Raw genomic sequence first — 55,067 nt, forward strand, 5'->3', positions numbered from 1 at the left:
CCGCGCCGTTGTGACCGCCGCCCTGCGCCCACGACAGGTAGCCCGAGACCTGGTTCGACGCGATGTTCGCCTGCCACAGCTCGTCGACGTGCGACGCGCCGATGATCACGTTTTCCCAGTTGCGCTTGAGCAGCTTCAGCGTGCCGAAGTGCAGCGCGAAGCGCTTCGGCGTGAAGCTCGCGACGTCGATGCGCGGCGCGGCCTGCTCCGGTGCGCGCGGGGTGTCGTGCTGCAGCGTGCGGGCCAGCGCGAGCCATGCGTCGGCGTCCAGTTCGTCGACGTCGACGGCCGCGCTCACGCCGTCCTGCGGCAGGTCGGGCATCCGGTGGATGCCCATCGCGCCGCGCACCGCGCGCAGCGGCTGGCCGCGCGTCGCGTCCAGCAGGTAGGTCGCGGACACGGGCCCAAGCGTCAGGTCGGCATGTTCGAGGCGCTTGCCGTCCGCCTCGGCGGCCGGCTGCAGCGTGAAGCGGAACGGCATCGGCGTGCCGGCCGGTTTCGCGAACGGCGCGGGGAAGTTCAGCGCGACGCCCGTCAGGTCGGAATGCGCGGCGACCTCCGGCAGGCGGCCCGGCGCGCCGCGCACGGCGACGTGGTACGGCGCGTCGCCGACCACGTGCTCGAGCAGCGCCGCGGCCGTGCCGTGCAGGTTCAGGCCGCGCGTGGCGTCGAGCGCGAGCTTGCCGTCGACGTTCACCGCGTACGGGCCATGCGACTGGAAGTTGCCGTTCGCGCGCACCGGGCCGCCGAGGAAGCGCCCCGACAGGTCGTGCAGCGACGCGCCGGCCTCGCTGAATCGCACGCTGCCGCGCAGCGCGGACAGCGGCGGCACGCCGTCGGTCGACAGCGTGTTGCCGCCGAACGCGAGGGCGCCTTCGACGTGCGTATGCGGATGCGGCACGTGCTGCGGAATCGTGATCTTGAGCGCGAGCGCCGCGGGCCCCTGCGCGTCGATCCGCTGGCCGATGTGCCCGCTCATCGTGCCGAGCGAGCTGTTGTCCGCGTAGTCGATCAGGTCCGCGAGCGGGCCTTGCGCATGGCCGTCGATGATGAGCGGCGACTTCGACGGGTTGCCGAGATCGTCGATCCGGCCGGCAACGTGGGTCAGCGCGACGCGCTTGTAGCGCGCGCGGGCGATGTCGAAGTGCAGCTTGTTCTGCGCGAGCTCGAACACGCCGTCGATCGCGTCGAGTGCCGGCCAGACGCTCGGCGTGCCGTTCGCGAGCTTGCGCGGCGGGTACGGCGTCGGCTCGAAGCGCCCGCCGGTAAACGGCGCGACGATATGGAACACGCCGGCATCCGGCTCGTGTGAGAACGGGAATTTCTCCAGCGGGCCGCGCGCGACGATCGACGCGCCCTTGGTCACCTGGCCGTCCTGCAGCGCATGGCCGAGATACTGGCGCAGGCGTTCGGACATCCCGGTCGGCAGGTAGCGCGGAATGCGCGCCACCGACGCGCGCGCGAAATCCGCGCGCAGGTCGAGCGAGCCGCGGCCGTGGCCGGGGTTCGTGTACGAGCCCGACACCGCGATCTCGGCATCGGGGTTCGAGACGAGCAGGTCGGGCAACGTCACGTCGACGCGCGCGTGCTTGTCGCCCGGCGCCGGCGTGATCACCCATTTCGCGTTGCCGCGCAGCCGGTCGAAGGTCAGGCGCGGCTGGTCGAATTCGCCGGGCACCGTGACCGCGGCGTTGACCGTGTCGAAGTGCGCGCTGCCGCCGGTCTCGTTCGCATCGATGCGGCCCCACAAATTCTCGACGCCCGGCCAGCCGGCGCGCGGGTGACCGCGCGGGGAAAGGCCCGGCGGCGGCTCCTGCGCGGCGACGCTGATGCCCTGCAGATCGCCGAGGAAGCGGTAGCGCACGATCGGCGCGGCGCCCATGCGCCGCTCTTCGTCGGCGAGCTCGGGCCGCGCCGGCTTCGCGCGTTCGACCTCGATGTGATAGTTCGACACCATCCCGCGCGGGTCGAGCTTGATCAGCTCGTTGCGCAGGCGTGCCGGCAGCGGCAGCCCGCGGATGAACTCGCTGAGGATGCCGAGATCGACGCGGTCGCCGACGACGCTCAGCAGTTGCCCCTGGTCGGCGGCCGGTACGCGGTAGCGGGCGGTCAGCGTCGACAGCGCGAGCGAGCGAGCGAGCGGCGTGCCGTCCGGCAGCGGCGGCTGGCCGAGCTCCGCGTTGAAGCGCGTCAGGTGCAGCGTGTAGTCGCGGCCGGCGTTCAGCGCCATGTCCCAGCCGAACCCGACTGTCGGCACGTCGAGGCGCGGCTGGGTCGGCCGCACGCGCAGCACGACGTCGGCGCCCTGCAGGTCGCCGCCCGCGGAGCGCAGGTGGCCGTCCTCGAAGGTCGCCCAGATCGCGTTGTCGATCCGGCCCGCATGGATCGTGAGCGGAATGTCGAGATAGCGGCCGAGGGTCTGCAGGTCGACCGGGCCGGTCGACAGGTACGCGTCGCCGGTCCAGTTCGTCGGCTTGCCGATCGGCTGGAGCGGCTTGTGCCGGAAGCGCGCGCGGAAATCGAGCGGGCCGAGCAGCAGCGTGCCGTTCGCCGGCGCCTGCAGCGCGGCCTTGTGCACGCGGCCGTGGTTGAGCACCGCCAGGCGGATGCCCGACAGCGCGAGCTCCGGTGCGTCGTGCTGCGCGTCGCGCCAGCGCAGCGTGCCGTTGCGCAGCACGATCGCTTCCTGCTTCAGCAGCCACGTGCTGAACGTGTCGTTGCCGCCATGGGTGGTCGCGACGCCGACTCCCGCGACGCTCAGCGAGCCGTCGGCCGCACGCGCGACGACGAGGTCGGGGTGGTCGACGATCAGGCTCGACAGCGCGGGCGACAGCCGCAGCAGCGACATCCAAGACAGCGCGGCTGTCGCGTGCGGGACCGACAGCGCGATCCGGCCGTCACGGCCGCGAATCGTCAGGTTGGTGACTTCGACGCCCGGCTGCATGCCGGACCAGTGGGGAGACAGTCTGCCGATCGAAAGCTGCGCGTGGAGCTTGTCGGACACCGCGCGCTCGATGCGCGGGCGGAATTCGTCGATGCGCGGCAGCAGCACGTAGCGCAGCCCGAGGAACGAGGCGGACGCGACGAAGTAGGTGCCGATACCGACTGCCAGCGTCACCCTGAACACGCGACGCAGGACAGGATGATCGTGCTTCGGAGGTCCCGCTTCGGGCGCAGGTACGGCGGATTCCTGACGGTCGGACATGCGGCGGAAGGGCGGCGATATGGTAGTTTTGCAGACTGACGTTGAAATGTATCACAGGGGTTCGTGCCGGCGGCCGTTGGGGCAGCATGGCACGGGCTTTCCGGCGCGCGGTTTTCGCGGCGGCGCACCCGCGCCGCGATGCCGCGCCGAATCCAAGGAGCCTGTCGGCAGCGGGGCGCGCATGCGTCGCCCGCGGCGGCGGGCCTTACCGCCAGGCCCGCTTTTCGATGACCGACGCTTCCGCCCTGATCAGCCCGTCCTACTCCCGCTATATCGCCCGCGCGGCCGCCGCGCGTCCCGCGCTGTCCGAGCGGATCGCCGCGTGGGCCGCCGCGCCGCTGTCCCGCGCGCAGCTCGACGCGCGCCTGAGCGAGCTGCTCGCGCCGCCGGCCGGCACGGCCGCGCCGAGCGACGAGCAGTTGAAGCGCGCGCTGCGGCAGTTGCGTGTCGAAGTGTTCGGCGCGGTCGCGGAGCGCGACCTGCGCGGCCTCGCGAGCGTCGCCGAGGTGACGGGCGCGATGACCCATCTGGCCGAAGCGGCCGTGCAGCGCTCGCTCGTGCTGCTGTCCGCCGAGCTCGAGGCGATGTACGGCGAGCCGCGCGGCGCCGACGGCCAGCGCGTCGTGCTCGGCGTCGTCGGGATGGGCAAGCTGGGCGGCCGCGAGCTGAACGTGTCGTCGGACATCGACCTGATCTTCGTCTACGAGGACGACGGCGAGACGGCCGGCGGCACGCGCTCGCCGCTGTCCACCCAGGAATACTTCACGCGGCTCGGCCGGCGCCTGATCGGCGTGCTGTCCGAGGTCACGGCCGACGGCTACGTGTTTCGCGTCGACATGCGGCTGCGCCCGAACGGCGATTCGGGGCCGCTCGTCTGCAGCCTCGGGATGCTCGAGGAATACTTCTACGTGCAGGGCCGCGAATGGGAGCGCTACGCGTGGATCAAGGGGCGGCTCGTGTCGGAAGGCGACAGCGACGCGGCGCGGCGGCTCGAGTCGCAGCTCGAATCGATCGTCAAGCCGTTCGTCTACCGCCGCTATCTCGACTTCGGCGTGATCGGCGCGATCCGTTCGCTGCACCAGCAGATTCGCCACGAAGCCGCGCGCCGCGCGTCGATGCGGCCCGACAAGGCCGACGACATCAAGCTCGGGCGCGGCGGGATCCGCGAGATCGAGTTCAGCGCGCAGGTGTTCCAGCTGATCCGCGGCGGCCAGGATGCGGGGTTCCGCGTGCGGCCGACGCTCGCGGTGCTGCGCCATGCGCAGGCGCGCGGGCTGATCGGCGAGGACGTGCGCGAGCGGTTGACCGACGCATACAACTTCCTGCGCACGCTCGAGCACCGGTTGCAGTACCGCGACGACGCGCAGACGCATGCGATGCCGGTCGATCCGGACGAGCGCGCGGCGCTGGCCGCGTCGCTCGGCTTTGCGGACTACGCGGCGCTGATGACGGTGCTCGATGGCCATCGCACGTTCGTCGAGGCGCAGTTCGACCAGATTTTCGCGGACAAGGTGAGCGGCGGCCCCTGCGCGGCCGGCGAGGACACGGCGGCCGCGTGGATCTGGAGCGGCGCGCTCGCCGACGACGGCGAAGACCACGCGCTGCTCGCGCGCCTCGATGGCCTCGGCTTCGCCGATCCGGCGGCCGTGCTCGCGCGGCTGCGCGCGATCTGGCAGTCGTCGCGCTACGCGGGCCTGCCGGAAAAGAGCCGGCAGCGCTTCGACAGCGTCGCGCAGCGCGCGCTCGAGGCCGCGCCGCGGATCGACGCCGCGCGCCGCGACGAAACCGTCGTGCGGCTGTTCGACCTGCTCGAGACTGTCAGCCGGCGCGGCGTCTATCTCGCGCTGCTGACCGAGTACCCGGCCGCGCTCGACCGCGTGCTGTCCGTGCTCGGCGCGACGCGCTGGGGCGGCGGCTACCTGATCCGTCATCCGCAGCTGCTCGACGAACTGCTCGACGACGAAGCGATCGCGAGCCCGTTCGACTGGCCGGCGTTCAAGGATGCGCTGCGCGCGCGTCTCGCGGCGGCCGACGGCCCCGAGCAGCAGATGGACCTGTTGCGGCATGCGCAGCACGCGGAGGTGTTCCGCATCCTGTTGATCGACCTGGCGGGCCAGCTGTCGGTCGAACACGTGAGCGATCGCCTGTCCGAGCTTGCCGATGCGGTGCTCGACGTGACGATCGAAGTGGTCTGGTCGCAGCTCGCGAAGCGCCATCGCGACGTGCCCAAGTTCGCGGTGATCGCGTACGGCAAGCTCGGCGGCAAGGAACTCGGCTACGCATCGGATCTCGACCTGATCTTCCTGTACGACGATCCCGACGAGCGCTCGGCAGATGTCTACACGACATTTACGCGACGGCTGATCACCTGGCTCACGACCGCGACCGGCGCGGGCGCGCTGTTCGACATCGACCTGCGGCTGCGGCCGAACGGCGAGGCCGGGCTGCTCGTGACCGATCTCGACGCGTTCCGCCGCTACCAGCTGCGCGAGGGCGATGCGGCGAACACCGCGTGGGTGTGGGAGCACCAGGCGCTCACGCGCGCGCGCTACAGCGCGGGCGACACGCAGATCGGCACGGACTTCGAGGCGATCCGCCAGCAGGTGCTCACGACGCCGCGCGACGGCGACGTGCTCGCGAAGGAAATCGTCGACATGCGCGGCAAGGTGTTCGCGGGCCATCCGAACCAGACCGCGCTGTTCGACCTGAAGCACGATCGCGGCGGGATGGTCGACATCGAGTTCATCGTCCAGTACTGGGTGCTGCTGCATGCGTCGAGCGATGCCGAGCTGATCCGCAACACCGGCAACATCGCGCTGCTGCGCGAGGTCGCGCGCTTCGGGCTGATGGGCGAGGACGAAGCCGAGCGTGTCGGCGCGGCGTACCGCAAGTACCGGAAGCTGCAGCACAAGCTGCGGCTCGACGGGATGGAGAAGGCGCGGGTCGATCCGGGCCTGGTGGCCGACGAGCGGGCGGCCGTGACGGCGCTTTGGACGCGGGTGTTCGGGGCGATCGAAACGGGCGTTTGAGCCGGACGTTCGAATTCGCGGCCCGCAGCACTGAGCCAGTGTGATCGAGCGCTCGCTCGCCAAAAAAAGACCGGCGCATGCGCTGGTCTTTTTGCATTCGGCCAAGGTGCCCGCGTCAGGCCGCCAGCATTTCCTTCGCGTGCTTGCGCGTCGTCGCGGTGATCTCGAGCCCGCCGAGCATCCGTGCGACTTCCTCGACCCGGCTCGCCTTGTCGAGCGGGATGACCGACGACACGGTGCCGCCGCGGTCGTCGGCGCCTTTCGCGACCTGATAGTGATGGTCGCCGCGCGCGGCCACCTGCGGCAGGTGCGTCACGCACAGCACCTGGCGGTCGCGCCCGAGCTGGTGCAGCAGGCGGCCGACCACTTCGGCGACGCCGCCGCCGATCCCCGTGTCGACTTCGTCGAAAATCAGCGTCGGCGTCGGGCTTGCCGCGCTCGCGATTACCGCGAGCGCGAGGCTGATCCGCGCGAGTTCGCCGCCCGACGCGACTTTCGCGAGCGGGCGCAGCGGCACGCCGGGGTGCCCGGCGACCCGGAATTCGACCTGCTCGAGCCCGTGCGGGCCGCCGTCGGCGAGCGGCACGAGCGCGACTTCGAAGCTGCCGCCCGCCATCGATAGTTCCTGCATGCCGGCCGTGACGGCCGTGCCGAGCGCCTTCGCCGCCTGCGTGCGGGCCTTCGACAGGTGTTTCGCGTCGGCGAGATAGGTTTCCCATGCCTTCGCCTGCGCGGCTTCGAGCGCGCCGAGATCGGCGGCCGCGTCGAGCGCGGCGAGCTGCGCGCGACGTGCCGCATGTTCCTCGTGCAGCGTGCCGGGCGGCAGCCGGAACTTGCGGGCGGTCGTGTGCAGCGCGTCGAGGCGCGCTTCGACCTGCGCGAGCCGGGCCGGGTCGAGATCGAGGCGCTGCGCGTAGTGCGACAGCGAATAGACGGCTTCCTGCAACTGGATCTCGGCCGGTTCGAGCGACGCGAGCGCATCGCCGAGCGCGGTGTCGTAGTCGGCCAGATTGCGCAGCTTCGACACGATCGCGCCGAGCTGCGGGAGCATCGCGTCGTCGGCCTCGGACAGCGCGTTGAGCGCGCCCTGCACGCCGGCGATCAGGTTCGCCGAGTGCGACAGCCGCTTGTGCTCGCTGCCGACTTCGTCCCATTCGCCCGGCTGCGGCGCGAGCTTGTCGAGCTCGGCGAGCTGCCACGCGAGCTTTTCGCGCTCAAGCTGGAGTTCGCGCTCGTGCGCCTTCGCGGCGTCGATCGCCTGCGTCGCGTCGCGCCAGACGCGCCACGCGCGGGCGACGTTCGCGGCATCGGCGACGAGCCCCGCGTGCGTGTCGAACAGCTCGCGCTGCGCGTCGGGCCGCATCAGCAACTGGTGCGCGTGCTGGCCGTGGATGTCGACCAGCATCTCGCCGAGCTCGCGCAGTTGCGCGAGCGTCGCGCTGGTGCCGTTGATGAACGCGCGCGAGCGGCCGTTCGCGTCGATCACGCGGCGCAGCATCACGGTGTCCTCGGCGTCGAACGCGTGCTCGTCGAGCCAGCGCGCGACGCGGTCGTGCGGCGTGAATTCGGCGGTGATGTCGGCACGGCCGCAGCCGGCGCGCACGACGCTCGCGTCGGCGCGTTCGCCGAGCGCGAGCGCAAGGGCGTCGATCAGGATCGATTTGCCGGCGCCGGTTTCGCCGGAAAAGACGGTAAAGCCGCTGTCGAATTCGAGATCGAGCGCGGCGACGATGACGAAGTCGCGAATCGAGAGGTGGCGGAGCATGGTGTCGGGCTGTGGTGCGTCAGGACGCCGTGTCGTCTTCGTTCGATGCGTGTTCGTTCCAGTGCAGCTTCTTGCGCAGCGTCGCGTAGTAGCTGTAGCCGACCGGATGCAGGAACGGCACCGTGTGCTTCGAGCGGCGCACCTCGATCGTGTCGTTCAGTTCGAGTGCGGTGAACGACTGCATGTCGAAGTTCACGTTGACGTCGCGGCCGCCGACGATCTGGATCGCGATCTTCGAATCGTCGGGCAGCACGATCGGCCGGTTCGACAGCGCATGCGGCGCGATCGGCACGAGCACGATGCCCTGGAGTTGCGGGTGCAGGATCGGGCCGGCCGACGACAGCGCGTATGCGGTCGAGCCGGTCGGCGTGGCGACGATCAGGCCGTCCGAACGCTGGTTGTACATGAACCGGCCGTCGACCGACGCGCGCAGCTCGACCATCCCGGAAAAGCCGCTGCGGTTCACGACGACGTCGTTGAACGCGAGGGCGTGGTAGATCGGTTCGCCGTCGCGCACGATCCGCGCCTCGAGCAGCGAGCGCTCCTCGCGCTCGAACTTGCCCGACAGGATCACCGGCACGCGCGCCTGCATGTCGGCGGCCGCGATGTCGGTGATGAAGCCGAGCCGCCCGTGGTTGATCCCGATCAGCGGGGTCTTGTACGGCGCGAGCTGGCGGCCGATGCCGAGCATCGTGCCGTCGCCGCCGAGCACGACCGCCACGTCCGCGCGCGCCCCGATCTCGGCCGGCGTGAGCGCCGGATAGCCGGAGATGCCGATCTCGCGAGCGGTGTCGACTTCGAACACGACCTCGAAGCCCAGCTTCGCGATGCAGCCGGCCAGCGTGGTGAGCGGCTCGGCGATGCCGGGCGTGTTGCTCCGGCCGACGAGCGCGACAGTGTTGAACTGATTACCGGTTTTCATGCCGGCATTACACCATAGCTCGTTGACGAAAAGAACCGGTTGTGCGCAGACGGGGCCGGATCGGCCGGCCCGCGCGACTGGGGCCGCTGCCACTCGCCGTGCTGGCGCGGTTGCGCTAAAATTTTCCACCATGCTAGATCCTCGCGCACGAACCCTCCTGAAAACCCTGATCGAACGGTATATCGCCGACGGTCAGCCGGTCGGATCGCGCACGTTGTCCCGTTACTCCGGGCTCGAGCTGAGCCCGGCAACGATCCGCAACGTGATGTCCGACCTGGAGGAGCTCGGCCTTGTGTCGAGCCCCCACACATCGGCCGGCCGCGTGCCGACGCCGCGCGGCTATCGCCTGTTCGTCGACACGATGCTGACGGTCGAGACGCCGATCGACGCCGAGGCCGTCGCGCGGCAGGTGCAGCACACGCTGCAGGCCGGCGAGCCGCAGCAGCGGGTCGTGGCGGCCGCCGCCAGCGTGCTGTCGAACCTGTCGCAGTTCGCGGGCGTCGTGCTGACGCCGCGCCGCAGCCACGTGTTCAAGCAGATCGAGTTCATGCGCCTGTCGGACAAGCGGATCCTGCTGATCATCGTCACGCCCGAGGGCGACGTGCAGAACCGGATGCTCGCGACGCCGCGCGACTATTCGCCGTCGCAGCTGACCGAGGCATCCAACTACATCAACGCGCATTTCGCCGGGCTGTCGTTCGACGAGGTGCGCCGCCGCCTGCGCGACGAGATCGACCAGCTGCGCGGCGACATGACCACGCTCATGCATGCGGCCGTGACGGCCAGCACCGAGGTGCCCGATACCGAAGACACCGTGCTCATTTCCGGCGAGCGCAACCTGCTCGAAGTGGCGGATCTGTCGTCCGACATGGCACGGCTGCGCAAGCTGTTCGACGTGTTCGACCAAAAGACGGGCCTCCTGCAACTGCTCGACGTGTCGAGCCACGCCCAGGGCGTGCAGATCTTCATCGGCGGGGAATCGACGCTCGTGCCGATCGAGGAGATGAGCGTCGTCACCGCACCCTACGAGGTGAACGGCCAGATCGTCGGCACGCTCGGCGTGATCGGCCCGACCCGCATGGCCTACAACCGCGTGATCCCGATCGTCGACATCACCGCGCGCCTGCTGTCGCTCACACTGAGCCAGCAATAACCTGACCGGCACCGTCCCGCCATCGTGCCGTGGCGGCGCGCGCACCGCTATTCGGCCGAACGGCCAGCCGACCCGAGCGGGGCAGCCCGCTATAATTGAGAGCCGTCCGACTGCGTGCCCCGAGCACGTTCCTGCCCATGCGTTTCGATCTTGAGCCGCCTTCGAGCGTCGCGGCCGCCCATCGTACCGGCGTGCTGCTGATCAATCTCGGCACGCCCGACGCCCCGACGCCGCGCGCGGTGCGGCGCTATCTGGCCGAATTCCTGTCGGATCCTCGCGTCGTCGAAATCCCGCAGGTCGTCTGGCAGGTACTGCTGCGCACGCTGATCCTGCCGCTGCGCGGCCGCGCGTCCGCGAAGAAATACGCGGCCGTCTGGATGCCCGAGGGTTCGCCGCTGCGCGTCTACACCGAGCGGCAGACCGAGGGCGTGCGGCACCTGCTCGCATCGAACGCCTATCAGGTGACGGTCGATTACGCGATGCGCTACGGCAGCCCGAACATCGCGCAGGCGCTCGCGCAGTTCAAGCGGGCGGGCGTCGAGCGCGTGCTGCTGATGCCGATGTATCCGCAATACTCGGCGTCCACCACCGCGACGGCATTCGATGCCGCGTTCGCCGCGCTCGCGCGGATGCGCAACCAGCCGGAAGTGCGCACGGTGCGGCAGTACGCCGACCATCCGGCCTACATCCGCGCGCTTGCCGAGCAGGTGCGCCAGTACTGGGCGCAGCACGGCCGGCCCGATTTCGCGGCCGGCGACAAGCTCGTGCTGAGCTTTCACGGCGTGCCGAAACGCACGCTCGACCTGGGCGACCCCTATCACGACCAGTGCCAGCAGACGGGCGCGCTGCTGATGGCCGCGCTTGGGCTGTCGACGCTCGAATGCCGCGTGACGTTCCAGTCACGCTTCGGCAAGGCCGAATGGCTGCAGCCGTACACGGCGCCGACGCTGCGCGAGCTCGGCGCGGCCGGCGTGCGGCGGGCCGACGTGTTCTGTCCTGGTTTTACGGCCGATTGCCTGGAGACGATCGAGGAAATCGGGATGGAGGTGCGCGACGAATTCATTGCGGGCGGCGGCCAGGCGTTCCACCGGATTCCATGCCTGAACGGCGCGCACGCATGGATCGGCGCGCTCGGCGAGATCGTCGCCGAGAATCTGCAGGGCTGGCCGGTGAAGGCCGCGCAGCCCGAAATGGTGAACTGAAGGTGAACTGAAATGACGGCCCGCCCCCTGTGCGCACTACGTCCGCCGGTCGAGCGGGCGGGCAGCCGTGATGGGGCGGCACGGCGGAGGCTGGCATGAACTACAAGATTTCGACGGAACCCGGCGCGCGGCTGCGCATCGACAAATGGCTGTGGGCAGCCCGCTTCTTCAAGACGCGCTCGCTCGCGTCCGACGCGGTCGACAAGGGTCACGTGAAGATCGGCGGGGCGGCGGTCAAGCCGGCGAAGGACGTGCGCGTGGGCGACGAGGTCGAGATTGCGATCGACGGTGTCGTCTGGCACATTGCCGTGCTGGGAATTTGCGACGTGCGCGGGCCGGCGAGCATCGCGCAGACGCTCTACGCGGAAACGGAGGCCGGACGAGCCGCGCGGCTCGCCGAACTCGAACGGCGCCGCACGTATCGGGAGCCGGCGGCGGAACTGCACGGCCGGCCGACCAAGCGCGATCGGCGCATCATCGACAGATTTTCGGGTGGAAGCTGAACATCTGGTCGAACGTCGCCCGCGCGCTTCCGTATTCGGTCGTGCGGTCGGTGACGGCTCCGGACAGGCAGATGGTGGTGGTGCCGGCAATCAGTACCAGCGCGACCACCGATATGGCAAAGGTCAGTTTCACGGTACTCGCCTCGTGGGACGGTTGAATGCGGCGCCAGGTGGATGTCAGGCGGCGGTCAGCTAGGGGTAAACACGCTTTCCGACGCTTGAGTTGGAGTGTAGTGCAGCCTCTCGAGCCGAGCTAGTACCACTCAGGTAAGCGTTGTTACCGGTCGTTTCGTCCGGTTTGGCGGCAAATGCGCGCAATGGGGCGGCGCGCAGCGCGGTTGTTTCGCGGCATTGGCGAATGCCGGCGAATAACCCTCTTGAAGTCGCAGTTTTCGCCCTTATTTGCACCATGTATGTGCGGTGCCGCCGGGTATACGGTCCGGCGGTTGCCGATTTGGCTTCAACCTCTAATCGACTTTCAGCGACATGGAAAACACGCAAGAGAACCCGGCTACCCCATCGGCCGATGACATCGGCAGCGAGAAGCAGGCGGCGCAAGGCGCTGCTCCCGCCGCCGAAGCAGCCGACGCGGCGCTCGCGGAGGCTCAAGCCAAGGTCGCCGAGCTGCAGGAGAGCTATCTCCGGGCGAAGGCCGAGACGGAGAACGTCCGCCGCCGCGCGCAGGACGACGTCTCGAAGGCGCACAAGTTTGCGATCGAGAGCTTCGCCGAGCACCTGCTGCCGGTGCTGGACAGCCTCGAGGCCGCCGTCGGCGACACGTCCGGCGACATCACGAAGGTACGCGAAGGCGTCGAGCTGACGCTGCGCCAGTTGACGAGCGCGCTCGAGAAGGGCCGTGTCGTCGCGATCAACCCGGTCGGCGAGAAGTTCGATCCGCACCAGCACCAGGCGATTTCGATGGTGCCGGCCGAGCAGGAGCCGAACACCGTCGTGACCGTCCTGCAAAAGGGCTACATGATCGCCGACCGCGTGCTGCGTCCGGCGCTCGTCACGGTCGCCCAGCCGAAGTAAGGCTGCCGCGATGATTCCCGCCGGCGTCGATCCGGCCGCGTTCAACGCGTTCGACATGCAGGCGCTGGCGCCCGACACGTTCGACGCCGGTGTCGCCGGCGCTGGCGATGCGCTCGCCGTGGTGTTCTTCTGGGGCGTCGACTGCTTCAATTGCGAGATCGCGAAGAAGGCGATGCTCGCCCAGCCGGACGCGATCCGCGCGCTGGGCCTGAAGTGGTTCCACTGCAACGTGTACGAATACCCTGAGCTGGGGCGCCGCTTCGGCCTGCACGGCGTGCCGACGTGGTTCTTCTTCCACCGCGGCAAGCGGCTCGGCCGCGCGACCGGCTGGCATGGTCTCGCGCAGTTCCAGGCAGCGGTGTCGGCGGCGCGCGCGAAGATCGCCGCGGCCGGCGCGCAGCCGGCCGGGCGCGACGGCGGCCCGCACGATCCAGCTACCGGCGGCGATTGAAAAAATTTAATATCCGCATCGCTGGGCGGGTCTTGAAAACGGGCCGGCCGGACGCATTTCGGAAACAGAGTTGAATTCAGGCGCGCGAAACCGCCCAAAAACGCGGGGTTTCGCGCAGCAAACAAGCATTTCTGGAGATTAGGAAAATGGGAAAGATCATCGGTATTGACCTCGGCACCACGAACTCGTGCGTTGCCATCATGGAAGGCAACCAGGTCAAGGTCATCGAGAACTCGGAAGGCACGCGCACGACGCCGTCGATCATCGCCTACATGGACGATAACGAGGTGCTCGTCGGCGCGCCGGCCAAGCGTCAGTCCGTGACCAACCCGCGGAACACGCTGTTCGCCGTGAAGCGCCTGATCGGCCGCCGCTTCGAAGAGAAGGAAGTCCAGAAGGACATCGGCCTGATGCCGTACGCGATCATCAAGGCCGACAATGGCGACGCATGGGTCGAAGCGCACGGCGAGAAGCTCGCGCCGCCGCAGGTTTCGGCGGAAGTGCTGCGCAAGATGAAGAAGACGGCCGAAGACTACCTCGGCGAGCCGGTCACGGAAGCCGTGATCACGGTGCCGGCGTACTTCAACGACAGCCAGCGTCAGGCGACCAAGGACGCCGGCCGCATCGCGGGCCTCGAAGTCAAGCGGATCATCAACGAGCCGACCGCGGCCGCGCTCGCATTCGGCCTCGACAAGGCCGAGAAGGGCGACCGCAAGATCGCCGTGTATGACCTCGGCGGCGGCACGTTCGACGTGTCGATCATCGAGATCGCGGACGTCGACGGCGAAATGCAGTTCGAAGTGCTGTCGACCAACGGCGACACGTTCCTCGGCGGCGAGGACTTCGACCAGCGCATCATCGATTACATCATCGGCGAATTCAAGAAGGAGCAGGGCGTCGACCTGTCGAAGGACGTGCTCGCGCTGCAGCGCCTGAAGGAAGCGGCCGAAAAGGCGAAGATCGAGCTGTCGTCGAGCCAGCAGACCGAAATCAACCTGCCGTACATCACGGCCGACGCATCGGGTCCGAAGCACTTGAACCTGAAGATCACCCGCGCGAAGCTGGAAGCGCTGGTCGAGGACCTCGTCGAGCGCACGATCGAACCGTGCCGCATCGCGATCAAGGATGCCGGCGTCAAGGTGTCGGACATCGACGACGTGATCCTGGTCGGCGGCCAGACCCGCATGCCGAAGGTGCAGGAGAAGGTGAAGGAGTTCTTCGGCAAGGATCCGCGCCGTGACGTGAACCCGGACGAAGCCGTCGCGGTTGGCGCGGCGATCCAGGGCCAGGTGCTGTCGGGCGACCGCAAGGACGTGCTGCTGCTCGACGTGACCCCGCTGTCGCTCGGTATCGAGACGCTCGGCGGCGTGATGACGAAGATGATCAGCAAGAACACGACGATCCCGACGAAGCACGCACAGGTGTATTCGACGGCGGACGACAACCAGTCGGCCGTGACGATCAAGGTGTTCCAGGGCGAACGCGAGATGGCGGCAGGCAACAAGCTGCTCGGCGAGTTCAACCTCGAAGGCATCCCGCCGTCGCCGCGCGGCGTGCCGCAGATCGAAGTGACCTTCGACATCGACGCGAACGGCATCCTGCACGTCGGCGCGAAGGACAAGGCGACCGGCAAGGAAAACAAGATCACGATCAAGGCGAACTCGGGCCTGACCGACGCCGAAATCGACCAGATGATCAAGGACGCGGAAGCGAACGCAGCGGAAGACCACAAGCTGCGCGAGCTGGCTGATTCGCGCAACCAGGGCGACGCGCTGGTCCACAGCACGAAGAAGGCGCTCACCGAGTACGGCGACAAGCTGGACGCCGGCGAGAAGGAGAAAATCGAGGCGGCGCTGAAGTCGCTCGAGGACGCGCTGAAGGATACGTCGGCCGACAAGGCGACGATCGACGCGAAGGTCGAGGAACTCGGTCAGGTTTCGCAGAAGCTCGGCGAAAAGATGTACGCCGACATGCAGGCGCAACAGGCCGGTGCGGCCGGTGCGGCCGGCGCGGCGGGTGCGGCGGAAGGCGCGGCCCACGCGGGTGGTGCGCAGCAGGCCGCCGACGACGTCGTCGACGCCGAGTTCAAGGAAGTGAAGAAGGACTAAGCCAGGTTGCCATGGCACCGCACGCCGCGCGCGATATGCGCGCGGCGCGGTTGAACAGCGGTCTGTCTTTCCCTTCCGGATGGCCGGATCGACTCCACGCCTGGCGGGCTTCGCGGCCCTCCGGGCACATTTGTTTTTTGGCGGGTGCTGCGCGAGCCGTCCGCGGACGGCGCAGCGCCAGACGAGTCGAGAGACTTTACTGCGGGCGAAAGGAGCCGCCGCGCGTGCGACGCGCGAAGGCACATGAATCGATATGGCGAAACGGGATTACTACGAGGTTCTGGGCGTCGCGAAGAACGCGAGCGACGACGAAATCAAGAAGGCATATCGCAAGCTTGCGATGAAGTATCACCCTGACCGCAATCCGGACAGCAAGGATGCGGAAGAGCATTTCAAGGAGGCGAAGGAAGCCTATGAAATGCTGTCGGACGGCCAGAAGCGTGCGGCGTACGACCAGTACGGCCACGCGGGCGTCGATCCGAACATGGGCGGTGCGGGCGGCCAGGGTTTCGGCGGTTTCGCGGATGCGTTCGGCGATATCTTCGGCGACATCTTCGGCCAGGCCGCGGGCGGCGCCGCGCGCGGCGGCCGCGGCGGCCCGCAGGTGTATCGCGGCGCCGACCTGCGCTACAGCATGGAAATCACGCTCGAGCAGGCCGCGCACGGCTACGACACGCAGATCCGCGTGCCGAGCTGGGTGTCGTGCGAAGTCTGTCACGGCTCGGGCGCGAAGCCCGGCACGAAGCCGGAAACCTGCCCGACCTGTCACGGCCAGGGCACGGTGCGCATGTCACAGGGCTTCTTCAGCATCCAGCAGACCTGTCCGAAATGCCACGGCACCGGCACCTACATCCCGGAACCGTGCGTGCACTGCCACGGGTCGGGCAAGGTGAAGGAAACCAAGACGCTCGAAGTGAAGATCCCGGCCGGCATCGACGACGGAATGCGGATCCGCTCGGCCGGCAACGGCGAGCCCGGCATCAATGGCGGGCCGCCGGGCGATCTGTACGTCGAGATCCACATCAAGCCGCATTCGGTGTTCGAGCGCGACGGCGACGATCTGCACTGCCAGATGCCGATCCCGTTCACGACCGCCGCACTCGGCGGCGAGATCGAGGTGCCGACGCTGGCCGGCCGCGCGTCGTTCCCGGTGCCGGAAGGCACGCAGTCGGGCAAGACGTTCCGCCTGCGCGGCAAGGGCATCAAGGGTTTGCGTTCGAGCATCGCGGGCGATCTGTACGTACACGTGCAGGTCGAGACGCCCGTGAAGCTGACCGACCAGCAGCGCGACCTGCTCAAGCAGTTCGAGAAGTCGCTGGCCGAGGGCGGTGCGCGTCACAGCCCGCAGAGCAAGAGCTGGTTCGACCGGGTGAAGAGCTTCTTCGAGTAACGGCATGACTGAAGGCAACGAGAGCGCGTCATTCGCGCTCTTGGACGATTGCGACTCGACCGCGGTTGCGCGGTCGAGTCGTTTGTATTCCGGTTTCGTGCGCGAACGCGTATGCACGGATCCGGCGCGGCTCGACGAAGTCGATGCGGCGGTGGCGCAGGACCTGCGCGACGGGCTGCATGCGGTCGTCGTCGGCGATTACGAATTCGGACGCAATCTGGAAAGAGCGCAGCCGGGCCATGCCCCGCTGCGCTTTTTGCTGTATGCGCGCTGCGAGCGCCTATCGCGCGACGAAGTCGACGCGTGGCTCGCGCAGCAGGATGGCGGCGGCGCGCCGTCGATCGCCGGCGTCGCGCACGTCGCGAAGAGCGTGTCGCGCGACGCGTTCGACGCGGCGATCGCCGCCGTGCACGAGGCGCTGCGCGCGGGCGACTCGTACCAGATCAACTACACGTACCGGCTGAATTTCGACATGTTCGGCACGCCCACCGCGCTGTACCGGCGGCTGCGCGCGCGTCAGCCCGTGCGTTACGGCGCGCTGATCGCGCTGCCTTGCGGCGCGTGGGTCGTGTCGTGCTCGCCGGAGCTGTTCGTCGAGAAGCACGGCGACGTGCTGCGCGCGCGGCCGATGAAGGGCACCGCGCCGCGCTCGGCCGATCCGCGTGACGATGCGGCGGCAGCCGCGTTCCTCGCGAACGATCCGAAGAACCGCGCGGAAAACGTGATGATCGTCGACCTGCTGCGCAACGACGTGTCGCGGATCGCGCGTACGGGCACGGTCAAGGTGCCGGCGCTGTTCTCGGTCGAGCCGTATGCGTCGGTGTGGCAGATGACGTCGACGGTCGAGGCCGGCTGGCGCGACGGGACGACGTTCGCGCAGATGCTGCGCGCGCTGTTTCCATGCGGATCGATCACCGGTGCACCGAAGCACAAGACGATGGAACTGATCGACGCGATCGAGTCGACGCCGCGCGGGCTCTATACGGGCGCGATCGGCTGGCTCGACGCGCCGAAGGACGAGGCCGCGCAGGCAGGCGCTGTAGCACGCGACGGCGCGGCCGGCTGCGGCGATTTCTGCCTGTCGGTCGCGATCCGGACGCTCACGCTCGAAGCGGTCGCCATCGATGCTGTCGCAACGGTCGGCGCGGGTGAGGCGGCGGCTCGCCGGGCCGGCCGGCGGCGCGGCACGATGGGGGTCGGCGCGGGCATCGTGCTCGACAGCGTTGCCGCCGACGAATATGCGGAGTGTGAATTGAAAGCACGATTCCTGACCGACGCCGATCCGGGCTTCCAGTTGTTCGAAACCACCGCGGCCACCCGTGCGGACGGCGTCCGGTATCTCGAGCGCCATCTCGCGCGGCTGAAGCGCAGTGCGGATGCGTTCGGATTCCGCTTCGATACTGATGCGTTGCGTCGCGAGGTCGATGCGCGCTGCGCGGCGCTCGACGGCGATGGCCCGTACCGGATGAAGCTCGCACTTGCGAAGGACGGCGCGGTCGAGATTACGGCCGCGCCGCTGAAGCCGCTGCCCGCGGGGCCGGTCGGCGTGATGCTCGCGTCCGAGCACGGCTTCGCGCCGACCCGCACGGACGACGCGCTGCTGCTGCACAAGACCACGCGCCGCGCGGAATACGACCGTGCATGGCAGGCGGCGGAAGCGCTCGGCGGCTTCGACATGCTGTTCATCAACGAGCGCGGCGAGGTGACGGAAGGCGGGCGCTCGAACCTGTTCGTGAAGCTCGACGGGCAGTGGGTGACGCCGCCGTTGTCGTGCGGCGTGCTGCCCGGCGTGATGCGCGGTTTGCTGCTCGAGGATCCCGCCCTGGGCGCACAAGAGCGTGCGTTGACGCTCGATGAAGTACTGAATGCGGAGGATCTGATGATCTGCAATGCGTTGCGCGGGCCGATGGCAGCGCGGCTGGTCCGCGAATCCGGCAGGTCGGAATCGTAGTTGCCGCTACGCCGCGCTTACGGACTGCGTTTGACCAGCGATCTCCAGCGTTTCATGACCGGGAAGGCATCGGCGCTATGGTGCCAACCGACGGGTTGCCTCCACGTGCGTCGAATCAGCGCGCGGGTGGTTTGCACTCCCAGTCGATCATCTTCGGCGGCGTCCGCTTCGCGTCGTAGCGGACCGTGCAGGTTCGCGCGGCGGTGCCCAGCGGACGGGCAACGATAGCGGCCGTGTCGAAATACTCGCAACTCACCCAGTAATCGGTTTCGGCTGCGGCGAGTGGCCACGTGTCGATGAGCGTATCGCGCCGTTTGACGCCGCTCGATGGCGCGAGCATGCCGAGTTGGTCGGGCGGCCCGGACCAAAACGACACACCGATCAGCGGATGTGCCTTCTGCGAATCGTAGGGTCGCCAGCCGTCGGGCGCGGGACGGTCGACCGTCTGTGAAACCGGCAGGCGGGGCGGACACTGGATGGGCGCCGAAGTGGCGTACACCGACGAGATGCAAATAGTTGTCAGCAACGCGGCGAGCGCCGCATTGGTTGGAAAATAGGCGAGCGCCATCGTCACCTCACCACCGAGAACGCATCGGCGTTGTTGCTCGGATCGATATAGCGACCGTTTCTGTCCTTGCCCCGGAACGGGATGTGCCGTTTCTTGACCTTGCGCAGACTGCGCCATTGTTCGACGACGTAGATGCCTTTCGAATCCTGACCCAGATAGAACGCTGCATGGTTGCCGTACGATCTGTTCGGATAACGCTCGTTCTCGAAAGTTGCGATGACCGTGCCCGGACGAATGGTCGAATCGCCCTTTATGGTCTTTTCCGGTCGCCAGCCCGAGGTCGCGCCCACTTTGGTATGGGTCTTCACGAGCGCAACGCACTCACCATCGCCTTGTAGTGGTTCGCCGTCCAATTCAGCTGCGCGTGCGTATATGTGGGACATTTCGCCTCCATGGAATGATGGAAGGCAATGGTCTTCGCAACGAAGGCATACGGATATAGGACGTGTTTGAAAATGCAGTGCTGCCAAATCGAACGACGGGTGTCGTCGAGCAGGTGGCGGCCTTTGCCTTCGCATCGAGCCGCCACCTCGTCCGAAATCAGAACGAATGCTCCGGGCCCGGAAACGACCGATCCTTCACCGCGCGCACATAGGCTTCGACGGCCGCCTGGATGGTCGGCTGGCCCTGCATGAAGTCCTTCACGAAGCGCGGACGCTTGCCGGGGAAAATGCCGAGCATGTCGTGCAGCACGAGCACCTGGCCCGAGCAGTCGGTGCCTGCGCCGATGCCGATCGTCGGAATCTTGAGCATGTGCGTGACTTCGGATGCGACGAGCGTCGGCACCGCTTCGAGCACGACGAGTTGCGCACCGGCATCCTCGACCGCGCGCGCGTCGCGCAGCAGTTGCGCGGCGCCGGCCTCGGTCTTGCCCTGTACCTTGAAGCCGCCGAACGCATGCACCGACTGCGGCGTGAGGCCGACGTGCGCACACACGGGCACCGCACGCTCGACGAGGAAGCGGATCGTTTCGGCGAGCCACTCGCCGCCTTCGAGCTTGATCATCTGCGCGCCGGCGCGCATCAGCTTCACGGCGCTCGCGAATGCCTCGGCCGGCGTGCCGTAGGTGCCGAACGGCAGGTCGGCCATGATCAGCGCGCGCGGCTGCACGCGCGCGACACAGGCGGTGTGGTACGCGATGTCGTCGAGCGACACGGGCAGCGTGGTCGTGTGGCCCTGCAGTACGTTGCCGAGCGAATCGCCGATCAGCAGCACGTCGACGCCCGAGCGGTCGAGCAGCGCGGCAAAGCTCGCGTCGTAGCAGGTGAGCATCGCGATCTTCTCGCCGGCATCGCGCATTGCCTGCAGCTTCGGCACCGTGACGGCAGGCCGGCTCGATTCCTGGAGATAGGTCATGGGAAATCCGGTTCGATGGTGAAAACGACGGGCGAGGACGCGTCAGCGCGTCGTCTCGCCCTTGACGAAGAATTCCTTGCGGCCGCGCATCGTCTCGATGCGCTCGATCAGCAGCGCGAGGTCTTCGGGGGAATCCTGCGGGTTCAGATGTTCGGCTGCGACCGTCAGTACCGGCGTGCGGTCGTAGTGATAGAAGAATTCGTTGTACGCGTCGACGAGCGAGCGCAGGTACGCGTCGCTGATCTGCAGTTCCATCGGCAGCCCGCGCTTCTGGATGCGCGAGAACAGCACCTCGGGGCTCGCCTGCAGGTAGACGACGAGATCGGGCGCGGGCGCCTGCGGCACATCGAGGTGCGTCGCGATCGACCGATACAGCTGCCATTCGTCTTCCGGCAGGTTCAGCCGCGCGAAGATGTCGTTCTTCTGTGGCATGTAGTCGGCGACGACGGGCCGGCCCGTATCGAGCGCGCCGATCAGTTCGCGCGCCTGCTGCGCGCGCTCCAGCGCGAACGACAGCTGCGCGGGCAGCGCGTAGCGCGCGGTGTCGCGATAGAAGCGTTCGAGGAACGGATTGTCCTGCGGGCGTTCGAGCAGCGCCTGCATCGACCAGCGCTCGCCGAGCAGACGCGCGAGCGTCGTCTTGCCGACGCCGATCGGGCCTTCGATCACGAGATAGCGATGGGGGGCGCGCAGGTCGGGTGCGGTGACGGTCAGCGGAGTGGTGTTCATGGGCAGCGGTTCTTGTCGGCGTCTGCGCCGGCGGCCAGGGCCTTCTGCATCAGGCATTGACAGGTCTGCACCTTCTCGACGCGCTGGTCGGCGACGGCGGCGAGGAACGTATCGGCGCGGCCGCGCGCCGGGATGTCGAGCGCCGGCTCGATCTCGACGAGCGGCACAAGCGCGAAGGCGCGGTCGGTGAGGCGCGGATGCGGGACGATCAGGTCGGGTTCGTCGATCGAGTCGGTGCCGAACAGCAGGATGTCGAGGTCGAGCGTGCGCGGCGCGTTGCGATACGGGCGCTCGCGCCCGAAGTGATGTTCGATCTTCTGGCAGAGCGCGAGCAGCTCCCGGGCCGACAGCGTCGTGTCGAGCTTGACGACGCAGTTGTAGTAATCGTCGCCGCCCGCCTCGAATGGCGCCGTGCGATACAGGCTCGACTTGCCCAGGATCGAGATGGTGCGCTGCTGCGCAAGGCACACCACCGCGTCCTTCAGGGTCTGGCGTGCATCGCCGAGATTCGCCCCCAGTCCGATATATGCAACCGTCATGGCATCACTTCCTACGTCGTTCGCCGGCGAGCGCGTCAGTCGTCGGAACCGCCCGCGGTGTCCGGCGCCTGCTCGGCTGCGCCTTCGTCCGGCTTGCGGTTTCGCACACCACCGCGGCGGCGCCGCTTGCGGGGCGATTTTTCCTTCGAGCCACCCTGCGTGAGAAGCGCCTCACGAGCGGCTGCGTCGCCTTCGATGAAATCCGTCCACCACTGGCCGACAGCTGCTTCCAGCTCGCCGGATTCGCAGCGTAACAGGAGGAAATCATACCCCGCTCTAAACCTTTGGTGTTCCAGCAGCCGCATCGCGCTGCGGCCCGAGCGTTTTTCGAGGCGCAACTGCAGCCCCCAGATTTCGCGCATGTCGGCCGAGTAGCGCTTGTGGATCGCGAGCTTCTCGGTCTGCATGTCGATCACGTCGTCCATCGCGCGATGGAGCGCCGGCACCGGGATTTCGCCTTCGGCCGTGTACTGTTCGAAGCGCTGGCGCATGTCGTGCCACAGCAGTGTCGCGAACAGGAAGCCCGGCGACACCGGCTTGCCGGCGCGCACGCGCGCGTCGGTGTTGTTCAGCGCGAGCGTGATGAACTTCTCGCCCTGCGGCTGTTCGAGCACGACGTCGAGGAGCGGCAGCAGCCCGTGGTGCAGGCCTTCCTTGCGCAGCCGTTGCAGGCACGCGAGCGCCTGGCCCGACAGCAGCAGCTTCAGCATTTCGTCGAACAGGCGAGCGGCCGGCACGTTGTTGATCAGGTCGGCCAACGCGTTGATCGGTTCGCGCGTGTGCGTCTCGATCTCGAAGCCGAGCTTTGCCGCGAAGCGCACGACGCGCAGCATCCGCACCGGATCCTCGCGATAGCGCGTGGCCGGATCGCCGATCATCCGCAGCAGGCGGGCGCGGATGTCGGCCATCCCGTCGTGGTAGTCGAGCACCGTCTGCGTCGACGGGTCGTAGTACATCGCGTTGATCGTGAAGTCGCGGCGCGCGGCGTCTTCGTGCTGCTCGCCCCAGACGTTGTCGCGCAGTACGCGGCCGCTTGCATCCACCGCATGCGTGCGGCGATCGAGTTCGTCGCGCTTCAGCCGCTTCGGCGGCTCGGCCGCGGCGGCTTCGGGCGGCGCGTCGACCATGGCGCGGAACGTCGACACCTCGATCAGCTCCTGGCCGAACTGCACGTGGACGATCTGGAAGCGGCGGCCGATCAGGCGGGCACGGCGGAACAGGCGCTGCACCTCGGTCGGCGTCGCGTCGGTCGCGACGTCGAAGTCCTTCGGCGCGATGCCGAGCAGCAGGTCGCGCACCGCGCCGCCGACGATGAACGCGCGAAAGCCCGCCTGCTGCAGCGTGTCGGTCACGCGCACCGCGTTCCGCGAGATCAGCGATGGATCGATCTGGTGCACGCTGGCCGGCACGACGGTCGGTTCGTGATTGCTGCGCGGTTTTTTGGCAGCACCGCCGCCGCGGCTAGCCTTCGGGGGGCGCGGAGCGGGGGCCGTTTCGACGGCGGGCGCCTCGACGGGCGACGTTTGTTCGGCGTCGTCCTGGCCGAGCAGCTTGCGAATGAATTTTTTGATCACGACGTTCAGAAGAGATCCAGGATGCGCCAGCCGCGGTTGCTTGCATGCGCACGCAGCGTGTCGTCGGGGTTGGTCGCGATCGGGTCGGTGACTTTCTCGAGCAACGGGATGTCGTTGTGCGAGTCGCTGTAGAAGTAGCTGTGTTCGAAGTCGTCCCAGTGCTTGCCGAGCGACGCGAGCCATGCTTCGGTGCGCACGATCTTGCCTTCGCGGTAGCTCGGCGTGCCGGTCGGCCGGCCCGTGTACGGCGAGTCGGGGTGCCCGTCGGTCGTTTCGACCTCGCACGCGATCAGCGTGTCGACGCCGAACGCGGTCGCGATCGGACGCGTGATGAATTCGTTGGTCGCCGTCACGACGCAGCACAGATCGCCGGCATCGAGGTGCTTGCGCACGAGTTCGAGCGCGGCGGGCGTCATAGCGGGGCGGATCACCTCGTGCATGTACTGCTCGTGCCATTCGGCGAGCTGCGCGCGCGAGTACTTCGCGAGCGGCGTGAGCATCGCGCACAGATACGCATGGATGTCGAGCTTGCCGGCCTTGTAGTCGGCGAAGAACTGATCGTTCTGACGCGAGAAGCTTTCCGCGTCGACGATGCCGAGCTTCACCATGAAGCGACCCCATTCGTGGTCGCTGTCGGTCGGGATCAGCGTGTGATCGAGGTCAAAGAGTGCCAGATTAGTCATGGATGCGCATTTTACTCGAAGCGGTTGGGGCCTGTGCCGGGCGGCGCGATGTCGTCGCCGGGGCGCGCCAGCATCCGGCGCAGCAAAGGCAGCGTGACGGCGCGTTTCTGCTCGAGCGAGAAGCGGTCGAGCGCGTCGAGCAGCGCCATCAGGCTCGGCATGTCGCGGCGGAAATGGGTGAGCAGGTACGCGGCGATGTCGTCGGTGAGCGCGATCCCGCGCTCCTTGGCCGCGAGCTTCAGCACGGCGATCTTGCCGGCATCGGACGGCGGCGACAGGTGGAACACGAGCCCCCAGCCGAGGCGCGTGCGCAGATCCTCGCGCACGTCGAGCGCGAGCGGCGCCGCGGGGCCCGCCGCGACGAACGCGCTCGACGGGTGCGCGCGGACCTCGTTGAACAGGTTGAACAGCGCGACCTGCTGCGTGTCGCTCATCCGGTCGCAGTCGTCGATCGCGTAGATGCCGATGCGCGGGTCGAACGTGAACGCGCCGAGCGGGCTCTGAGGTGTGAGGTAGCGCGCGTAGCCGTACGACGCGTCACTCACGAGCGCCTGCAGCAAGTGGGTGCGGCCGCTGCCGGGCTCGCCCCAGATGTAGAACGACCGGTCCGGCACGGGCCCCGCCGCGAGCGCGAGGTCGAGCTTCTGAAGCCGCGAGATGAGCTCGTCGTTCTCCTCATTCATGATGAAGTTGTCGAACGTGGCGGGCGGCGGCGTGCCGAGATCGAGCGTCAGTTGACGGGACACAACAGTCACAATGCGGGTCGGTTGATGAAACGCGCGCCGTACGCCGGGCACGCGCGAGGGGCTGCTCCGGTGCCTGCACACGCGGCCGCACGCACGGCGGCGCGCGGGTTTCGGCGCGGCTCGCGGAGCGATGAAAACGGGGACGTGTCGACCAAGATGCAATCCCTGACGATTCGGTGCTGGGAATTCCGGCCAACGGGCCGGCTTCGGGTAAAATCGCATTTTACCGACCTTCTCGCATTCCCCCATGAATCCTCCGAAATCCGCTCCCGACGCTCAGGGTCTGTCCTACCGCGACGCAGGCGTCGACATCGACGCGGGCGACGCGCTCATCGACAAGATCAAGCCTTTTGCGAAGAAAACCCTGCGCGACGGCGTGCTCGGCGGCATCGGCGGGTTCGGCGCGCTGTTCGAAGTGCCGAAGAAGTACAAGGAGCCCGTGCTCGTGTCGGGCACCGACGGCGTGGGCACCAAGCTCAAGCTGGCGTTTCATCTGAACAAACACGACACCGTCGGCCAGGATCTCGTCGCGATGAGCGTGAACGACATCCTCGTGCAGGGCGCCGAGCCGCTGTTCTTCCTCGACTACTTCGCGTGCGGCAAGCTCGACGTCGACACGGCCGCCACGGTCGTCAAGGGCATCGCGCACGGCTGCGAACTGTCGGGCTGCGCGCTGATCGGCGGCGAGACAGCCGAAATGCCGGGCATGTACCCGGACGGCGAATACGACCTGGCCGGTTTCGCGGTCGGCGCGGTCGAGAAGAGCAAGATCATCGACGGCAGCACGATCGCCGAAGGCGACGTGGTGCTCGGCCTCGCATCGAGCGGCATCCACTCGAACGGCTTCTCGCTCGTGCGCAAGATCATCGAGCGCGCGAACCCCGACCTGTCGGCCGATTTCCACGGCCGCTCGCTGGCCGACACGCTGATGGCGCCGACGCGCATCTACGTGAAGCCGCTGCTCGCGCTGATGCAGAAGCTGCCGGTGAAGGGCATGGCCCACATCACCGGTGGCGGCCTCGTCGAGAACATTCCGCGCGTGCTGCGCGAAGGCCTTACCGCCGAGCTCGACCAGAACGCATGGCCGCTGCCGCCGCTGTTCAAGTGGCTGCAGGAGCACGGCGGCGTCGCCGACGCGGAAATGCACCGCGTGTTCAACTGCGGGATCGGCATGGCGGTGATCGTGTCGGCGGCGGACGCCGACGCGGCGATTGCCGACCTGACGGCCGCCGGCGAACAGGTGTGGAAGATCGGCACCGTGCGTGCGAGCCGCGAAGGCGAGGCGCAGACGGTCGTGGTCTGACGCACCGCACGCAGGATGCAGCAACGAAAGCCGCCCGGAGTCGATCCGGGCGGCTTTTTTTCTGGCGCGGGCAGGCATGTCGACGCGCCCCCGAAGGAGGAACGACGATGACCGAAGACGAACGCGCGATTCGCGAGCTGGTGGAAACCTGGTTCGTGTCGAGCCGGCGCGGCGATCTGGCGACCGTGCTCGACCTGATCGCCGACGATGCGATTTTCATGGTGGCCGGCAAGCCGCCGTTCGACAAGGCGGCGTTCGCGGCCGCCTCGCGCGACGCGAATGCGGCGGCCGGCAACGGGCCGAAGGTCGATGGCCGCTACCGGATCGACGAACTGCGCGTGATGGGCGACTGGGCGTACCTGCGCAATTTCATCGAAATCGACGTGACGCCGCCGGGCGGCGACACCGTGCGCCGCTCCGGCCATACGCTGACGATCTTTCGCAAGTCGGGCGGCCGCTGGCAGCTCACGCGCGACGCGAATCTCGTAACGCCCGCGCAGTGAGCGAGGCGGCGGGAGCGCTTCCGGGCGGCCGGCCGCCGTTCATGCGGCCGGCCGCGCTGCGCTCGTCGGGCGCGCGCCCGCCAGCAACGGCGGCACCAGCAGATAGAGCAGCGCGGCCGCGGCCCATACGAGCCCCGGCCACGTGCCGCGGGTGGCCGCGTAGGTCGTCGTGACGACGAGCGGCCCTGCGACGCCGATCAGGCTCGCCACGCTCGCGAGCGTGCCCTGCAGTTCGCCCTGGCGGGCATCGTCGACCTGACGCGCGAGCATCGCCTGCAACGCCGGCAGCGTCATGCCACCCGCCGCGAACAGCGGCAGCAACGCGAACGGCACCCATGCGGCCGTCGCGAACGCGATCACCACCAGCCCGAGCGCGTCGCCCGCGAGGCCCAGCGCGAGTGCGCGGCGCTCGCCGAGCCGTGCGATCAGCGGCCCGATCGCGAAGGCCTGCGCGAGCGCGTGGCACGCGCCGTAGCCGGCGAGCGACAGCCCGGCGACCGGCGTGGACCAGCCGAAATGTTCCTGGCCGTACAGAATCCACAGCGTCGCGGGCGCCTGCGACACCAGCGCGACGATCACGTAGATGCCGATCAGCGGCACGAGCGCGGGCGCGCCGCTCAGCCGGCGCAGGCCGGCGAACGGGTTGAGCGTGGCGAGCCCGCGACTTTCCCGGGCTGCGCGCGGACGCGATTCCGGCAGCGCGCGCCACACGAGCGCGAGGTTCAGCGCATTGAGCAGCGCGGCTGCGACGAACGGCGCGCGCAGGTGCAGCGCGCCGAACAGCCCGCCGATCAGCGGGCCAGCTATGAAGCCGACGCCCATCATCGCGCCGAGCTGGCCGAAGCGCCGTGCGCGGTCGGGTTCGGTCGTGACGTCGGTCACGTACGCGGTCGCGACCGCGACGTTCGCGCCGGTGATGCCGGCGATCAGCCGCCCGACGTAAAGCCAGGCCAGCGTCGGCGCGAGTGCCATCAGCAAATAGTCGAGCGCGGCGCCGGCAAGCGCCGCGAGCAGGACGGGCCGCCGGCCGAAGCGGTCGCTCAGTGTGCCGAGCAGCGGGGCGCACAGGAATTGGGCGAACGCGTACAGCGCGAGCAGGATCCCGTAGTGGGTGTCGGTGCTGCCGGCGCCGGCGAGCGTGCGCAGCAGGCCGGGCAGGATCGGCATCACGATCCCGACGCCGATCGCGTCGAGCAATACCGTGGCGAGGATGGCAATCAGGGACGGATTCAAGGCAAGCACTCTATCGATGATAGAGTGAGGATTATTCCACAGTTTCCCTATCGGTGATAGAGATGAAGGACACGGGTGCGCGGCTCACGCGCGACACGGTGATGCGCGCGGCGCTCGATCTGCTGAACGAGGTCGGTATCGACGGGCTGTCGACGCGGCGGCTCGCGGAGCGGCTCGGCGTGCAGTCGCCCACGCTGTACTGGCACTTCCGCAACAAGGCCGAACTGCTCGACGCGATGGCCGAGGCGATCATGCTCGAGCGCCACGGCGCATCGCTGCCGCGGCCGGGCGACGCATGGGATGCATGGCTTCTCGAGAATGCGCGCAGTTTCCGTCGCGCGCTGCTCGCCTATCGCGACGGCGCGCGCCTGCATGCCGGTACGCGGCCTCGCACGCTGCATTTCGGTTCGATCGAACGAAAGGTGGCGCTGCTGGCCGAGGCGGGTTTCGCGCCGGACGAAGCGGTCGACGTGATGTATGCGCTCGGCCGCTTCGTGGTCGGTTGGGTGCTGGAAGAGCAGGCGGAAGCGGAACGCGAAACCGACACGACGCTGCCTGACACGGCCGAGCATCCGCTCCTCGCGCAGGGCTGGGCTGCGCTGCGCGAACGTGGCGGCGACGAAGCGTTCGAGCGTGGCGTTGCGTTGATCGTCGATGGCGCGCGCGCGCGTCTGGCGGCGCGCCGGCGCGGCGGTTGACCCGCGCCCGCGCCGGGCTCAGGCCGGCAGGTGGTCGTCCAGCACGCGTTCGAGCGTGTCGAGCGCGCGCGCGGTCGCATCCGGCGCGACACAGTCGACGACGATCCGCTCGGGCATCGCGCGCAGCCACGTGATCTGCCGCTTGCACAGCTGGCGGGTCGCGAAGATGCCCTTGTCGCGCATGGTCCGGTAGTCGGTGTCGCCGTCGAGGAATTCCCAGGCCTGCCGGTAGCCGACGCAGCGCATCGACGGCAGGCCGAGATGCAGATCTTCGCGGCGGCGCAGCCGTTCGACCTCGTCGATGAAGCCCGCGTCGAGCATCGCGTCGAAGCGTTGCGCGATGCGCGCGTGCAGCACCGCGCGGTCCGACGGTTCGAGCGCGACCGGCACGAAGCGGTACGCGGCGGCCTCGTCGTCCGCGCGGCGCGGCGCGGCAAGCAGCACCGACATCGGCTGACCGCTCAGCAGGAACACTTCGAGCGCGCGCTGGATCCGCTGCGAATCGTTCGGCGCGAGCCGCGCGGCCGTCGCCGGGTCGACCTGCGCGAGCCGCGCATGCAGCGCGGGCCAGCCGTCGCGCGCGGCGTCGGCGTCGAGCTCCGCGCGCACGGCCGGATCGGCGGTCGGCAGGTCGTTGAGGCCCTGCGTCAGCGCCTTGTAGTACAGCATCGTGCCGCCCGCGAGCAGCGGCGTGCGGCCGCGCGCGGCGATCTCGCCGATCAGGCGCAGCGCGTCGGCACGGAATTCGGCCGCCGAATACGCATCGGCCGGGTCGATGATGTCGATCAGATGGTGCGGCACGCGCGCGCGTTCGTCGCGCGTCGGCTTCGCGGTGCCGATATCCATGTCGCGATAGACGAGCGCCGAATCGACGCTGACGATCTCGATCGGGCGGCGCGCGGCGAGCGCCAGCGCGGCGGCGGTCTTGCCCGATGCGGTGGGGCCGAGCAGGCAGGCGATCGTCGTCGGACGGGACTGCGGTGAAGCGCTCATTGGCCGCGCATGAAGAGGCGGTCGAGATCGTTCAGCGTGAGCTGATACCACGTCGGCCGGCCGTGATTGCACTGGTCCGCGCGTTCGGTCGCTTCCATCTGGCGCAGCAGCGCGTTCATCTCGTCGAGCGTCAGGCGCCGGTTCGCGCGCACCGCGTGGTGGCATGCAAGCGTGCCGAGCAGCTCGTGCTGGCGCTCGGTGAGCACGCGCGAGCCGCCGAACGCGTGCAGGTCGGCGAGCACCGCGCGCGCGAGCGACTGCAGGTCCGCATCCTTCAGCAGCGCGGGCACCGCGCGGATCGCGAGCGTCGTCGGCGACAGCACCGCGAGGTCGAAGCCGAGCGATTCGAGCGTGTCGCGCTCTTCCTCGACCGTGCCGATCTCGACCGGCGTCGCCGTCATCGAGATCGGCAGCAGCAGCGACTGCACGGCGATCGTGCGGTCGGCGAGCGCGTTCTTGAACTGTTCGTACAGGATCCGTTCGTGCGCCGCATGCATGTCGACGATCACGAGGCCGTGCGCGTTCTGCGCGAGCACGTAGATGCCGTGGATCTGGCCGAGCGCGAAGCCGAGCGGCTGCTCGTCGTGCGCGGTGACCGCGAGCGGCGACGCGACGAAGCCCGGCAGCGTGGTCGTCGCGCTGGCCGAATCGTGCGCGATGACGGTCGTGCCGTCCGGCGTGCCGGCGCCCGTGTCCTTGCGGCCGAACAGCGCGTCGTAGAGCGCAAGTGGCTGCGCGACCGGCAGCGTGCCCTGCGTCATGCGCGCCTGGCGCATCCACGTGTTGCCGGCCGACGATGAGGATGACGACGGCGACGAGAAGCCGCTGCCGCCCGTGCCGGTGGCCGCGCCCAGGCCGAGCGGCATATTCAGGAACGACGCGGGGCCGCCCGGCGCCGGCGACAGTTGCGCGGCGTGGCCGCCCGCGGTGGTTTCCGGCGACGCGCCCGCATGGCGGGCGAGTGCGCGCTGGACCGCGTGGAACACGTACTGGTGGATCGAGCGCGAATCGCGGAACCGCACTTCGATCTTCGACGGGTGCACGTTCACGTCGACGGCTTCGGGCGGCAGGTCGAGGAACAGCACGTACGACGGGTAGCGGTCGCCGTGGAGGACGTCCTCGTACGCCGCGCGCACCGCGTGCGTGAGCAGCTTGTCGCGCACGAAGCGGCCGTTGACGAAGAAGTATTGCTGGTCGGCGCGGCCGCGGCTCGCGGTCGGCAGGCCCGCGCAGCCGTAGACGGCCAGCGGCCCGGCCTGCTCGTCGAGCGGCAGGTGCGCGGTGGCGAAGCCGTCGCCGAGGATCTTCGCGACGCGCTGCGCGGGTTCGGTCGCGTTCCAGTGCTCGACGGCCTTGCCGTTGTGCAGAACCGAGATCGCGACGTCCGGCCGCGCGAGCGCCGCGCGGCGGATCATTTCGAGGCAGTGGCCGAACTCCGTCTGCTCGCTTTTCAGGAACTTGCGACGCGCGGGCGTGTTGAAGTACAGCTCGCGCACCTCGATCGTCGTGCCGACCGCACCGGCGGCCGGCGACAGCGCGCCGGTGGTCGCGTCGATCTTCGTCGCATGGGCGACGTCGGCCGTGCGGCTCGTGATCGACATCTCGGCGACCGACGCGATCGACGCGAGCGCTTCGCCGCGAAAACCCAGCGTCGCGACCGCCTCGAGCTCCTCGAGCGAGCGGATCTTGCTGGTCGCGTGGCGCATCAGCGCGAGCGGCAGTTCGTCGGGCGGAATGCCGCAGCCGTCGTCGGTGATCGAGATGCGCTTGACGCCGCCTTCCTCGAGCACGATGCGCAGCGTGCTCGCGCCGGCGTCCATCGCGTTCTCGAGCAGTTCCTTGACGACCGACGCCGGGCGTTCGACGACCTCGCCGGCGGCGATCTGGCTGATCAACTGGTCGGGCAGGGGCTGGATCGCGCGCAGCGGGCGCGCGGCGGGGGCGGGCGCGGCGCCCGCGGCCGTTTCGGTGATTTCGGACATGGCGGAATTATAGCGAGGCGGCGGATGCCTGCCGGCGCCGCCGGTGGTTACGTTTTTTCACGGAGCCTTAAGGTAGTTTCGGTATGATGGCTCCGTTCCGCGCGCCGCCTTGTCTGGCGGGCGCTTCCGCTTTTTCCGGCCGCCACGGCCTTTTCGCCTTCGAGGAATCGCATTTGGATACGCTGCTTCATTTCGTCAACCTGGTCCTGCATATCGACGCGTTCCTCGGCGACTTCATCCGGCAGTACGGCGCATGGGTGTATCTGGTGTTGTTCCTGATCGTGTTCTGCGAGACGGGGCTCGTCGTGCTGCCGTTCCTGCCCGGCGATTCGCTGCTGTTCATCGGCGGTGCGTTCGGGGCGACGGGCGACATGAACGTCGTCGCGCTGATCGTGCTGCTGCTGGTCGCGGCGATTGGCGGCAATACCTTGAACTACGTGATCGGCCGCTGGGTCGGGCCGAAGGTGTTCAATACCCATATCCCGGTGCTCGAGCGCTTCCTCGACCGTGCGGCGCTGGAGAAGACCCACTCGTTCTACGACAAGCACGGCGGCAAGACGATCGTGCTCGCGCGCTTCATCCCGGTCGTGCGCACGTTCGCGCCGTTCGTCGCCGGGGCGTCGTCGATGAGCTTCGCACGCTTCCAGCTGTTCAACGTGATCGGCGCGCTGGTCTGGGTGCTGCTGCTGGTGCTGCTCGGTTACTTCTTCGGCAATATCCCGTTCATCCGCCAGTATCTGAACGTGATCGTGCTGGTGGGGATCGGCGCGGCGATCGTGCCGATCGCGTTTGGCGCGCTGTGGAAGCTGGTGCGCGGGCGGCATTCGGGCGATGTGCGGAAGACGGGCGGGCGCTGAACCGGCACGTTTCGCTTCGGCGCAGTAACAAGCGTGGCGGTTGCCACGCCTTTTTTCGTCCGTGCGGTTCAGGTGGTGCGATGCGAGAGCGGCGTTTCGGGCGTCGGGTATTGCGCGTCGCGGAACGTCTCGAGGATCACGCGGTTGGTATCGCAGTACACCTGCCAGTAATTCTCCGGCTGCGTCGACGGGCGCACGAACAGCAGCGGGCCTTCCGGCGTGAACTGCAGCACGCCGACGTCCGGCGCCGGCACCTTCAGCACGTTCGGGATCACCTGGATCTGCGTCTTCAGACGGTTGATCGCGTCGACGGCATCGACGCCGTTGGCGATCTTCGCGGTGAGGTCGACGCGGCGATGCGGCGTCGCGCTGTAGTTCGCGATGTTGTCCGAGAAGATCTTGTTGTTGCCGACGATCGTCACGATGTTGTCGGCGGTGATGATCGTCGTGCCGAACAGGCCGAGTTCCTTCACCGTGCCCGTGACGCCGCCCGCGCTGATCACGTCGCCGATCTTGAACGGACGCAGCACCTGCATGAACACGCCGGCGGCGAAGTGGGCGAGCAGGCCGCCCCAGGCGGTGCCGATGGCGAGACCGAGGCCGGCGAGGAGTGCGGCGAACGACGTGGTCTGAACGCCGAAGATCTGCAGGATCGCGAGGATCAGCAGGATCGTCAGCAGCACGCCGACCACCGAGGTCAGGTAGTCGGTGAGCGTCGGGTCGACCTTGCCGCTGCGGCGCACGACCTTGCCGAGCAGGCGGGTGCCGAGGCGGATCGCCCAGCGGCCGATGAACCACAAGACGATCGCGGCGAGGAGGTTCAGGCCGAGGTCGAGGCCGCGGGTCATCAGGAATTGCTGGGCGGTTTCCAGGTTCGGCATGGGGGCTCCAGGGTGAGAGGTGACGGGATACTCGTCGCGGAAAAGGTCGGACTGTTTATAGCCGAGCTGGTTTGCTCTGGCAACTTCGCCGAACATCCGGACCTGCAGCGCTTCGTCGACGTGTTCGACGACTTTACGTTGTGTGCGCCCTGGCGCGCTTCTTCGGCGTGCGCCGCACGATCGGCCAGTTGCTGCGCGGACTGGTGCTCGAGACGGAGATTCCGGCGCCGAAGCGTTCGCAGATCCTCGTCGCGCATTGCGCGACCGACGAGCGCCAGCGCGGCACCGTGCGCATGCGGCTCACGCGCCGCGACTGATTGCGCGAGCGCGTTCGCGGCCTACGTGTGCCGCGGATTGAACGGCCGCTGCTGCACATCGGCGCCCTGCGCGACGATCGCCGTGCTTTCGGACACTTCCTCCCATGCCCCGCGCAGGTCGACGAGCGGCTCCGACACGACCATGAACGCGTCGTCGCCCGCTTCTGCGATGCGCGGATTGTGCGGATAGAGTTCGTGCAGGTGCTTGAACGACGTCGTGTGGAACAGCGAGCGCGATTGCCGTTCGCTCGAGTAGCGCGCCGCGATGATCCGGTCGCCGTCCGTCGCGCAGATCGTCATATTGAGCGGCTCGTCGACGCGATACCGCGCGGCGGTTTCCTCGATCATGCCGACCATCCGCTCGAGCGCGGGCAGCGGCGTCTGTTCGAGGCCGTAGGTCAGCGCGAGTCGAAACATCAGCTCGGAGTCGGTCGAGCCTTCGAGCGTCGGGAACAGCGCCGGGTCGACCTTCATCGTCAGGTCGCGGCGCAGCTTGTGGAAACCGCGGATCAGCCCGTTGTGCGCGAACAGCCAGCGGCCGTGGCGAAACGGATGACAGTTGGTTTCCTGGACGGGTGTATCGGTCGCCGCGCGGATGTGCGCGACGAACATCCGCGAGCGAATCGCACGCGCGGCTTCGCGCAGGTTGCGATCATTCCAGGCGGGATGCACGGAGCGGTAGCGAAACGGCAGTTCGTCGGGGTCGCCGTACCAGCCGATACCGAAGCCGTCACCGTTGGTGGTCGTGGCGCCCAGCTCCGAATGCAGGCTCTGATCGATCAGCGAATGCTTCGCGCGAAACAGTACGGTCTCGAGATGGATCGGATTGCCCGTATAGGCGAGCCAGCGGCACATGGAGCGCTCCTTCGCGATGCGTCTTCGCGCATGGTAGCCGACTTCGTGGCGCCGTTATGCGGGACTGCGACACACCTGCCTGCCGGCCGCGCCGGTCGATCGGCCGATCAGCCGATCAGCCGCCAGGAAGGATGCGGCGCGCGCCGCACCCTTCATGCGCGCTGCGCGTCAGTCGCCGAGCGCGTCCATCACTCGGGCCGAGTAGACGAGCGCCGCGCCCGCGTTCAGCGCGATCGCGACGCCGAGCGCTTCGGCCACTTCCTCCTTGGTCGCGCCATGCTTCGCGGCTTCGGCCGTGTGCACCGCGATACAGCCGTCGCAGCGCGTCGTGACGGCCACCGCGAGCGCGATCAGTTCGCGCGTCTTCGCGTCGAGATGCCCCGTCTTGGCGCCCGCGCCGGACAGCGCCTTGTAGCCGGCCAGCGTGTCGGGCGACAGCTTGGCGATGTCGCCGATGCGCGTCGAGAGTTCCTTCCGGTATTCGTTCCAGTTCAGCATGATGCGTCCTTTCGAGAAGTTGTGGGTCGGTCGGCGGATGCCGCGATCTCAGGCGATGCAGGGCTTATTCTGATCGCTCGCGCTGAGGGTTTCGATACGCTAGAGTGTCAATTTTTAGCGCAAACGTCTCATGGACGCGTTGAGCCAACTGTTGTCGCTGGGCCGCAGCCATGTCGAGCTCGACGTGCGCTGCCTGCTCGACGGCCCGTTCGCGATGCCGCACGACCCGTTGCCGCCCGGCGAGGCGGCGTTTCACCTGCTGCTGTCCGGAACGTGCCGGTTGCGCACGACCGACGGGCGCACGTTGCGGCTCGTCGACGGCGATTTCGTGCTGCTGCCCGCGGGCGACGCGCACGATTTGTCGGATGGAGGCGCGGGCGGGGCCAGGTCGGTCGCGTTGCTGCGCGAACCGCGCGCGGCAGGCGGCGCGGTGCTGCCAGTCAAGTCGAACCGCGATCCCGCGGATGAGGGCGAGGCGGGCGTCGACCTGCTTTGCGGACGCTTCGTCTATGCACGCGGTGCCGGTGAATTGCTGATGCGCACGCTGCCGCGCGTGCTGCACGTCGGGCTGCGAGAGGCGTCTTCGGGGCTTGCGTCGCTGCAACTGCTGACGAGCGTGCTGCGCGCGGAGGCATCGAATGCGCAGCCGGGTGCGCGTGCGATCGTGAACGCGCTCGGACAGGCGCTGCTCGCCTATGCGTTGCGCGCGTACGGTCGCGATGCGCGCGTGCCGGCCGGCTGGCTCGCGCTGGCTGCCGATATGCGGCTCGGCCCGTCGGTCCAGGCCGTGCTGCAGGCGCCGGCGAAACCGTGGACGGTCGAATCGCTCGGCGCGGCATCGGCGATGTCGCGCGCGACCTATGCGCGGCATTTCCGCGAGAAGGCCGGGATGAGCGTCGGCGCGTTCGTCGCGCAGATCCGGATGATGCATGCGTGTGCGCTGCTGCAGGACACGCAGCGCGGGCAGGCGGAGATCGGGCAGGCGATCGGCTATCAGTCGGAGGCGGCGTTCGGCAAGGCGTTTCGCGCGGTGCTCGGCACGACGCCGGGGCGCTGGCGGCGCGCGCAGCGTGGTACGTGAGGCAATAAGCGTGATCGTCGTGCGGCGCCGCAAAGCTGCTACCATGCGCGAAACGCATTCCAACGAAAGCGATTCCAAACAAGAAACAACAAGAAAGAGAGGGCAAAAGCAATGAACCAGACCACCATCCAGCAGCCGTCGTTCGCATTCGTCGCGGCGTCGTGGGCCGCGTTGATCGCCGGCTTCGCGGCATTTCTGATCGGCCTGTGGAACGCCGGCATGCAGCTCAACGAGAAGGGCTACTACTTCACCGTGCTCGTGTTCGGCCTCTATGCGGCGATCTCGTTGCAGAAGAGCGTGCGCGACCGGGCGGAAGGGATTCCCGTCACCGGCATCTACTACGGGCTGAGCTGGGTTGCGCTGTTGCTCGCGATCGCGCTGCTGGTCGTCGGCCTCTTCAACGCGACGCTGCAATTGAGTGAGAAGGGCTTCTACGCGATGTCGTTCGTGCTCGCGCTGTTCGGCGCGGTGGCCGTGCAGAAGAATACGCGCGACATGCAGAATGCGAAGCCGCGTTTCGCCGATGCAGATTCCGCGCCGTCCGTGCAGGAATAACGACACACGCAGTGGGTGCCTGACTCGGCGCCCGTATCGCGCCGCCCCGCATGCACCTGCGCACTGCAGGCCTCCCGTCCGATCGAGAGCGACTTCGTCGAAATCGGCGGGAGCATCATCGAGATGCCGAGCACGATACTGCGGGAAGCAGACGCAAAAAAGCCTCCGCGAGGGAGGCTTTCATTGCACTATCGAAGATAGTTGGTAGGGTGGGAGGGACTCGAACCCTCGACTCTCTGATTAAAAGTCAGATACTCTAACCAACTGAGTTACCACCCCACGTTCTTGAAACTTGTCAGCCCGTTGCGCTAACAACTCGCCCAACGACCTAAAGAGCAAAAAATTATAGCGGCGAATTTCAGGTCAGTCAACAACCTGGCACGCTAATTTATTTGATGCTCTCGATCTTGCCCTGCGCGGTCTGCGCAGCGTTCGATCCGGCGTACTGCGACACGACCTGCTCGAACGTCTTCTTCGCGGCCACCTTCTGGCCTTGCTCGAGCTGGTTCGTACCGATTGCGACGAGCGCGTCGGCCGCGCGCGGATGCTGCGGATACTTGCTCACGACCGTTTGCCACGTCGCGGTCGAGCCGCGATAGTCGCGCAACGCGTATTGCGCATTGCCGAGCCAGTACTGCGCGGTCGGCTGGTAGGGGCTTTGCGGATACTTCGCGATGAAGCTGCGAAACGATGCCGCGGCAGCCTTGAAGTTGCCGTTGCGGAACTGCTGCTGCGCCGCATTGAGCGCATCCGTTTCACCCGGCTGCACGGTGCCTTCGACACCATCGATCGTCGCCTGCTGCGGCTCGAACTTCTTGAGTCGCGTGTCGAGATCCTGGTAGTACTCCTTCTGCTGCCGTTCGAGCGTCGTCAGCCGGTTCGTCAGATCCTCGTTCTCGCCGCGCAGCGTCGCGACCTGCTGGTTCAGCTGGTCGAGACGGCCGGATTGATCGAGGATCGTACGCTGGGCGGCGGACAACTGGCTCGCCAGGTTGTCGGTTTTGCTGCGCAGATCGAGCACGGCGCGGCGCGCTTCGTTGTCGTCGAACACGCCGGCGTGCGCCGGCGCGGCCGACCACGCCGCGCCGACGACGCAGAATGCTGCGGCAACGCGCAGCCAGGTTACACAGTGCGTCATACGGCAACTCTTCCGTTACTTACTGCTGGTAGACGAGGTCGGCGCGACGGTTCTGCGCCCACGATGCTTCGTCGTGGCCCGATGCTTGCGGCTTTTCCTTGCCGAGGCTCACGGCTTCCATCTGCGAGTCGTTCACGCCGAGCAGTGCCATCGCGCGGCGGACAGCTTCCGCACGCTTCTGGCCCAGCGCGAGGTTGTACTCGCTCGTGCCGCGTTCGTCGGTGTTGCCCTGGATCAGCACGTGACGCTGCGGGTGGCTCTTCAGGTACTGAGCGTGCTGCTGCATCAGCGGCTGATACTCGTCCTTCACCGAATAGCTGTCGAAGTCGAAGTAGATGCTGCGCTTCGCGAGCGGGCTGTTCGGATCGTTCAGCGGATCGACGTTCACTTGCGCGACGTTGTCGGCGCTCGGCTGCGTGCTCACCGCACCAGCGTTGGCCTTGTCGTCGAGCTTCACGCCCGACTTACACGCTGCGAGCGCGCTGATCATCATCACGGCCAGGGCCAGACGAGCTTTATTCGACATCATGGTTACTCTCCTTGTGGTCATTGCATGAAGGGCCCCCACGACGGCTCGCGAACGGAGCCGCCCTGGACGGACAGGATCTGAGGCGGCGCGCTGCCGTCGGAGGGCACAGCTGCCAGCACGTTGCGACCACCCGATTGGGTCGCGTAGAGAAGGTACTGGCCGTTTGCCGCGAAGCTCGGCGATTCGTCACGATTGGTATTCGTGATCGCGTTCGCCGCGCCGGTTTGCAGATCCTGAACGTACAGCTTGAAGCCCCCACCCGTGCGGGAGATGTAAGCGAGCAGCTTGCCGTCCGGGCTGATGCGCGGGCTCGTATTGTAGCTGCCGGTGAAGGTCACGCGTTGCGCCGCGCCGGCGCTTTCACCCTGCGCGGGCATCCGGTAGATCTGCGGCGCACCGCCGCGATCGCTCGTGAAGTAGATCCAGCGGCCGTCCGGCGAGTAGTACGGCTCGGTGTCGATCGAGCTGCTCTGCGTGAGACGACGCAGGCCGCCGCCGTTCGCATTGACCGTATAGATTTGCGTATTGCCCGTCAGCGACAACGCGACGGCGAGCGTGTTGCTGTCCGGCGACCACGCCGGCGCGCTGTTGTTGCCCTTCTGGTCGGAGACCATGTAGCGGCGGCCGGTCGGCAGGTCGTGGATGTAGACGATCGGCTTCTTGCGCTCGAACGACACGTAAGCGACCTTCGTGCCGCTCGGCGACCACGCCGGCGAGATGATCGGCTCGGTGCTCGACAGCGCGATGCGCGCGTTCTGGCCGTCCGAATCCGAGATCTGCAGCTGGTAGCGGTTGCCCGTCTTGATCACGTACGACAGGCGCGTGGCGAACACGCCGCGCACGCCGAGCAGTTTCTGGTAGATGTAGTCGGCGATCTTGTGGCCGGCCGTGCGCAGCGTCGTGTCGGTGGCCGTCAGCGACAGGCCGCCGAGGCTTTGCTGCTTCACGGTGTCGTACAGGATGAAGTTCACCTTGTACTGGCCGTTCGCCTCGCGGTTCACGCTGCCGGCGACGAACGCGTTCGCGCCCTTGGCCTTCCATGCGCCGAGATCCACCGAGGCGGTCTCGGGCACGGGCGTGCTGCCCGCATCGATGTTGGTGAATTTGCCGCTGCGCGCGAGGTCCGCGCGGACGATCGACGTGACCTGCTGCGGCAGGCCCGCCTCGTTCGCGAAGTTCGCGGTGGCGATGGGGAACTGGGTCGAACCGACGCCGGTGATCAACACGTTGACCTGCGCGTTAGCGGCGCCGCCGGCCGCAATCAGACACGAGGCCACGAGTGCCCTGAAACCTAGTTTCGTCATCAATCTCATGCTTCTGCTTCCCATGTGACTTGGATCGCTGCGCAACCGCAGAGACAGTAAAAATACCCGATTCGTTCCCGTCCGGCAGCGACGCACGGAGTGTAAGCGCATTTGCGCTCACTCCGCCGCCTTGAAGGTAATCGTAATGCTGGACGGGGTATGGCCGTCAGTATCGGGGGGTAACGGAACCGACGCCTGGATCGCGTTGACGACCGCCTGATCCCACCCCGAATTGCCGCTCGGCCGCGAGACCGACACGCTCAGCAGGTCGCCCGAAGGCGTACAGCGGATCTTGACGATCGTCGTGAGCCCCGCACGCTCGCCGCCCCAGACGATGTTCGGCTTCACGCGGCGGCGCACCTTGTCGGCATAGCCGGGCGACGCGGCATTGCCGCCGGAACCCGTGCCGGTGCCGCTTTTCGCAAGCCCTTGGCCGCCGCCTTCGCCGGCACCCGCCAGGCCCTGCATCTGCGCGAGTCGCGCATTCCGTTCCCGGTCGAGCTTCGCCTTCGCCGCCGCATCGGCCTTTGCGCGCGCAGCTGCTTCGGCCTTCGCCTTCGCCTGGGATTCCGCCTTCGCCTTCGCGGCCGCGTCGGCCTTGGCCTTCGCCGCCTCCTGGGCTTCCAGCTGCGCCTGCTTCTGTTGCTGCTGTTTCTGCTGCTGGGCCTTCTGCTGTTCGAGCTTCTGCTGCTCCACGAGCTGTTGTTGCTTGAGCTTGTCCGCCTGCTTCTGCTTTTCGCGCTCGGCGGCCTTCTGCGCGGCGAGCGCGGCGGCCTGCTGGGCTGCGAGCTGCTCGCGTCGGGCTTCCTCCTGCTGGGCCTTCAACTGCTGCGCGCGGCGCTGCTGCTCGAGCAGCGCTTCGCGCGCGGCCGCTTCCTGCTGTCGTTTCTTTTGCTGCAGCGCGATGTCCGCCTGCTCGTCCCGGACCGGGGGAGGGGGCGGTGCGAGCTTCGCGGGCGGCGTGGGCGTGACGACGGGCCGCGGCGCGGGGACGTCGGGCACCTCGGTCCACAGCTCGGCCTCGGCGCCGGCCGGCGTGCTGTTCTGCCACTGCACGCCGTGATAGAGGAACAGTGCGAGCAGCACGTGCATCAGCGCGGCGAGCGCGAACGCGCGCCAGGTGCCTCGCTCGCGAGGCGGCCGATGCGGGTACGCGTTGCTGCGCGGGGATTGCTGCCGGTTCATTGCGATTTGACGAGGAGGCCGACGCGCTTGACGCCGCGCGCCTTCAGATCCGACATCACGGTCATGACCGCATCGTACTGTACGGTCTTGTCGGCCGCGATCACGACCGGCTGGTCGGGATGATCGGCCTGCCGGGCCGACATGAAGCTGTCGAGCTCGGCCTTGGTCATCGTGTCTTCCTGTGTCGCGCCGGAGTCGCCCTTGTACTTGACGCTCATCGTGCGGTCGGCCTTGATGTTGACGACGACGGGCGGCGTCTGTTCCTGTGGCGCCGCATTGCCGACGGTCGGCAGATTGATGATCGATGGGGCCACGAGCGGCGCCGTGACCATGAAGATCACGAGCAGCACCAGCATCACGTCGATGTACGGTACGACGTTGATGTCGGCCATCGCGCGGCGCGAACGGCCGCCGCGCATGCTGGATCGAATGGGACTTCCTGCCATGGCGTGCTCCTTACTGGGCCTGACGCTGCAGGATGTTCGAGAACTCTTCGATGAAGGTCTCGAAGCGGATCGCGAGGCGGTCGATGTCGTGCGCGTAGCGGTTGTACGCGACCACCGCCGGAATTGCGGCGAACAGGCCGATCGCGGTGGCGACGAGCGCCTCGGCGATGCCCGGCGCGACGTTCGCGAGCGTGGCCTGCTGCACGTTCGCGAGGCCGCGGAACGAGTTCATGATCCCCCACACGGTGCCGAACAGACCGATGTACGGGCTGACCGAGCCGACCGACGCGAGGAACGCGAGGTTCGCTTCGAGCACGTCCATTTCGCGCTGGAACGACGCGCGCATCGCGCGGCGCGCACCGTCGAGCACGAGGCCCGGATCGGTGAGGCGCTTTTCCTTCGCCTTCAGGAATTCACGCATCCCCGATTCGAAGATCCGCTCGAGCGCGCCGATCGTGTGGCGGTTGTTGGCCGCGCTCTGATACAGCGCCTGTAGGTCGCCGCCCGACCAGAAATCCCGTTCGAAGCGTTCGGTCTGCGCGCGTGCGCGGCGAATCGCGAACCACTTGCGGAAAATGAAGGTCCACGACATCAGCGACAGCAGCAACAGCAGCCCCATCACGGCCTGGGCCAGCACGCTCGCGTTGAGGACGAGGGAAATGATCGACAGGTCTTGAGAAGTGTTCATAGAGGTTTGAGTAACGTCCCATCGGGGGTGCCCGGCGAGGGCGCACGGCATGCGTGCGGCGCGGCGCGCCGGTCAGCCCTGGCGCCGAACCTTGCTTAGTATCGATTCAGGAAGGCAAGTTCATAGGCTTTGTCTAAACGGGGCTCATGCGAGCTTCGTTGACAGTACAGTTTGCCCGGCGTCGGTGACGGGCCCGCGTTGCAGCGCGTCGAGCACGACCGGCGGGATCGCCGCGGGCCGGATGCCGGTTCGGTCAACGCAGCCGAGGCGAATGTGTCCGGTGACGAGCAGCGTGTCGCCACGCCAGGCTTCCTGCGTGAATTCCACCGAGGCGCGGCCGATGCGGCCGGGCCGGCTCGTGACCGTCAGCGCGTCGTCGAGTCGCGCCGGCGCGCGGTAGTCGAGCGACGTACTGCGGACGATGAAGATCGCGCCCGTGTCGTCGGCGAGCTGACGCTGGTCGATGCCGCACGCGCGCAGCCATTCGGTGCGGGCGCGTTCGAAGAATTTCAGGTAGTTGGCATAGAAGACGATGCCGCCTGCGTCGGTATCCTCGTAGTACACGCGTACCGGCCAGGTAAAGCCGGAGGGCGCGTCCGGGGAGCGGGTAGGCTGAGTCATGGCGCGCATTCTACCGGAAGGGCCGGGCCGGATTCGTAACCGATTCGTAACGGAATGTAGTACGTCGCAGCACGCCGCGGGCCGGCTCGAGCCGTGCCCGCGGCGGCGCCCGGACAGGTCAGCCGCGATGGATCGCGAGGCCGGCCGGCGCCTGGGCGACCGGCATCATCTCGATCGTATTGATGTTGACGTGCGCGGGGCGCGTCGCGATCCAGTAGATCGTGTCGGCGATGTCCTCGGCCGTGAGCGGCTGGACGTTCTGGTAGACGTTGGCCGCCTTCTCGTCGTCCCCACGGAAGCGGATGTTCGAGAATTCCGTGCCGCCGCACAGGCCCGGCTCGATATCCGTGACGCGCAACGGCGTGCCGATCAGATCGGCGCGCAGGTTCAGACTGAATTGTCTGACGAAAGCCTTGGTCGCGCCGTATACGTTGCCGCCCGGGTACGGATAGGTACCTGCCACCGAACCGAGATTGAAGATGTGGCCGCGGCCTCGCGCGATCATTCCGGGCAGCAACGCGTGCGTGACGGTCACGAGGCCCGAGCAGTTCGTGTCGATCATGGTTTGCCACTCGTCGAGGCTCGCCTTGTGCGCCGGCTCGACGCCAAGCGCGAGACCGGCGTTGTTGACGAGCACGTCGAGCGCGGCGAATTCGGCGGGAAGTGCGGCCGGCACGGCTTCGACGGCTGCGCGGTCGCGCACGTCGAGCTCGAACGGCAGCAGCGCGTCGCCGAGTTCGGCCGCGAGCGCATCGAGACGATCCTTGCGGCGCGCGGTTGCGACGACGCGGTGGCCGCCCTTGACGAAGGCTCGGGCGATGGCGGCGCCGAAGCCGGCGGACGCGCCTGTGACGAACACGATCATTGCTGCTCCTGGTCGGTAACAAAGTAGCGGATAGTATCGCGCAAGCGTACTGAGATTGCCGCACCGCGGCAAGGCGTCAACGCATGGCGGCACGGGTGCGCGGAGTCCGGCCCTTATTATTTCGGGGCCGCTGGCGTGCGGTTGCCTATTCATGACGCATCCAATACACTAACGCGCTCATCACCCCTGCGTGACTGGCGATAGAACCCTTCGGGTTCAAGGTGGAGCATCCCACCGTGAAGCGCGGGGCGCCGTTTTTGCCGTTCGCCTGGGCAGCCGTTGTGCGCCGTTGCGTGCATCGCCGGTGGCTGTCCTGCCTCGCGTCATACGGATTCTTCCGCCACGTCGAGCTGGTTCCACCAGCAGCGCAATGTACTCGGCCGCACCGGTCAACCTGTACACACTTAACGGAAACCGTATGTTTGACAGAGCCCAAAGCACCATCGCGAACGTCGATCCCGAACTCTTTGCTGCGATCGAGCAGGAAAACCGCCGCCAGGAAGAGCACATCGAGCTGATCGCGTCGGAAAACTACACGAGCCCGGCCGTGATGGCCGCCCAGGGCTCGCAGCTCACGAACAAGTACGCGGAAGGTTATCCGGGCAAGCGCTACTACGGCGGCTGTGAATACGTCGACGTGGTCGAGCAGCTGGCGATCGACCGTGTGAAGCAGCTGTTCGGCGCGGAAGCCGCAAACGTGCAGCCGAACTCGGGTTCGCAGGCGAACCAGGGCGTGTTCTTCGCGATGCTCAAGCCGGGCGACACGATCATGGGCATGAGCCTGGCGCACGGCGGTCACCTGACGCACGGCTCGCCGGTGAACATGTCGGGCAAGTGGTTCAACGTGGTGAGCTACGGTCTGAACGAGCAGGAAGACATCGACTACGACGCGGCCGAGCAGCTCGCGCAGGAACACAAGCCGAAGCTGATCGTCGCGGGCGCGTCGGCGTTCGCGCTGAAGATCGACTTCGAGCGTCTGGCGAAGATCGCGAAGTCGGTGGGTGCGTACCTGATGGTCGACATGGCGCACTACGCGGGCCTGATCGCGGCGGGCGTGTATCCGAACCCGGTGCCGCATGCCGACTTCGTGACGACGACGACGCACAAGAGCCTGCGCGGCCCGCGCGGCGGCGTGATCCTGATGAAGGCCGAATACGAGAAGCCGATCAACTCGGCGATCTTCCCGGGCATCCAGGGTGGGCCGCTGATGCACGTGATCGCGGCGAAGGCCGTGGCGTTCAAGGAAGCGCTGTCGCCGGAATTCAAGGCGTACCAGGAAAAGGTGGTCGAGAACGCGCGCGTGCTGGCTGAAACGCTGGTCAAGCGCGGGCTGCGAATCGTGTCGGGCCGCACCGAAAGCCACGTGATGCTGGTGGACCTGCGCGCGAAGAACATCACCGGCAAGGCAGCGGAAGCGGCGCTGGGTGCTGCACACATCACGGTGAACAAGAACGCGATCCCGAACGATCCGGAAAAGCCGTTCGTGACGAGCGGCATCCGTCTGGGTTCGCCGGCGATGACGACGCGCGGCTTCGGCCCGGCGGAAGCCGAACTGGTCGGCAACCTGATCGCCGACGTGCTCGATAACCCGGAAGATGCGGCGACGATCGAGCGTGTGCGCGCGCAAGTGGCCGAGCTGACCAAGCGTTTCCCGGTCTATCGCTGATCCCGCATGCGCTGCCCGTTCTGCCGGCATGAAGACACGCAGGTCGTCGACTCGCGCGTGTCCGAAGATGGCGCCGCGATTCGCCGGCGCCGTCGCTGCTCGGCTTGCGACAAGCGCTTCACGACGTACGAGCGGGTCGAGCTGAACCTGCCGGCTGTCGTGAAGAAGGACGGCAGCCGCACGGAATTCGACCGTCGCAAGATCGTCGCCAGCATGCAACTCGCGCTGCGCAAGCGGCCGGTTGCGGCTGACGCGATCGACGCGGCGGTCGCCCGCATCGAATATCAACTGCTCGCTACCGGCGAGCGGGAAGTGCGCAGCGAGAAGCTCGGCGAACTCGTGATGAACGAGTTGCGCGGTCTCGATACGATCGCCTATGTCCGTTTCGCATCGGTTTACCGCCGGTTCGAGGACGTTTCCGAATTTGCCGACGTGATCGAAGAGTTCCGTCGCGCGTCCCCCTCCAAGCCTTCGCGTAAGCGCTGACGCGCTGCGTCCGTTCATCGTCTTCTCCGTGGGTTCGATTCGCGCCGATTGTGTCGGTCGCGATCGCATGTCGCCAGTCGGCCGTTCGGCCAATGGCGCGCGTTCGCTCGCGTCGCTACAGTCGTCGCATCACGTTGACGGAGGGCGATGGCGATGGAACTGCACCGGCAGGTCGTCGAAAAAGGCATGCGTAGCTGCGGCGGCTTCACGCTCGTCGAGCTGATGGTCGCGATCGCGCTGGCCGCGTCGATCGGACTTTTGGCAGCACCCGCATTCAATCAATGGCACATGCGCGAACGCGTGGACGCCCGCTCGCGCGCGCTGCTCGGTGCGCTGTCATTCGCACGCACCGAGGCGGCGCGTCTCGGCGTGCGCGTCACGCTGTGCCGAGCCGGGCGCGATGGCGATTGCATGCGTTCCGGCGAGCGCTGCGACCCCGCGGAATGGTCGTGCGGCTGGATCGTCAGCGGGCAGTTCGACGGACAGTCGCGCGTGCTGCGGCGTTATCCGCGCGATGCCGACATTGCCGTCGCGGGCATCGCGCACGATCTGGCGTTCGCGCCGCCGGCGGGCCAGGTGATCGGCGGGATCAGGCGCTTCGAATTGCGGCCGCAGCGCATACTGTCCGGCGACGACGCACGCGTGTCGCGTTGCATCCGGATCGCGGCGGGCGGCCGGGCGCGCGTCGCCGCCGGGCGTTGCGACGCGGCATGAAGCACGTGCGCCGATCGATGCGCGGCACGTCGCTGCTCGAGGCGGTGCTGGCCGTCGCGCTGCTCGCGGTCGTGATGCTGGCCGTGGCCGGCAGCCAGCTTGCGATGACGCGCGCGCAGCGGGCGACGATCTGGCGTGAGCGCGCGCAGTGGCTCGCCGATGCACGCATCGAGCGCCGGTACGCAGCGGCAGGCGCCGACGACGGCATCGCGGCGCTCGTGGTCGCATTGTTGCCGGGCGGCGCGATGACGCTCGACCATGGGCCGGGCGGTGCCCGGTACGTGATCGTCGGCTGGCGCGGTGCGGGCGCTACGGTGTCGACGCGATGCGAAGGCGCGGCGGCGACGGTGACGCCACCCTCGTGCGTACGGATTCCGTTTCGGGAGGTCGACGTCGATGCCGTTGAACGCTGATCGCCGCAGCCGCGCGCATACGCTGCTCGAAGTGCTGATCGCGATGATCGTCGGTCTGCTCGTGCTTGCCGCGGCCGGTGCGCTGTATCACGCGCAGCGCGTTGCGCAGCGGCGGGCGGAAGACGGATTCCGGATGCGCGATGCGGCCGCGACCGCATTGATGCTGATCGGCCAGCAGATCCAGATGGCCGGGTTTCGGCCGCTCGATGTCGAAGGCGCGTCGTCGTTGCCGCCGGTGTTCGGCTGTTCCTCGGGCCGCGTGCGAGGCGATGGCGCGCAGGTGCGCTGCGAACCCGTGCGCGCGGCGTCGGATGCGGTGCTGGTCCGGTATGTCGGCGATCCCGTATCGACGTGGCCGACCAGCAGCGCACAGGTGTCGGATTGTCTCGGGCAGGGTGTCGGCGCCCCGGGTGAGCGGCCACTGGTGGAAAACCGTTTCGACGCGCGTGTCAGCCCGTCGACGGGCGAACCCGAACTGTACTGCGAGGGAAGCGGGCGTCCGGGCACGCCGCAACCCGTCGTATCCGGGATCGACCAGCTGCGCGTGCGTTACCTGCGTCGCGACGGCGCGCAGTTCGTCGACGCGCAGGCAATGGACGCCCACGACTGGCGCGATGTCGTCGCCGTGCATGTGTGCGTGCGTGCGCGTGGCGAACCGATGCCCGAGGCCGCGCGTCATGTCGATTGCGACGGCCGCGCGGCCGTTGCGTCGGATGGTCGCGCGCATCTGGTGCTGCATCGAATCGTCGCGGTGCGAAATTCCGCGGTCGCATTCGCCGATCCTGCCCGGGACGCGGCGCGAGGCCACGAGGCGTTGCGATGATTCGTGCAAACGGGTTCATCGGCGACCTTGCGATGCGAATAGCGGCCGGAGGTGCGAGAAGGCGCGTCATGGCGCCCTGCGGCATGCAATTCGCGGCGGAGGCTTCATGTTGAGCGGCGACGCGACGCGCGCCCGCGTTCCGCCCGCGACTCGAAGCTGGCGTCGCGACGCGGGCCTTGCGCTGCCTGCCGTGATCGCGGTCGGCGCGGCGGTCGCCGCGCTGACCGGCACGTGGTTCGAATCCGCACTGACGGAATCGCGCCGCACGCGGGCGTTGTCCGACCGGCTGATCGCATTCCACGCGGCCGATGCGGCATTGGCGGCGTGCACCGCGCGATTGCTGCGCGGCGGAGCGCCGTACCTGGACGAACCCGCATCGTCCGCCGAGCCGGATGCATGGCGACGCACGCCCGCGCTGGATGCCGCCGAAGCGTTCGCCCCGTTCGCGTCCTGGCCGATGGCCGCGCAGCCGCCGCGTTGCCTGATCGAAGCCTGGCGCGGCGTCGGTCCGCAGCGTAGTCGTGCCTACCTCGTCACCGCGCGCGGGGTCGGCGGCCATGCGTCGAGCGTGGTCTGGCTGCAGAGCCAGGTCGCGCTGCGCGACGGACGCATCGTTGCGCAGCGCTGGCGTCGCGTCGCGGCGGTGCATCGATGAAAGGGCCTGCGCTGATGCGTCGAGTGGCGGCGTTCACGTTGCTCGAACTGATGATCGTGCTCGCGATCGTCGCCGTGCTGGCCGGGTGGGGTATCCCGTCGTATCGCGAGCATGTCGCGCGCATGCATCGCGCATCCGCGGTGGCCGCGCTGTACCGTGCGGCTCAATATCTCGAAATGCTCGATGGCCCACCGCCGCAGAGCTTGCCGGACGCCTATGCGCAGGCGCCGCCGGACGGGGCGGCGATCTATCGCGTCGCGCTGCGGCGATCGGTCGGCGACGATGCAGCGGTCGTCTATGAACTCGTTGCGAGTCCGCTCGATGCGGGGCCGATGCGCGACGACGCATGCGGCGCATTCACGCTGCGTTCGGACGGGACGAAAGGCAATGCGGGATCGATTGACGGCGGCGAGGCCGATGCGCAGGCGCGCGCATGCTGGGGCGTGCGGTGATCACGCGGCAACGGATGGACAACCCACGGAAAACGCGCAACGGCGCAGGGCCGTGCGCGCTTGTCGCTCCGTATCAGTCGTCGTTGATGGCCGTTCCGCGCTCGTCGCGCGCCTGCTTCCAGATACGGTAGACCTCCCACGCGGCGAAGCCGACGGTGCCCCACTTCAGCGCGGGGCCCGCGCTCGCGCGCAGAAGCGAGCGGATGGGTTTGGCCAGCACGAGCGATGCGAGCGAGCTCAGCATCGGATACTGGTTCACGAGGTGACCGAGGCTCGCGTTCAGGTTCTTGGCGGACTGGCCGAACGTACCGCCCGACAGGCCGGGAATGAACATCTTGAGCCAGCTGAAGCGCGTGACGGCGTGGCGCACGTCGGCGGCGGCTTCGGCAAGCTCGAGCCGCTCGACCTCGGAGCGCAGGATCAGCAATTCCTTGCGCAGCGCGCGATGCTGCGACGCGCTCCAGTGCGATCGCGACGAATGGGGGCGGGGGGAATGGCCCGTGACGTTCTGGCTCATGGCGCGTCGGCGAAGTAGGTGAGAGGGGCGAACACGACTGCGTTCACGACTTGCCGCGGAAAATTTCGCGGTCTTTCTCGAGCTCGGCGAGCGTGGACTCGAACACGGTCGGCGCTTCGCGCAGGCCCGAACGCGCCTTCAGCCCACACGCGAGGGCGGCGATCGTGTACAGCGCGGTAATGCCCGCGAGCGACTGCAAGCGATAGGTGTCCCAGAACGCGATCGCGACGAGCACGGTCAGGCTGATCAGCGCCATCGTCGCGAGCATCATGGCCGCGAGCCCGAGGAACAGCACGCCCATCAGGCGTTCCTTCTCCTCGGCGAGCTCGATGCCGACCAGTTCGAGGCGCGTTTGCAGCAGGCCGATCGCTGAGCCGACGAGGCGGCGCAGCGGTCCCTGGCCGGACGGCTGCGGGTGAGTGTCTGTCGTCATGGATAAGGCGCTTGCGCGCGCAGTAAGCGGCTAGGTCAAAGCCGGCCGGTGGCGAACCACCGGCAGCTTCGGCACCCATGCGCCGCACCGTGCGGCACATGGGTTGGAACGGCGCTGAGCGCGTTACTTGCGGTTGATCAGCAGACCGATCAGCACGCCCACGCCGGCGGCGACGCCGATCGACGTCCACGGATGCTCATGCACGTAATCGTCGGTCGCGCGGGCCGCCTTCTTGCCCTTCTCGACCACCACGACCTGAACGTCGGTTGCCTTTTCCTTGGCCTGCTTCAGACGCGACATGGCTTTCTCGCGCAGTTCGGCCGCACGGTCGCCCGTGCTGCTCGCAGCTTGCTTGAGCAGATCCTCGGCGTCCGCGAGAACGGTTTTGATATCCGACATCAGTTTCTCCTTGTTGATTTCCGACATTGCAACTCCCTTCATGCTGTCATGCTGCAGGTTCACATCGTAACGAAACCCCTGCCTGCTGGCGAGCCGGGAACACACGGCGGCGGTGCGATACCGCATGTTAAACGACTCGCAATCTTCAACAGAGCCGCAAACCGTGCAAAAAGTTCTATCGCCGCCGTCAGGCCTGCTTCGACGCAGGGTAAAAATGACAAAAAAGTATGAATATCAAACGGAATAATCGTTCGCACGGCCCATTGCTTCCCGTAAGCTGATGGACTGTCCCGCGCCGTCCAGCGCGCGGTTTCAACCAGCATCGTTCGAGGAGGCAACATCATGAGTCTGCGTCTTGGTGACATCGCACCGGATTTCGAGCAGGAAACGAGCCTGGGCCCGATCAAGTTTCATGAGTGGCTGGGCAACAGCTGGGGCGTCCTGTTCTCGCACCCGGCCGACTACACGCCGGTGTGCACGACTGAGCTCGGCTTGACCTCGAAGCTGAAGGGCGAATTCGAGAAACGCAACGTGAAGGTGATCGCGCTGTCGGTCGACGACGTCGAATCGCACAAAGGCTGGATCAACGACATCAACGAGACGCAGTCGACGGTCGTCGGTTTCCCGATCATCGCCGACTCGGACCGCAAGGTCTCGCAACTGTACGACATGATCCATCCGAACGCGAACGAAACGCTGACGGTGCGCTCGCTGTTCGTGATCGACCCGAACAAGAAGGTGCGGCTCATCATCACCTATCCGGCCAGCACCGGGCGCAACTTCGACGAAGTGCTGCGCGTGATCGACTCGCTGCAACTGACCGATAATTACAAAGTCGCGACGCCCGGCAACTGGAAGGACGGCGACGACGTCGTGATCGTGCCGTCGCTGCAGGATCCGGAAGAACTGAAGAAACGCTTCCCGAAGGGGTTCAACGCAGTGCGTCCGTACCTGCGCCTTACGCCGCAGCCGAACAAGTAAGCATCGGCTGACGCATCGGCCGCGCGTGACGAACGCGCACACCGATGAAAACGGCCCGCCCGGCAGCGATGCCGGGCGGGCCGTGTCGTTTCAGCGCCTGCGGCGCGCGAGCGCCGCGCGAGTTACGCCCGTTTGATCAGAAGAATGCCTGGATGCCCGTCTGCGCGCGGCCAAGGATCAGCGCGTGGATGTCGTGCGTGCCTTCGTACGTGTTGACCACTTCGAGGTTCACGAGGTGGCGCGCGACGCCGAATTCGTCCGAGATGCCGTTGCCGCCGAGCATGTCGCGCGCGAGCCGCGCGATGTCGAGCGACTTGCCGCACGAGTTGCGCTTCATGATCGACGTGATCTCGACGGCCGCCGTGCCTTCGTCCTTCATCCGGCCGAGACGCAGCACGCCCTGCAGGCCGAGCGTGATTTCGGTCTGCATGTCGGCGAGCTTCTTCTGGATTAGCTGGTTCGCGGCGAGCGGCCGGCCGAACTGCTGGCGGTCGAGCACGTACTGGCGCGCGGTGTGCCAGCAGGATTCGGCCGCGCCGAGCGCGCCCCAGGCGATCCCGTAGCGTGCCGAGTTCAGGCACGTGAACGGCCCGCGCAGGCCGCTCACGTTCGGCAGCAGGTTCTCTTCGGGCACGAACACTTCGTCGAGCACGATCTCGCCGGTGATCGACGCACGCAGCCCGACCTTGCCGTGGATCGCCGGCGCCGACAGGCCCTTCCAGCCCTTCTCGAGGATGAAGCCTCGGATCGCGTCCTTGCCGTTTTCTTCCAGCTTCGCCCACACGACGAACACGTCGGCGATCGGGGAGTTGGTGATCCACATCTTCGCGCCGGACAGCGAATAGCCGCCCGGTACCTTCTTCGCGCGCGTGACCATGCCGCCCGGGTCGGAGCCGTGGTTCGGCTCGGTCAGCCCGAAGCAGCCGATCCATTCGCCGGTCGCGAGCTTCGGCAGGTATTTCTGCTTCTGCGCGTCCGAGCCGAATTCGAAGATCGGCACCATCACGAGCGACGACTGCACGGACATCATCGAGCGATAGCCGGAGTCGACGCGCTCGACTTCGCGCGCGATCAGGCCGTAGCTGACGTAATTGAGACCCGGGCCGCCGTATTCTTCCGGAATCGTCGGGCCGAGCAGGCCGATTTCACCCATTTCGCGGAAGATCTCGGCGTCGGTGCGTTCATGCCGGAACGCCTCGGTGACGCGCGGCGCAAGCTTGTCCTGCGCGTACGCGTGCGCGGCATCGCGCACCATCCGCTCTTCTTCGGTCAGTTGCTGGTCGAGCAGCAGCGGATCGTCCCAATGAAAAGTTGCAGCGCTCATCGTGTCATCTCCTGTCGGGGCGCGTCGCCGCTTGCTCTGCCTCGTGCTTCGCGGGCGGTCAGAGTCGGCGGATTCAGCGCTTTGCCTGATTCCATGCTTTGCGGTCATCCCGGGTTGGCGCTTCGCCGCCTCGCCCGATGTCTAAAGTTCGCTTGACTAGAGTTCCGCTGTGCGGAACAATGTTTTGCAAAACGGACCCAGTGTAGCATCAGATGACACTTTCAACCATCGACGAAACCACGATCGACGAGCGCAAGTTCGTCGTTGCGCTCGCGCGCGGGCTCGACCTGCTGCGCGCGTTCCGGCCCGGCGAGACGATGCTCGGCAATCGCGACTTCGCGGAGCGCACCGGGCTGCCGAAGGCGACGGTGAACCGGCTCGCGTACACGCTGACCGTGCTCGGCTACCTGCGCTACGACGAAACGCTCGGAAAGTATGCGCTCGACGCTGGCGTGCTGTCGCTCGGCTACGCGCTGCTGTCCGGCTCGGGGACGATCGATCTCGCGCGGCCGCACATGCAGGCGCTCGCGCGCGAAATCGGCGCGGCCGTGTCGCTCGGCTGCCGCGACGGGCTCGACATGATCTACCTGGAGACGATCCGCAGCGAAACCGCGCTGACGCTCGGGCTCGCGCCCGGCTCGCGGCTGTCGATGCTGACGAGCTCGATGGGCCGCGCGTACCTCGCCGTGCAGCCGGAGGACGTGCGCCGCGCGCTTTATGCGGAGCTGCACCGGGCGGCCGGCGGCGCGGCCGACGCGGATGCGCTCGTCGCGGCCGCGCAGCTTGCGGTGGCCGAGTTTTCCGAGGGCGGATGCTGCTATTCGTTTCGCGCGTGGCACATGGACGTGAACGCGGCGGCCGTGCCGTTTCGCGAGCCGCGCGAGGGGCGCTGGCTGATCCTGAGTTGCAGCGGGCCCGCATCGTCGATGGACGAGCACGTGTTCCGCACGCAGGTCGGGCCGAAGCTGAAGGCGCTCGCGCAGCGGCTCGGGCAGACGGTCTAGACGGGCGCCGCGGAGCCTGCGCGTCGCGGGGTTCTGCGCAACTCGGCATCGATGCGCCGGCATCGCATCCCGCGAGCAAGCGCGTTCAACCTTTCCGTCTGAACGGACGCGCAAGCGGCCGGCAGCGAGCGACGATGCACGCTGCCCCCCGATTCCCGAGCAGTACGGCATCGAGATCCGCCATCCGGCGCGGGCCTGTCGCCCGCCCGCTTCAGGCCGTGACGACCTTAGCGAACACCGGCCCCTGCATGAACCGCACGTCGTGCTGGCGCAGCAGCTCGCACTGCGTCTCGTCGACGACGCCGTCGAAAATCAACGGAATGCGCACGCGCTGCGCATACGCGACCAGCGCCTTCACCATCCCGTCGCGCAGCGCGATGCCCGCATCCATCTTGATGTAGTCGGGCCGCGCCATGTCCGATTCGACCGCGAGGATCCGGCCCGGGTCGGGCAGCTTGTCCGCGACCTTGAAGCCGTGATGCTGGTAGCTGCGCGTCAGGTAGCCGAGGAAGGTCTTGTGCGCGACCGCGACCGCCGGCAGCTCGATCACGATCCGCTCGGTCGGCAGCCCGAAGCGCTGCAGCACCGACGAGAAATGCTTGCCGTGGTCGTACTTCACGCTCTTGAGCAACCGCTCGTGCACGCGCAGGAACAACAGCCCGTGGCGTTGCGCGCCGAAGAAATTGATCGCGTGCAGCGCGCGCGACAGCCGGTCGATCGCGACGAGCGCCTGGTCGTCGACGGCCGAATCGACCGGATCGTGCGGGGCGCCCGTGACGAGCGTGACGGCCTGGAAGCCGAGTTCGTCGCCGTAGCGCTCGATCGCATCCGTGAACGACGTCGACTGCGGTGCGCCAGGCATCGTCACGTCGTAGATGGGTTCGTAGGCGCTCGCGAGCGTGCGCTCCGGCAGATTCGCGCACGCGGTGCCGCCCTCGGCGAGCGCAAGGTGTTCCCGCAGATACGGTAGTTGCCCGGCACGGACGACCAGCTCGGGAATGTTGGGCGGAATCATCGGCGTAGGAAGGAAAAATGGCGGCCGAACGGGCCGCCTCATGTCTTGATATTAGCAGTGCGCGCCCGGCTCGGCTTGGCGTTTCGCTCATATCGTTATCCCGTCCCCGGGTCGATGGCTAGGGTTTACGTTGATTTCACTATTCGTAATTGGTTTTACTATTCGTAAATCCAAGGATTTGTCGCCGATCAAGAAAAGCGGCGTTCGGGCGCCGGCAACGGCGCCGTTTCCCGAATCGAATCAACAGGAAGCAAGGAGCGAGACGTGGCGGTTGACAGCAAGTGGGCGCAGCAGCGCGGGCAGCGACAGGCAAAGGACATGGGCGCAACGACGCGGCACGCGCGGGCGTACGCGCGGCAGGGTTGAGGAGCGGATGGCGACCATGGGCATCGATTACCAGACGCTGAAGTTCGAATACCGGCCGCGCGCGGCGCGAGCCGCCGGCGATGACGCGGTCATCCACCCGGTGATCGTCGTCGGCGCGGGCCCGGTGGGCCTGTCGGTCGCGATCGACCTGGCGCAGCAGGGCGTGCCGGTGGTGTTGCTCGACGACGACGACACGCTGTCGACGGGCTCGCGCGCGATCTGCTTCGCGAAGCGCACGCTCGAGATCTTCGACCGGCTCGGCTGCGGCGAGCGCTTCGTCGAGAAGGGCGTGAGCTGGCACGTCGGCAAGGTGTTCCTGCAGGACGAGCAGCTGTACGCGTTCGACCTCCTACCCGAGGAAGGGCATGCGCGCCCCGCGTT

The 55,067-nt window shown here is 67.5% G+C and carries 56 protein-coding genes, 1 tRNA gene, 1 pseudogene and 1 riboswitch (2 of these 59 running past the window's edge); of the genes and pseudogenes, 26 read left to right on the plus strand and 32 right to left on the minus strand.

Annotation, left to right across the window (positions count from 1 at the left end; all coding sequences use genetic code 11):
* Positions 1–3,205 carry the 5' portion of a YhdP family protein gene (locus FFI87_RS03570; protein ID WP_138848211.1) on the minus strand. Its footprint begins 992 nt before the window's first position, so 3,205 of the gene's 4,197 nt are visible here — the first part of the coding sequence; it begins with the start codon at positions 3,203–3,205; the stop codon falls past the left edge of the window.
* A 227-nt stretch (positions 3,206–3,432) separates the two neighbouring features.
* Between FFI87_RS03570 and glnE the strand changes: the two genes are divergently transcribed.
* The gene (gene glnE / locus FFI87_RS03575; protein WP_138848210.1) at positions 3,433–6,234 is read left to right on the plus strand and encodes a bifunctional [glutamate--ammonia ligase]-adenylyl-L-tyrosine phosphorylase/[glutamate--ammonia-ligase] adenylyltransferase; all 2,802 of its coding nucleotides are present in this window, start codon (positions 3,433–3,435) and stop codon (positions 6,232–6,234) included.
* A 115-nt stretch (positions 6,235–6,349) separates the two neighbouring features.
* Here the strand turns inward: glnE and recN are convergent, their stop codons facing one another.
* Positions 6,350–7,999 carry a DNA repair protein RecN gene (gene recN / locus FFI87_RS03580; protein WP_011656032.1) on the minus strand — a complete coding sequence of 550 codons (1,650 nt, stop codon included), beginning with the start codon at positions 7,997–7,999 and terminating at the stop codon, positions 6,350–6,352.
* Between the two features lie 19 nt (positions 8,000–8,018).
* Positions 8,019–8,921 (minus strand): NAD kinase, encoded by a 903-nt coding sequence (locus FFI87_RS03585; protein ID WP_006752731.1) that lies wholly within the window; start codon positions 8,919–8,921, stop codon positions 8,019–8,021.
* A 130-nt stretch (positions 8,922–9,051) separates the two neighbouring features.
* Here FFI87_RS03585 and hrcA point away from each other — a divergent pair, with 130 nt between their 5' ends.
* The 3 genes from hrcA (at position 9,052) to FFI87_RS03600 (ending at position 11,779) form a co-directional block, all read left to right on the plus strand.
* Positions 9,052–10,074, plus strand: coding sequence for a heat-inducible transcriptional repressor HrcA (hrcA, locus tag FFI87_RS03590; protein ID WP_011656033.1), 1,023 nt, complete (start codon positions 9,052–9,054; stop codon positions 10,072–10,074).
* A gap of 137 nt (positions 10,075–10,211) precedes the next feature.
* The gene (gene hemH / locus FFI87_RS03595; protein WP_138848209.1) at positions 10,212–11,276 is read left to right on the plus strand and encodes a ferrochelatase; all 1,065 of its coding nucleotides are present in this window, start codon (positions 10,212–10,214) and stop codon (positions 11,274–11,276) included.
* A 95-nt stretch (positions 11,277–11,371) separates the two neighbouring features.
* Positions 11,372–11,779: an RNA-binding S4 domain-containing protein gene (locus tag FFI87_RS03600; protein WP_006752734.1), complete on the plus strand. Its 408-nt coding sequence runs from the start codon at positions 11,372–11,374 to the stop codon at positions 11,777–11,779.
* Here FFI87_RS03600 and FFI87_RS34410 read toward each other — a convergent pair.
* The gene (locus FFI87_RS34410; RefSeq protein WP_006752735.1) at positions 11,751–11,912 is read right to left on the minus strand and encodes a hypothetical protein; all 162 of its coding nucleotides are present in this window, start codon (positions 11,910–11,912) and stop codon (positions 11,751–11,753) included. The two genes, FFI87_RS03600 and FFI87_RS34410, sit on opposite strands and share 29 nt — an antisense overlap.
* A gap of 353 nt (positions 11,913–12,265) precedes the next feature.
* On the opposite strand from FFI87_RS34410, the gene grpE reads away from it, so the two are divergent.
* The 5 genes from grpE (at position 12,266) to FFI87_RS03630 (ending at position 18,711) form a co-directional block, all read left to right on the plus strand.
* A complete protein-coding gene (gene grpE, locus FFI87_RS03610; protein ID WP_006752736.1) occupies positions 12,266–12,811 on the plus strand; it encodes a nucleotide exchange factor GrpE in 546 nt (181 codons plus the stop codon).
* A 10-nt stretch (positions 12,812–12,821) separates the two neighbouring features.
* Entirely contained in the window at positions 12,822–13,262 is a 441-nt protein-coding gene (locus FFI87_RS03615; RefSeq protein ID WP_138848208.1) for a thioredoxin family protein, read from the plus strand.
* A gap of 146 nt (positions 13,263–13,408) precedes the next feature.
* Positions 13,409–15,370, plus strand: a complete 1,962-nt coding sequence (dnaK, locus tag FFI87_RS03620) for a molecular chaperone DnaK (RefSeq protein ID WP_138848207.1) — start codon at positions 13,409–13,411, stop codon at positions 15,368–15,370.
* A 253-nt stretch (positions 15,371–15,623) separates the two neighbouring features.
* Positions 15,624–16,760: a molecular chaperone DnaJ gene (gene dnaJ / locus FFI87_RS03625; protein ID WP_011656039.1), complete on the plus strand. Its 1,137-nt coding sequence runs from the start codon at positions 15,624–15,626 to the stop codon at positions 16,758–16,760.
* 4 nt (positions 16,761–16,764) lie between these two features.
* Complete coding sequence (locus tag FFI87_RS03630; protein WP_138848206.1) at positions 16,765–18,711, plus strand: chorismate-binding protein; 1,947 nt, start codon at positions 16,765–16,767, stop codon at positions 18,709–18,711.
* A gap of 115 nt (positions 18,712–18,826) precedes the next feature.
* Here FFI87_RS03630 and FFI87_RS03635 read toward each other — a convergent pair whose 3' ends face one another.
* From FFI87_RS03635 to hda, 8 genes are all read right to left on the minus strand, one after another.
* Positions 18,827–19,279 carry an STY0301 family protein gene (locus FFI87_RS03635; RefSeq protein WP_138848205.1) on the minus strand — a complete coding sequence of 151 codons (453 nt, stop codon included), beginning with the start codon at positions 19,277–19,279 and terminating at the stop codon, positions 18,827–18,829.
* A gap of 2 nt (positions 19,280–19,281) precedes the next feature.
* Entirely contained in the window at positions 19,282–19,662 is a 381-nt protein-coding gene (locus tag FFI87_RS03640) for a BPSL0067 family protein (RefSeq protein ID WP_138848204.1), read from the minus strand.
* A gap of 157 nt (positions 19,663–19,819) precedes the next feature.
* Positions 19,820–20,635 (minus strand): 3-methyl-2-oxobutanoate hydroxymethyltransferase, encoded by an 816-nt coding sequence (gene panB, locus FFI87_RS03645; protein ID WP_012363156.1) that lies wholly within the window; start codon positions 20,633–20,635, stop codon positions 19,820–19,822.
* Positions 20,636–20,677: 42 nt separating this feature from the next.
* Positions 20,678–21,364: a deoxynucleoside kinase gene (locus FFI87_RS03650; RefSeq protein ID WP_012363157.1), complete on the minus strand. Its 687-nt coding sequence runs from the start codon at positions 21,362–21,364 to the stop codon at positions 20,678–20,680.
* Complete coding sequence (gene folK / locus FFI87_RS03655) at positions 21,361–21,903, minus strand: 2-amino-4-hydroxy-6-hydroxymethyldihydropteridine diphosphokinase (RefSeq protein ID WP_138848203.1); 543 nt, start codon at positions 21,901–21,903, stop codon at positions 21,361–21,363. The genes FFI87_RS03650 and folK overlap by 4 nt, the downstream gene beginning before the upstream one ends.
* Before the next feature lie 35 nt (positions 21,904–21,938).
* Positions 21,939–23,477 (minus strand): polynucleotide adenylyltransferase PcnB, encoded by a 1,539-nt coding sequence (gene pcnB / locus FFI87_RS03660; RefSeq protein WP_138848202.1) that lies wholly within the window; start codon positions 23,475–23,477, stop codon positions 21,939–21,941.
* 5 nt (positions 23,478–23,482) lie between these two features.
* Complete coding sequence (locus FFI87_RS03665) at positions 23,483–24,160, minus strand: HAD family hydrolase (RefSeq protein WP_006750664.1); 678 nt, start codon at positions 24,158–24,160, stop codon at positions 23,483–23,485.
* A gap of 11 nt (positions 24,161–24,171) precedes the next feature.
* Positions 24,172–24,906 carry a DnaA regulatory inactivator Hda gene (gene hda / locus FFI87_RS03670; protein ID WP_006760485.1) on the minus strand — a complete coding sequence of 245 codons (735 nt, stop codon included), beginning with the start codon at positions 24,904–24,906 and terminating at the stop codon, positions 24,172–24,174.
* Positions 24,907–25,153: 247 nt separating this feature from the next.
* Between hda and purM the strand changes: the two genes are divergently transcribed.
* Both purM and FFI87_RS03680 read left to right on the plus strand, forming a co-directional pair.
* A complete protein-coding gene (purM, locus tag FFI87_RS03675) occupies positions 25,154–26,209 on the plus strand; it encodes a phosphoribosylformylglycinamidine cyclo-ligase (protein ID WP_006750666.1) in 1,056 nt (351 codons plus the stop codon).
* A gap of 107 nt (positions 26,210–26,316) precedes the next feature.
* The gene (locus FFI87_RS03680; RefSeq protein ID WP_012363161.1) at positions 26,317–26,712 is read left to right on the plus strand and encodes a YybH family protein; all 396 of its coding nucleotides are present in this window, start codon (positions 26,317–26,319) and stop codon (positions 26,710–26,712) included.
* A gap of 39 nt (positions 26,713–26,751) precedes the next feature.
* Here the strand turns inward: FFI87_RS03680 and tet are convergent, their stop codons facing one another.
* Complete coding sequence (tet, locus tag FFI87_RS03685) at positions 26,752–27,945, minus strand: Tet(A)/Tet(B)/Tet(C) family tetracycline efflux MFS transporter (protein WP_138848201.1); 1,194 nt, start codon at positions 27,943–27,945, stop codon at positions 26,752–26,754.
* A gap of 62 nt (positions 27,946–28,007) precedes the next feature.
* Here tet and tetR point away from each other — a divergent pair, with 62 nt between their 5' ends.
* Complete coding sequence (gene tetR, locus FFI87_RS03690; protein WP_012363163.1) at positions 28,008–28,643, plus strand: tetracycline resistance transcriptional repressor TetR; 636 nt, start codon at positions 28,008–28,010, stop codon at positions 28,641–28,643.
* An 18-nt stretch (positions 28,644–28,661) separates the two neighbouring features.
* Here the strand turns inward: tetR and miaA are convergent, their stop codons facing one another.
* Positions 28,662–29,636, minus strand: coding sequence for a tRNA (adenosine(37)-N6)-dimethylallyltransferase MiaA (gene miaA, locus FFI87_RS03695; protein ID WP_138848200.1), 975 nt, complete (start codon positions 29,634–29,636; stop codon positions 28,662–28,664).
* A complete protein-coding gene (gene mutL, locus FFI87_RS03700) occupies positions 29,633–31,618 on the minus strand; it encodes a DNA mismatch repair endonuclease MutL (RefSeq protein ID WP_138848199.1) in 1,986 nt (661 codons plus the stop codon). The genes miaA and mutL overlap by 4 nt, the downstream gene beginning before the upstream one ends.
* A 173-nt stretch (positions 31,619–31,791) precedes the next feature.
* Between mutL and FFI87_RS03705 the strand changes: the two genes are divergently transcribed.
* Positions 31,792–32,475, plus strand: coding sequence for a DedA family protein (locus FFI87_RS03705; protein WP_041489764.1), 684 nt, complete (start codon positions 31,792–31,794; stop codon positions 32,473–32,475).
* A gap of 68 nt (positions 32,476–32,543) precedes the next feature.
* On the opposite strand, the gene FFI87_RS03710 is transcribed toward FFI87_RS03705, so the two are convergent.
* Positions 32,544–33,356, minus strand: coding sequence for a mechanosensitive ion channel family protein (locus FFI87_RS03710; RefSeq protein WP_012363167.1), 813 nt, complete (start codon positions 33,354–33,356; stop codon positions 32,544–32,546).
* A 146-nt stretch (positions 33,357–33,502) separates the two neighbouring features.
* On the opposite strand from FFI87_RS03710, the pseudogene FFI87_RS03715 reads away from it, so the two are divergent.
* Positions 33,503–33,640, plus strand: a pseudogene (locus tag FFI87_RS03715) (N-acetyltransferase); the annotation flags it as partial.
* A gap of 54 nt (positions 33,641–33,694) precedes the next feature.
* Here the strand turns inward: FFI87_RS03715 and FFI87_RS03720 are convergent.
* Together FFI87_RS03720 and FFI87_RS03725 are read right to left on the minus strand one after the other, a co-directional pair.
* The gene (locus FFI87_RS03720; RefSeq protein WP_138848198.1) at positions 33,695–34,528 is read right to left on the minus strand and encodes a class II glutamine amidotransferase; all 834 of its coding nucleotides are present in this window, start codon (positions 34,526–34,528) and stop codon (positions 33,695–33,697) included.
* Between the two features lie 168 nt (positions 34,529–34,696).
* Positions 34,697–35,026 carry a carboxymuconolactone decarboxylase family protein gene (locus tag FFI87_RS03725; protein WP_006484989.1) on the minus strand — a complete coding sequence of 110 codons (330 nt, stop codon included), beginning with the start codon at positions 35,024–35,026 and terminating at the stop codon, positions 34,697–34,699.
* 130 nt (positions 35,027–35,156) lie between these two features.
* Between FFI87_RS03725 and FFI87_RS03730 the strand changes: the two genes are divergently transcribed.
* Positions 35,157–36,107 (plus strand): cupin domain-containing protein, encoded by a 951-nt coding sequence (locus FFI87_RS03730; RefSeq protein WP_138848197.1) that lies wholly within the window; start codon positions 35,157–35,159, stop codon positions 36,105–36,107.
* Positions 36,108–36,218: 111 nt separating this feature from the next.
* Positions 36,219–36,662: an inner membrane protein YiaA gene (gene yiaA / locus FFI87_RS03735; protein WP_138848196.1), complete on the plus strand. Its 444-nt coding sequence runs from the start codon at positions 36,219–36,221 to the stop codon at positions 36,660–36,662.
* Between the two features lie 202 nt (positions 36,663–36,864).
* On the opposite strand, the gene FFI87_RS03740 is transcribed toward yiaA, so the two are convergent.
* The 9 genes from FFI87_RS03740 to FFI87_RS03780 form a co-directional block, all read right to left on the minus strand.
* Positions 36,865–36,941: transfer RNA gene (locus FFI87_RS03740), tRNA-Lys, on the minus strand.
* Between the two features lie 109 nt (positions 36,942–37,050).
* A complete protein-coding gene (ybgF, locus tag FFI87_RS03745; protein ID WP_138848195.1) occupies positions 37,051–37,800 on the minus strand; it encodes a tol-pal system protein YbgF in 750 nt (249 codons plus the stop codon).
* A gap of 19 nt (positions 37,801–37,819) precedes the next feature.
* Positions 37,820–38,329, minus strand: coding sequence for a peptidoglycan-associated lipoprotein Pal (gene pal / locus FFI87_RS03750; protein ID WP_006753270.1), 510 nt, complete (start codon positions 38,327–38,329; stop codon positions 37,820–37,822).
* A 17-nt stretch (positions 38,330–38,346) separates the two neighbouring features.
* A complete protein-coding gene (tolB, locus tag FFI87_RS03755; protein WP_006753269.1) occupies positions 38,347–39,642 on the minus strand; it encodes a Tol-Pal system beta propeller repeat protein TolB in 1,296 nt (431 codons plus the stop codon).
* A gap of 108 nt (positions 39,643–39,750) precedes the next feature.
* Positions 39,751–40,818 carry a cell envelope integrity protein TolA gene (tolA, locus tag FFI87_RS03760; RefSeq protein WP_138848194.1) on the minus strand — a complete coding sequence of 356 codons (1,068 nt, stop codon included), beginning with the start codon at positions 40,816–40,818 and terminating at the stop codon, positions 39,751–39,753.
* Positions 40,815–41,264 carry a protein TolR gene (gene tolR / locus FFI87_RS03765; protein ID WP_006753267.1) on the minus strand — a complete coding sequence of 150 codons (450 nt, stop codon included), beginning with the start codon at positions 41,262–41,264 and terminating at the stop codon, positions 40,815–40,817. Before tolR ends, tolA begins: the two co-directional genes overlap by 4 nt.
* 10 nt (positions 41,265–41,274) lie before the next feature.
* A complete protein-coding gene (gene tolQ, locus FFI87_RS03770; protein ID WP_006753266.1) occupies positions 41,275–41,952 on the minus strand; it encodes a protein TolQ in 678 nt (225 codons plus the stop codon).
* 144 nt (positions 41,953–42,096) lie between these two features.
* The gene (gene ybgC / locus FFI87_RS03775; protein WP_012363173.1) at positions 42,097–42,582 is read right to left on the minus strand and encodes a tol-pal system-associated acyl-CoA thioesterase; all 486 of its coding nucleotides are present in this window, start codon (positions 42,580–42,582) and stop codon (positions 42,097–42,099) included.
* A 109-nt stretch (positions 42,583–42,691) separates the two neighbouring features.
* Positions 42,692–43,438, minus strand: coding sequence for an SDR family NAD(P)-dependent oxidoreductase (locus FFI87_RS03780; protein WP_138848193.1), 747 nt, complete (start codon positions 43,436–43,438; stop codon positions 42,692–42,694).
* Between the two features lie 180 nt (positions 43,439–43,618).
* A riboswitch (ZMP/ZTP riboswitch) is annotated at positions 43,619–43,719 on the plus strand.
* A gap of 137 nt (positions 43,720–43,856) precedes the next feature.
* Here FFI87_RS03780 and glyA point away from each other — a divergent pair.
* The 7 genes from glyA (at position 43,857) to FFI87_RS03820 (ending at position 48,647) form a co-directional block, all read left to right on the plus strand.
* Positions 43,857–45,104: a serine hydroxymethyltransferase gene (gene glyA, locus FFI87_RS03790; RefSeq protein WP_138848192.1), complete on the plus strand. Its 1,248-nt coding sequence runs from the start codon at positions 43,857–43,859 to the stop codon at positions 45,102–45,104.
* Between the two features lie 6 nt (positions 45,105–45,110).
* Positions 45,111–45,590: a transcriptional regulator NrdR gene (gene nrdR, locus FFI87_RS03795; RefSeq protein ID WP_006754597.1), complete on the plus strand. Its 480-nt coding sequence runs from the start codon at positions 45,111–45,113 to the stop codon at positions 45,588–45,590.
* 153 nt (positions 45,591–45,743) lie between these two features.
* Complete coding sequence (locus FFI87_RS03800) at positions 45,744–46,304, plus strand: GspH/FimT family pseudopilin (RefSeq protein ID WP_138848508.1); 561 nt, start codon at positions 45,744–45,746, stop codon at positions 46,302–46,304.
* Positions 46,301–46,717 (plus strand): hypothetical protein, encoded by a 417-nt coding sequence (locus FFI87_RS03805; protein ID WP_138848191.1) that lies wholly within the window; start codon positions 46,301–46,303, stop codon positions 46,715–46,717. The genes FFI87_RS03800 and FFI87_RS03805 overlap by 4 nt, the downstream gene beginning before the upstream one ends.
* Positions 46,701–47,540 (plus strand): type IV pillus assembly protein, encoded by an 840-nt coding sequence (locus FFI87_RS03810; protein ID WP_012363178.1) that lies wholly within the window; start codon positions 46,701–46,703, stop codon positions 47,538–47,540. Before FFI87_RS03805 ends, FFI87_RS03810 begins: the two co-directional genes overlap by 17 nt.
* Positions 47,541–47,646: 106 nt before the next feature.
* Positions 47,647–48,195 carry a pilus assembly protein gene (locus FFI87_RS03815; protein WP_138848190.1) on the plus strand — a complete coding sequence of 183 codons (549 nt, stop codon included), beginning with the start codon at positions 47,647–47,649 and terminating at the stop codon, positions 48,193–48,195.
* Complete coding sequence (locus tag FFI87_RS03820) at positions 48,192–48,647, plus strand: type IV pilin protein (protein ID WP_012363180.1); 456 nt, start codon at positions 48,192–48,194, stop codon at positions 48,645–48,647. Before FFI87_RS03815 ends, FFI87_RS03820 begins: the two co-directional genes overlap by 4 nt.
* A 73-nt stretch (positions 48,648–48,720) precedes the next feature.
* Here the strand turns inward: FFI87_RS03820 and FFI87_RS03825 are convergent, their stop codons facing one another.
* From FFI87_RS03825 to FFI87_RS03835, 3 genes are all read right to left on the minus strand, one after another.
* Complete coding sequence (locus tag FFI87_RS03825) at positions 48,721–49,164, minus strand: DUF3318 domain-containing protein (protein WP_138848189.1); 444 nt, start codon at positions 49,162–49,164, stop codon at positions 48,721–48,723.
* 43 nt (positions 49,165–49,207) lie between these two features.
* Positions 49,208–49,597: a phage holin family protein gene (locus FFI87_RS03830; RefSeq protein WP_012363182.1), complete on the minus strand. Its 390-nt coding sequence runs from the start codon at positions 49,595–49,597 to the stop codon at positions 49,208–49,210.
* Between the two features lie 123 nt (positions 49,598–49,720).
* On the minus strand, positions 49,721–50,023 hold the full coding sequence (locus FFI87_RS03835) for a YqjD family protein (RefSeq protein WP_006754606.1): 303 nt from the start codon (positions 50,021–50,023) through the stop codon (positions 49,721–49,723).
* A 315-nt stretch (positions 50,024–50,338) separates the two neighbouring features.
* Between FFI87_RS03835 and FFI87_RS03840 the strand changes: the two genes are divergently transcribed.
* The gene (locus tag FFI87_RS03840; protein ID WP_012363183.1) at positions 50,339–50,977 is read left to right on the plus strand and encodes a peroxiredoxin; all 639 of its coding nucleotides are present in this window, start codon (positions 50,339–50,341) and stop codon (positions 50,975–50,977) included.
* A 136-nt stretch (positions 50,978–51,113) separates the two neighbouring features.
* Here FFI87_RS03840 and FFI87_RS03845 read toward each other — a convergent pair whose 3' ends face one another.
* Positions 51,114–52,301, minus strand: a complete 1,188-nt coding sequence (locus tag FFI87_RS03845) for an acyl-CoA dehydrogenase (protein ID WP_138848188.1) — start codon at positions 52,299–52,301, stop codon at positions 51,114–51,116.
* Positions 52,302–52,513: 212 nt separating this feature from the next.
* On the opposite strand from FFI87_RS03845, the gene FFI87_RS03850 reads away from it, so the two are divergent.
* The gene (locus FFI87_RS03850) at positions 52,514–53,305 is read left to right on the plus strand and encodes an IclR family transcriptional regulator (RefSeq protein WP_011656082.1); all 792 of its coding nucleotides are present in this window, start codon (positions 52,514–52,516) and stop codon (positions 53,303–53,305) included.
* Between the two features lie 211 nt (positions 53,306–53,516).
* Here FFI87_RS03850 and FFI87_RS03855 read toward each other — a convergent pair whose 3' ends face one another.
* The gene (locus tag FFI87_RS03855) at positions 53,517–54,320 is read right to left on the minus strand and encodes an EAL domain-containing protein (protein WP_012363186.1); all 804 of its coding nucleotides are present in this window, start codon (positions 54,318–54,320) and stop codon (positions 53,517–53,519) included.
* Between the two features lie 373 nt (positions 54,321–54,693).
* Between FFI87_RS03855 and FFI87_RS03865 the strand changes: the two genes are divergently transcribed.
* On the plus strand, positions 54,694–55,067 hold the 5' end (the start) of the coding sequence (locus FFI87_RS03865) for an FAD-dependent oxidoreductase (RefSeq protein WP_138848187.1). The gene runs 1,303 nt beyond the window's last position; only the first 374 of its 1,677 coding nucleotides appear in the window; the start codon lies at positions 54,694–54,696; its stop codon lies beyond the right edge, outside the window.

The organism is Burkholderia sp. KBS0801 (genome assembly GCF_005937855.2).
Lineage (GTDB): Bacteria > Pseudomonadota > Gammaproteobacteria > Burkholderiales > Burkholderiaceae > Burkholderia > Burkholderia ambifaria.

Bases quoted from the DNA above. Each gene is read 5' to 3' on its own strand.
- ybgF (WP_138848195.1), bottom strand. From the start codon at position 37,800: ATGACGCACTGTGTAACCTGGCTGCGCGTTGCCGCAGCATTCTGCGTC.
- FFI87_RS03810 (WP_012363178.1), top strand. From the start codon at position 46,701: ATGCCGTTGAACGCTGATCGCCGCAGCCGCGCGCATACGCTGCTCGAA.
- FFI87_RS03720 (WP_138848198.1), bottom strand. From the start codon at position 34,528: ATGTGCCGCTGGCTCGCCTATACGGGCAATCCGATCCATCTCGAGACC.
- folK (WP_138848203.1), bottom strand. From the start codon at position 21,903: ATGACGGTTGCATATATCGGACTGGGGGCGAATCTCGGCGATGCACGC.
- ybgC (WP_012363173.1), bottom strand. From the start codon at position 42,582: ATGCGCGCCATGACTCAGCCTACCCGCTCCCCGGACGCGCCCTCCGGC.
- hrcA (WP_011656033.1), top strand. From the start codon at position 9,052: ATGCTAGATCCTCGCGCACGAACCCTCCTGAAAACCCTGATCGAACGG.
- FFI87_RS03640 (WP_138848204.1), bottom strand. From the start codon at position 19,662: ATGTCCCACATATACGCACGCGCAGCTGAATTGGACGGCGAACCACTA.
- tolR (WP_006753267.1), bottom strand. From the start codon at position 41,264: ATGGCAGGAAGTCCCATTCGATCCAGCATGCGCGGCGGCCGTTCGCGC.
- FFI87_RS03830 (WP_012363182.1), bottom strand. From the start codon at position 49,597: ATGACGACAGACACTCACCCGCAGCCGTCCGGCCAGGGACCGCTGCGC.
- FFI87_RS03730 (WP_138848197.1), top strand. From the start codon at position 35,157: ATGGACGCGTTGAGCCAACTGTTGTCGCTGGGCCGCAGCCATGTCGAG.
- FFI87_RS03630 (WP_138848206.1), top strand. From the start codon at position 16,765: ATGACTGAAGGCAACGAGAGCGCGTCATTCGCGCTCTTGGACGATTGC.
- FFI87_RS03725 (WP_006484989.1), bottom strand. From the start codon at position 35,026: ATGCTGAACTGGAACGAATACCGGAAGGAACTCTCGACGCGCATCGGC.
- dnaK (WP_138848207.1), top strand. From the start codon at position 13,409: ATGGGAAAGATCATCGGTATTGACCTCGGCACCACGAACTCGTGCGTT.
- FFI87_RS03650 (WP_012363157.1), bottom strand. From the start codon at position 21,364: ATGAACACCACTCCGCTGACCGTCACCGCACCCGACCTGCGCGCCCCC.
- nrdR (WP_006754597.1), top strand. From the start codon at position 45,111: ATGCGCTGCCCGTTCTGCCGGCATGAAGACACGCAGGTCGTCGACTCG.
- recN (WP_011656032.1), bottom strand. From the start codon at position 7,999: ATGCTCCGCCACCTCTCGATTCGCGACTTCGTCATCGTCGCCGCGCTC.
- FFI87_RS03665 (WP_006750664.1), bottom strand. From the start codon at position 24,160: ATGACTAATCTGGCACTCTTTGACCTCGATCACACGCTGATCCCGACC.
- FFI87_RS03845 (WP_138848188.1), bottom strand. From the start codon at position 52,301: ATGAGCGCTGCAACTTTTCATTGGGACGATCCGCTGCTGCTCGACCAG.
- FFI87_RS03805 (WP_138848191.1), top strand. From the start codon at position 46,301: ATGAAGCACGTGCGCCGATCGATGCGCGGCACGTCGCTGCTCGAGGCG.
- FFI87_RS03800 (WP_138848508.1), top strand. From the start codon at position 45,744: ATGGAACTGCACCGGCAGGTCGTCGAAAAAGGCATGCGTAGCTGCGGC.
- tolA (WP_138848194.1), bottom strand. From the start codon at position 40,818: ATGAACCGGCAGCAATCCCCGCGCAGCAACGCGTACCCGCATCGGCCG.
- FFI87_RS03780 (WP_138848193.1), bottom strand. From the start codon at position 43,438: ATGATCGTGTTCGTCACAGGCGCGTCCGCCGGCTTCGGCGCCGCCATC.
- yiaA (WP_138848196.1), top strand. From the start codon at position 36,219: ATGAACCAGACCACCATCCAGCAGCCGTCGTTCGCATTCGTCGCGGCG.
- FFI87_RS03680 (WP_012363161.1), top strand. From the start codon at position 26,317: ATGACCGAAGACGAACGCGCGATTCGCGAGCTGGTGGAAACCTGGTTC.
- FFI87_RS03855 (WP_012363186.1), bottom strand. From the start codon at position 54,320: ATGATTCCGCCCAACATTCCCGAGCTGGTCGTCCGTGCCGGGCAACTA.
- mutL (WP_138848199.1), bottom strand. From the start codon at position 31,618: ATGTCCGAAATCACCGAAACGGCCGCGGGCGCCGCGCCCGCCCCCGCC.
- FFI87_RS03600 (WP_006752734.1), top strand. From the start codon at position 11,372: ATGAACTACAAGATTTCGACGGAACCCGGCGCGCGGCTGCGCATCGAC.
- glyA (WP_138848192.1), top strand. From the start codon at position 43,857: ATGTTTGACAGAGCCCAAAGCACCATCGCGAACGTCGATCCCGAACTC.
- panB (WP_012363156.1), bottom strand. From the start codon at position 20,635: ATGACCTATCTCCAGGAATCGAGCCGGCCTGCCGTCACGGTGCCGAAG.
- glnE (WP_138848210.1), top strand. From the start codon at position 3,433: ATGACCGACGCTTCCGCCCTGATCAGCCCGTCCTACTCCCGCTATATC.
- FFI87_RS03710 (WP_012363167.1), bottom strand. From the start codon at position 33,356: ATGCCGAACCTGGAAACCGCCCAGCAATTCCTGATGACCCGCGGCCTC.
- dnaJ (WP_011656039.1), top strand. From the start codon at position 15,624: ATGGCGAAACGGGATTACTACGAGGTTCTGGGCGTCGCGAAGAACGCG.
- FFI87_RS03850 (WP_011656082.1), top strand. From the start codon at position 52,514: ATGACACTTTCAACCATCGACGAAACCACGATCGACGAGCGCAAGTTC.
- FFI87_RS03635 (WP_138848205.1), bottom strand. From the start codon at position 19,279: ATGGCGCTCGCCTATTTTCCAACCAATGCGGCGCTCGCCGCGTTGCTG.
- FFI87_RS03585 (WP_006752731.1), bottom strand. From the start codon at position 8,921: ATGAAAACCGGTAATCAGTTCAACACTGTCGCGCTCGTCGGCCGGAGC.
- FFI87_RS03840 (WP_012363183.1), top strand. From the start codon at position 50,339: ATGAGTCTGCGTCTTGGTGACATCGCACCGGATTTCGAGCAGGAAACG.
- FFI87_RS03615 (WP_138848208.1), top strand. From the start codon at position 12,822: ATGATTCCCGCCGGCGTCGATCCGGCCGCGTTCAACGCGTTCGACATG.
- grpE (WP_006752736.1), top strand. From the start codon at position 12,266: ATGGAAAACACGCAAGAGAACCCGGCTACCCCATCGGCCGATGACATC.
- tolQ (WP_006753266.1), bottom strand. From the start codon at position 41,952: ATGAACACTTCTCAAGACCTGTCGATCATTTCCCTCGTCCTCAACGCG.
- FFI87_RS03835 (WP_006754606.1), bottom strand. From the start codon at position 50,023: ATGTCGGAAATCAACAAGGAGAAACTGATGTCGGATATCAAAACCGTT.
- pal (WP_006753270.1), bottom strand. From the start codon at position 38,329: ATGATGTCGAATAAAGCTCGTCTGGCCCTGGCCGTGATGATGATCAGC.
- FFI87_RS03820 (WP_012363180.1), top strand. From the start codon at position 48,192: ATGAAAGGGCCTGCGCTGATGCGTCGAGTGGCGGCGTTCACGTTGCTC.
- tetR (WP_012363163.1), top strand. From the start codon at position 28,008: ATGAAGGACACGGGTGCGCGGCTCACGCGCGACACGGTGATGCGCGCG.
- FFI87_RS03815 (WP_138848190.1), top strand. From the start codon at position 47,647: ATGTTGAGCGGCGACGCGACGCGCGCCCGCGTTCCGCCCGCGACTCGA.
- hemH (WP_138848209.1), top strand. From the start codon at position 10,212: ATGCGTTTCGATCTTGAGCCGCCTTCGAGCGTCGCGGCCGCCCATCGT.
- miaA (WP_138848200.1), bottom strand. From the start codon at position 29,636: ATGAGCGCTTCACCGCAGTCCCGTCCGACGACGATCGCCTGCCTGCTC.
- FFI87_RS03825 (WP_138848189.1), bottom strand. From the start codon at position 49,164: ATGAGCCAGAACGTCACGGGCCATTCCCCCCGCCCCCATTCGTCGCGA.
- tolB (WP_006753269.1), bottom strand. From the start codon at position 39,642: ATGAGATTGATGACGAAACTAGGTTTCAGGGCACTCGTGGCCTCGTGT.
- purM (WP_006750666.1), top strand. From the start codon at position 25,154: ATGAATCCTCCGAAATCCGCTCCCGACGCTCAGGGTCTGTCCTACCGC.